Source organism: Xanthomonas sp. DAR 35659 (assembly GCF_041242975.1).
GTDB classification, from domain to species: Bacteria; Pseudomonadota; Gammaproteobacteria; order Xanthomonadales; family Xanthomonadaceae; genus Xanthomonas_A; species Xanthomonas_A medicagonis.
On sequence record NZ_CP162488.1, the window covers coordinates 1,751,395 to 1,806,091 of the forward strand.

Sequence of the window (54,697 nt, forward strand, 5' to 3'; positions counted from 1 at the left end):
CACGCGCTTGCGTCGCGCTTGCGGTGGCCAGCGCGAGCAGCGCTGTCGCCGCCCACGCCGACGGCCATGTCCGTGGCGTCCGCTGCGGTGCCGCGGCGGCCACGCGCGCGCGCGCGGCAGTCGCCGCGGCACGGTTCACGTGCTGCGCATCCACGGCGGATCGAGCCGCGCGATGCGCGCGAACGCCGGGCAGTCGGCGCGGTGCGCGCCCGGCAGGTAGCCCAGGCTCATCAGGAACTCGCCGGTGATCTCGCCGCCGGTGAAACGGAAGGTGCGCTTGAACAGCTTGATCCACTCGGCCTTGGCGCGCGGATGGTGCGCGTCCAGCCAGGCGGCGAAACCGCCATGCGAGGCGCGCATCCGCTGGATCGCCTGCGCATTGTGGATCGCGGCCTGCACCTTGAGCCGGTTGCGGACGATGCCGGCGTCGGCGAGCAGGCGCAGCACGTCGGCTTCGCCGAACGCGGCCACTTTGTCCACGTCGAACCCGGCGTAGGCGGCGCGGAAGCCGGCGCGCTTCTTCAGCATCAGCTCCCAGCTCAACCCGGCCTGGTTGATCTCCAGCACCAGCCGTTCGAACAGCTCGGATTCGGCACGTTGCGGAACGCCGTACTCGGCGTCGTGATAAGGACCATGCAGGGCATGGCCCGGGGCGAAGTCGCAATAGGCGCTCATGCTGGGTGGGTTTCCTTAATCGTCTTGTTCGTCGTCGGGCGTGACTTGCGCGCGCGACGCGTTGGGCAGCGTCAGGTCCGGCCAGCGCCGCGGCGCCAGCTCCAGCTTGCCGGCGCGCAGCGTCTCCAGCAGCGCGTCCTGCTGCTTGCTGCCGCGCGGGAAGAACTGCACGCGCCCCGCGTTGCGCCAGCGGTCCTGCGCGCGTGCGTGGAGACGGCATTGCATGCCATACACCTCCCCGCCGTTGCACAGCAGCGCGTCGTCGCTCCCGTCGCCGTCCAGGTCGCGCAGCAGCACGACGCAGCGGCTGTCTGGCTGACGGCAGTGGCCGTCGTCGACTTGTCCGGCACCCAGGGCCTGCCACCAGGCGGCGCCGGGATCGGCGCTGCCGGCCGCGAGCGCGATGTGCTGACGCAACTGCGCCGGGTCGGCGATGCGCTCGCGTTCGCGCGTTTCGGACGGTTCGCCCCAGCGCTGCGTGCGTTGCAGGACGCGCTGCAGGCGCTCGCCTTGCGCCGGGTCGTCGGCGAACCCCGGCGCGGCGCGCAGCGCCTGCACCGCGCGGTAGCCGCGGCGGCCGCTGTCGAAGCGCAGGTATTCCAGGTCCATCTGCGCGGCCGTGGTGCGGCCATCGGCCAGGCGTTGCAGTTGGTTGCCGACGACGATGCGGTACGGGTCCAGCAACGGCGACGCGCTGGCCAGCGCCAGGCCGATCACCCCCCAGGACATGCCGCGGTTGACCGCGGCCAGCGGGCGCAGCCAGCGCCCGCCCGGCCGCAGCACGGCCCAGGCATAGCCGAACGCGTAGCCGCAGACGACCACCGCCACCAGCACGCCGCCGAAGCGCTCCGCGCTCCAGCCGTACTGGGCGATGCGCAGCCACAGCGCGTACAGCGCCAGCAATGCGTACAGCGGCAGGCTCAGCAGGCCGGCGTCGATCAGCCGCCGCAGCCATTGCGGATAGGGCGGGGTGGCCGCGCCGTCCTGGTACACCGCGTTGACGAACACCACCAGCAGCGCCGCCAGCCAGATCAGGATGGTCGCCGCGGCGCGGGTCTCCCACAATGGCTGCAGCCCCGTGAACGGCAGGCTCAGCGCGAACAGCACCGCCACGAACGCCAGCAGCGGCAGCAGCCCGGTGCAGATCGCGAACAGGATCTGCCGCAGCACCTGCACCGCGCGCTGCTGGGTGCGGCCGATCAGCAGGCCCAGGCCGAACATGGTGCCGGTGGCGAGATAGATGAACGCGGTCTCGCGGAACAGGTCGCGGAAGAAGGTCAGCTTGACCAGCGCGAACAGCGCGCCCCACAGGCTCAGCACCAGCCAGCAGATGCCCACGAACAGCAAGGCCAGGGCCAGGGTCAGCGCGTTCTGCCAGGCGTGTTCGAACAGGTCGCGGTAGGTCGCGCGCCAGGTGCCGTGCTGCAGCCGGCATTGCAGCCACGGCAGCAGCACGAACATGCCCAGCGTGATCGCCGCGCCGAACGGCGTCAGCACCTGGTCGCTGCGCAGGCCCGGCGCGCCGGTGGCGCTCCATGCGGCCCAGGCCGACAGCCCGGTCACCAGCAGCGCCAGCACGATCACGTGCTGCCACAGGCGCAGGTCGTTCAATTGCCGCACCGACAACAGGGTCAGGGTCGGCACGGTCAGCACCAGGGTGTACCAGCAGATCCGGCCGCCCAGCGCCGCGAACGGCCACAGGCCGGCCTCGGCGCCGCGCTGGGCCAGGTACATCAGCGCGCCCTGCAGCAGCGCCACCAGGACGATGAAGGCGCGGGTCTGGCGCGGCAGCGCCGGGTCGGGGGAGGTTTCCATGCGGGACGGCATCCTTGTGAGCGCGGCGGCGCGCGAGCGGGGGCGATTATGGCAGCCCGATCCGGGCCGGCGCAGCGCCGGCCCGGGAGGGACGATAGAATGGGGCCATGTCCGCTTTGCCTACCCCCCTGGCCAACCAGCTGCTGATCGCGCTGCCGGCGCTGTCCGATCCCAACTTCGCGCGCGGTGTGGCCCTGATCTGCCAGCACGACGCCAACGGTGCGATGGGCGTGCTGGTCAACCGCGCCTCCGAATACACGCTCGGCGAGGTGCTGGCGCAGATGGGCATCGACACCATCGACGAGCGCCTGCGCGAACAGGTGGTGCTCAGCGGCGGCCCGGTGCATCCGGAGCGCGGCTTCGTGATCCACGACGGCGAACGCGCCTGGGATTCGAGCCTGGCGTTCGGCGACGGCCTGTTCCTGACCACCTCGCGCGACGTGCTGGAGGCGATGGCGCGCGGCGACGGTCCGCGCAACGCGGTGGTCGCGCTGGGCTGCGCCGGCTGGGGCGCCGGCCAGCTCGAATACGAACTGGGCGAGAACAGCTGGCTGACCGCGCCGGCCGATGCCGAACTACTGTTCGAGCTGCCGCTGGAGCGGCGCTGGCAGACCGCGGCCGGGCGCATCGGCGTGGACCTGTTCCGCCTCACCGACTACAGCGGGCATGCCTGAGTCCGACATTCCCGCGGCCGGCACCGCGCAATCCGCGACGATCCGTCGCGACGGCACCGTGCTCGGCTTCGACGTCGGCCACCGCCGCATCGGCGTGGCCGTCGGCAGCGGCTTCGGCAGCGGCGCGCGCGCCCTGGCCGTGGTCGACGTGCACGCGCAGGGGCCGGACTGGCCGGCGCTGGACCGCCTGCATGCCGAATGGCGCCCGCACGGCCTGGTGGTCGGCGACCCGCTGACCCTCGACGGCGCCGACCAGCCCAACCGCAAGCGCGCGCATGCCTTCGCCCGCGCACTCGGCGCGCGCTACAAGCTGCCGGTGGTGCTGGTGGACGAGCGCTCCAGCTCGGTGGAGGCCGCGCAGCGCTTCGCGGTGGACCGCGCCGAAGGCCGCAAGCGCCGCCGCGATGCCGCCGCGCTGGACGCGGTCGCCGCCGCGGTGATCATCGAACGCTGGCTGGCCGCGCCCGATGACGCCACTCCCATTTCCTGATTCCCTGTCCGGACCCGCCATGACTGACCCGCAACTCGATTCCAACGGGCGCCTGCGCCACCTGCTGACCCTGGAAGGCCTGCCGCGCGCGACCCTGCTGCAACTGCTCGACCGCGCCGGACAGATCCGCGACGCCGCGGTGGGCCGGGTCGGCAAGCGCAACGTGCTGGCCGGCACCGCGGTATGCACGCTGTTCTTCGAACCGTCCACGCGCACCCGCAGCTCGTTCCAGCTGGCCGCGCAGCGGCTGGGCGCGGACGTGCTGAACTTCGATGCCTCCACCTCGTCCACGCGCAAGGGCGAGACCGCGCGCGACACGCTGAAGAACCTGGAAGCGATGGGCGTGCGCGGCTTCGTCGTGCGCCATCCCGAGGACGGCGCGGTCGAGCGCCTGGCCGAAGCGGCCGGCGAGGGCACCGCGCTGATCAACGCCGGCGACGGCCGCAGCGCGCATCCCACCCAGGGCCTGCTCGACATGTTGACCCTGCGCCATGCCAAGGGCGGCGATTTCTCCAAGCTCAAGCTGGTCATCGTCGGCGACGTCAAGCATTCGCGCGTGGCGCGCTCGGACCTGCACGCGCTGCGCACGCTGGGGGCCGGCGAAGTGCGCGTGTGCGGCCCGCAGGCGCTGCTGCCCGACGACGCCACCCTCGACGGTTGCGTGGTCGGCGACGACTTCGACGCGATGCTCGACGGCGTGGATGCGGTGATGATGCTGCGCCTGCAGCGCGAGCGCATGGAGGAGGGGCTGGTGTCCTCGCTGGCGGATTACCACGGCCGTTACGGTCTCACCGCCGAGCGGCTGCGCCGCGCCGCGCCCGGCGCGGTGGTGCTGCATCCGGGGCCGATCAACCGCGGCGTGGAGATCACCGACGAGGTCGCCGACGGTCCGCAGTCCTGCGTCCTGCGCCAGGTCGCCAACGGCGTGGCGGTGCGCATGGCGGTGCTGGAGACGCTGTTGGGCTGAGCCTGGCTCGTGATCGTGACTGAAGGGCGCTTCGGGGAGTGTCCTGTAGGAGCGGCTTCAGCCGCGACAGACTCTACCGGGAACGCCTCGTCGCGGCTGAAGCCGCTCCTACAGAGTTTATTGGGCGAAAGCAGGTCGCTGGAGCTGCACTGACGTCGCTCCGCCACCGACCTGGCGATGTGGGGGCCGACCGGCACATCCGCGCCGCGCCGATTCGGCCTACCATCGGGGGCGATCCTCCCCACGGACGCCCCACATGCTCCATCTCCTGCGCCGCGCCGGCTTCGCCGCGGCTTGCGCTTCCCTCGTCGCATTCGCCCAGGCCAGTGTCGCTGCGCCGGCTGCCACCGCGCCCGCCAGCGGCTACGACCCGCTGGCCCTGTTCGCGCCCCTGCAACTGCCGCAGCCGGCCACCGCCTACCGCAGCGGCGGCGGCGTGCCCGGGCCGCTGTACTGGCAGAACCGCGCCGACTACGCCCTGCGCGCCACCCTCGATCCGGCCACGCGCACGCTCAGCGGCCAGGAAACCATCACCTACGGCAACCGCAGCCCGGACACGCTGGACGTGCTGTGGCTGCAGTTGGACCAGAACATCTACCGTGCCGACGCCCGCGCCCGCGGCGTGCGCGCGGCGCGGACGGACCGTCCGCCGGCACCGTCCAGCGACGGCTACCGCATCGCCAGGGTGGAAGTGGAGCAGGGCGGCAAGCGCGTGCCGGCCACGTTCCTGATCGACGACACACGCATGCGCGTGGACCTGCCGCAGCCGCTGGCCAGCGGCAAGGCGCTGAAGCTGCATCTCGACTACGCCTACACCGTGCCCGGTACCTGGGGCGGCCGCACCGCGGTCACGCCCACCGGCGACGGCGACATCTACGAGATCGCGCAGTGGTATCCGCGCATGGCGGTGTACGACGACCTGCGCGGCTGGGACACGCAGCCCTACCTGGGCTCGGAGTTCTACCTCGAGTACGGCGATTTCGACTACGCGGTGACGGTGCCGTGGAACTACCTGGTGGCCGGTTCCGGCGAACTGGTGAACCCTGCGCAGGTGCTGACCGCCACGCAGCGCCAGCGCCTGGCCCAGGCTGCGGCCAGCGACCGCACGGTGACCATCCGTGGCGTGGACGAAATCGGCGATGCGGCCAGCCGGCCCACCGCCAGCGGCAGCCAGACCTGGCGCTTCCACATGGCGAATACCCGCGACGTGGCCTTCGCCGCCTCGCCGGCGTTCGTCTGGGATGCCGCGCGCATCAACCTGCCCGACGGCAAGCATGCGCTGGCGATGTCGGTGTATCCGCGCGAAGGCGTCGGTGCCGACAAGTGGGACCGCTCCACCCAGTTCGTCAAGGCGTCGATCGAGCACTTCTCGCAGTGGTACCCGTATCCGTGGCCGGTGGCGGTGAACCTCGGCGGCCACGGCGCCGGCATGGAGTATCCGGGCATCGTCTTCGACGACATGCGCGACGGCGGCAAGGAGCTGTTCTGGATCACCGCGCACGAACTGGGCCACGGCTGGTTCCCGATGATCGTCGGCTCCAACGAGCGCCGCGATGCGTTCATGGACGAAGGCTTCAACACCTTCATCGATGTCTACGCCTCCGACGCGATCAACCACGGCGAATTCGCGCCCAAGCGCGACAGCGAATATGCGCCCAAGGGCGGCAATCCGGTCGACGAGATCCTGCCGCTGCTGGCCGATGCGCAGGCGCCGACCCTGCTCGACCGCGCCGATGCCACCAGCGAGCAATACCGGCATCCGCTGACCTACTTCAAGGGCGCCCTGGGCCTGGTGCTGCTGCGCGAGCAGATCCTCGGCCCGGCGCGCTTCGACCCGGCGTTCCGCAAGTACATCGCCACCTGGGCGTACAGGCATCCGACCCCGTCGGACTTCTTCCGGCTGATGGAAAGCGAGTCCGGCGAGGACCTGTCGTGGTGGTGGCGCGGCTGGTACCTCAACAACTGGCAGCTGGACATGGGCGTACGCGCGGCCCGCTATGTCGATCACGACCCCGCCAAGGGCCTGCTGGTGACCCTGCAGAGCCGGCAGAAGCTGGTGATGCCGGCGACCTTGCGCATCGACTTCGCCGACGGCAGCCACCTGGACCAGCGCGTGCCGGTGGAGACCTGGATGCAGCAGGCGCAGCCGCAGCTGCGCGTGCCGAGCACGCAGAAAGTGCTGCACGTGACCCTGGATCCGGAGCACCGGCTGCCCGACGCCGACCGTGGCGACAACGAACTCGACACGGTGAGCTGATTCACGCTGGCGGGCGCGCGGCGCCCGCCGCTCCCCGCCTGGGGCGCCGTGTCCGGCGATGGCGGCCATCGGCGATCGCGCGTCGCCATGCTGCGTGTGCAAATCGTCCGCATCCGGCGGAACGCGCCAATGACGCGCTTGTCCCGGTCACGGCATGGGCGCGTGCGGCGCGCGGCACCGATTCGCAAGGCGGAACGTGGCCCCGCGCGGCGGTCGGCCAGGTTGCGCACGCGTCGAGACGGCCTGCGCGCGCGCCTGTCCGCGGCTGTCGTTGTCTGTCTCCGCGTGTCCGTTCGTGTCCGCTTCGGATGTCCCGCGCGCCGATCGGAGGCGCCGATCTAGCTTCCGCATGCGGGCGATTGCGCAGGCGCCGGCGGCGGCGAAGACTGCGCGCGGCCCCCACGCCCCGTGCCGTCGCTCGCCGCTTTCGCGTCGCGCGGCATGCACTCCATGCTGCTAGATGGGAGAGTCCGATGAACATCCAACCGCTCACGCGCGCGCTCGCGCTGGTCCTGCTGTCCTGCGCCGCGCCGGCCATCGCCGGTCCGGTCGGCTACGGCGCCGCCACCACCGGCGGCGGCAACGCCGTTCCGGTCAATGTCGCCACGCTGGAGGCGATGCAGGCCGCCATCGACGGCTACGCAGGCAGCGGCGGCCTGGTGCTGAACTACACCGGCCAGTTCGACTTCGCCAGCATCGGCAACGTCTGCGCGCAGTGGCAGTTGCCGGCCAAGACCGTGCAGATCAAGAACAAGAGCAACATCACCATCAAGGGTGCCAACGGCTCCTCGGCCAATTTCGGCCTGCGCGTGGTCGGCAACGCGCACAACGTGGTCATCCGCAACATGACCATCGGCCTGCTGCCGGGCGGCGAGGACGCCGATTCGATCTCGCTGGAGGGCAATTCCAGCGGCGCGCCGTCCAACATCTGGATCGACCACAACACGATCTTCGCGTCGCTGACCAAGTGCCCCGGCGCCGGCGACGCGTCCTTCGATGGCGGCATCGACATGAAGAAGGGCGTGCATCATGTCACCGTCTCCTACAACTACATCCACGATTACCAGAAGGTCGCGCTCAACGGCTACAGCGACAACGACACGCAGAACGCCGCCGCGCGCACCACCTACCACCACAACCGCTTCGAGAACGTGGAATCGCGGCTGCCGTTGCAGCGCCGCGGCCTGAGCCACATCTACAACAACTACTTCAACAACGTCCTCACCTCCGGCATCAACGTGCGCATGGGCGGGGTGGCGTTGATCGAGGCCAATTACTTCGAGAACGCGAAGAATCCGGTCACCTCGCGCGACAGCAGCGCCATCGGCTACTGGGACCTGATCAACAACTACGTCGGCGGCGGCATCACCTGGAGCGTGCCCGACAGCACCAGCAAGCCCTACGCCAACGCCACCACCTGGATCTCATCGAAGACCTTCCCCGAGCCGCTGGGCTACGTGTACACCGCCATGCCCGCGGCGCAGGTCAAGGCCAAGGTGATCGCCACGGCCGGGGCGGGGACCAACCTGGCCGAATGAGGCACGCCGCCTCCGCGCCCGATGGCGCGGAGGCGGTCACCGGTGGTGGCCGCAAGATATGCCGTTTGCCGCATATCAGCCGTAGTGGCAACTGCAGCCGCGCCCGCGACCGCCTGGAGCGAGCCCGCGTCAGCAACGATTGAAAATGGTGCTATTTCACGCAAAATTCACCTGTATGTCGCAATCGGGTGAACATGGCGCATGACGCGCACGCGCCGCTCACAATGTTGAGCAAATTCAAAAACTGTGCGCAGTTGCGCATCAAGAATCGCAGGCGACCGCCGTTACCTACTACGAGTACCCGCACGGGACATCCCGGGTGCGGTCGGTGCTGGAAGTGCCTTCCCCTTCTTCTCCGTCGCATCGCGTCCAGGCCGTTGGCTTGAGGGTGTCCTGCGCGATCCAGGTCGTGGCGGGGCTCATCTCCTTCTCCCAATTGGTGCCCCCCCCTCATGATCGGATTCCTTCAGCGCTACAACGTCGGGACGCGGCTCGCGTCCGCCTTCAGCGTCCTCATCCTGCTGTCCTGTGGCCTCGTGGTCGCTGGCCTGCTGACGTTGAAACAGGCGCGCGACATGATGGATACCATCGTCAATCGGCGCATGCAGATCCTCGATTACACCGGCGAGATGCGCAACGCCAGCGCGCTGATCGCGATCAATCTGCGCAACATCGTGCTGCCGACCACGCAGGAACAAAACGCGGGCTTCGCCAGGATCGTCGAGGAGCAGCGCCGCTACTACGACCAGGTCCACGACAAGCTCTATGCGATTCCGGTCACCGACGCCACCGGCGCGCAGATGCGCAAGCAGATCGACGACGCCTACCAGCGCACCCGCGCGGCCAACCAGCAGGTGCTGGACCTGGGCATGGCCAACAAGGCCGACGAGGCGCTGAAGGTGATGCTGGGCCAGGCCGCGCCGGCCAACCTGCACTGGCAGGAGGCGATCGCCACCTACGCCGACCGGCAACGCCAGCGCGGCGCCGAGGCCTATGCCAGCGCCAACGTGGCGATGGACCGCGGCCGCGGCCTGCTGGTGGCCGGCGGCGTCATCGTGGTCTTCGTCAGCGGCCTGCTCGCCTGGTTGATCACCCGTAGTCTGACCGTGCCCCTGAACCGCGCCACCCGCGTGGCCGAAGCCATCGCCAGCGGCAAGCTCGACAACGACGTTCGGACCGACGCCCGCGACGAGACCGGGCGCCTGCTGATCGCGATGCAGGGCATGCAGCAGCAGGTCGGCCGCCTGATCGACGCGCAGTTGGAGATGGCCAGGCGCCACGATGCCGGCGAAGTCAGTCATCGCATTGACGCGCAGGCCTTCCCCGGCGACTACGGGCGCATGGCGGCCGAGACCAATGCGCTGGTGGCATCGCACCTGGCGGTGAAGACGCGCCTGGCGCAGATCATGGGCCGCTATGCGATCGGCGACCTGTCGCAGGACATGGATCGTCTGCCGGGCGAGGAAGCGGTGTTGAGCCTGACCATGGACGAGGTCAAGGCCAATCTGTCGGCGATGAACGGGCAGATCAAGCAACTGGCGACGTCGGCCGCCGCCGGCGACTTCAGCGCGCGCGGCGATGCCGCCCGGTTCCAGTTCGACTTCCGGGTCATGGTGGAGAGCCTCAACCAGCTGATGGCCACCGCCGACGGCAATCTGCAGTCCCTGTCGGCGTTGCTGCGCTCGATCGCCGACGGCGACCTGACCGTGCGCATGCACGGCCAGTTCCATGGCGTGTTCGCGCAAATGCGCGACGACGCCAACGCCACCGCCGAGCAACTGGCGCAGATCGTCGGCCGGATCAAGGACTCGGCGGTATCGATCAACGCCGCGGCCAGCGAGATCGCCACCGGCAACGACGACCTGTCGCGGCGCACCGAGCAGCAGGCGGCCAGCCTGGAGGAAACCGCCGCCTCGATGGAGGAACTGACCTCCACGGTCAAGCAGAACGCCGAACATGCGCGGCAGGCCAACCAGCTCGCGGCTGGCGCGGCTGCGGTCGCCTCGGAAGGCGGCGAGGTGGTCGGCCAGGTCGTGGACACGATGAGCGGGATCGAGGCCGCGTCGAAGAAGATCGCCGACATCATCTCTGTGATCGACGGTATCGCCTTCCAGACCAATATCCTGGCCTTGAATGCGGCCGTGGAAGCGGCGCGCGCCGGCGAGCAGGGCCGCGGCTTCGCCGTGGTCGCCTCGGAAGTGCGCACCCTGGCGCAGCGTTCGGCCAGCGCGGCCAAGGAGATCAAGGCGTTGATCGACGATTCGGTCGGCCGTGTCGCCGCGGGCTCGGTGCTGGTCGGCCAGGCCGGCAAGACCATGCAGGAGATCGTGGCCTCGGTGCAGCGCGTCACCGACATCATGAGCGAGATCTCGGCGGCGTCGCAGGAGCAGTACGCCGGCATCGAGCAGGTCAACCAGACCGTCACCCAGATGGACGAGGCCACCCAGCAGAACGCCGCGCTGGTGGAAGAGGCCAGCGCCGCGGCGCGCGCGATGGAACAGCAGGCGACCGAGCTGACGCAGGCGGTGGCCGTGTTCAAGCTGGAGGACGGCGTAGCCCCCGCGCGGGTGGCGCAGGCCATCGCCGCGGTGGCGCCGCCGCGGGCGCGGGCACGTCCTGCCGCACCGGCGCAGGCGCCGCGCCCGCGCGCGGTCGCGCTGGCTAGCGACAAGGACTGGGCCGAGTTCTGAGCGGCTTGCCGCGGGTCGCCGTCCTCTTGCGGGAGGGCGGCGAACCCGTGTGGAACAGGACGGTCGGCGGCCGGCGCGCGTCGTGCCGTAGACGCCGCCTGTCAGGGTGCCTTGCAAGGCCTTGTTGGCGGCGCGATGTTGAGCGCCGTGCCGCCGTATTACAGAATGCGGCATCGACGACGGCAGGAGCCACCCCATGTCCAATTCCATTGCCCCAGTGCGACGTGCATCGGTCCACGTCGTCGGCGGCACGCGCCCGAGCGGGCGAGCGCCGTGGGTCCGCCGTCTCGGCCTGCTGGCCACCGCGTGCGCCAGCCTCGTCGGCTGCGCGATGGCCGATGCGCCGCTGTCCAGGGAGCAGTTCGCCAGCCGGATCGCCACGCTGCTGGAGGGCCGCGATGCGGTGGAGGTGCCCGCGTCGGCGCTGACCGCGTTTGCGTGGCAGCGTCTTTGCTTCGAGCGTGGCGACGCGCTCCTGCTGACCTTCAGCGGCGATGGCAAGACGCGCGTGCTGGCGTTGCCCTACACCCAGTTTTTTGTCGACGAGGGCCACGTGCAGGGATCGCTGGAGGATGCCTGTGTCGCGCCCGGCGACAGGATCCTGGTCAAGAAGAAGTATCCGGGCCATGCCGGTCCGGTCGAGTTCCAGAAACCCGGGCCATGAGCGCCGAGACGGCCTGCGCTGCCGCGCGTTGCTGAAGCACCGTTTCCTTGAGGCCAGCCTGGTTGGCAGGCGCCGCGGCGGTGCGACCGACCGATTGTGCATGGTCCTTGCGCATGTCATGCAGCACGATGGCCGGGCTGGGGATGCGCCGGTCAATATCGAGCGTACATATCGTGCTTGCAGCGCGACGCTGCGCGCTCATGCGCGTATCGCGTGCGTCGATTGCGCTGGGCGGCATCGCTGTCTGGCAGCATGCATCCGCGTTGCTTGCGCGGCAGCCCAGGGGTTCCAGATGTTGGCGTCATCGGCTCGTGCCGGCGAGGGCGTGCGGTGCATGGCGTTTGCGGATGGCGTTCCGATGCCCGATTTGCGTTGTAGCGCACGCCGTCTTCCCACTGCCGTGCGATGACGTCGCGGCACCAGCGCGCAAAAAGAAACGCCGCGGCCGACGTCGGCCGCGGCGTTGCTAGCCGGATGCGATCATTCCTGCGGGATGGACGAATTGCGCGGGATCACGTACGAGGTGATGTACTCGCCGTTGGAGCCGTAGATCACGACGATGGTGGTCTTGGCGTCCTGATAGACCACGGTGGCGCTGCACGGGCAGCTCGCGGCGGCGGTGACCATGCCGAGCGGGCGGTCCTTGTCGTCGTTGACCGCGATCAGTTGCGACTCGGCGGCCGAGCCGATCGGCAGACGCGATTCGGTGCCCGGGGTGATCGACACCACCGTGATCACCTCGTCCTTCGCCGAGTTGATCTGCGCGAACTTGAGCCCGGACTTCTCGAACGTGTAGACCTTGAACAGGGGCGACAGGCTGACGTTCTTCTTGCCGGCCGGGATGCGGTCGCCCAGGCCCTGGACGACATCGTTCGCTTGAAGCTTCTGCCCGGCGGCCTGGGTTTGCCCCGCGGTGAAGGCGGCGGCCAGCACGGCCAGGGTCAACAGGGGTTTGAACATGGGTCTTTCTCCTTGTCTGATGCAGCGGACCGTTGCGTCGGGGCCGCGCGGCGCCGTGGTCCTTTCCGGCAGGCCGCTCGGTGCAGGCCGTCTCCAGGCCTGTCATCACGCGTACGGGCGGGAACCTGGCGAAACGACCGTGGCAGCGCATTGGCGGCGGCGACCCGGTCGTCGAGGCGGGGCTTCCAACTCGACACATGTTCAGTATTTCTGACGTTATTATCGCTGTCAATCAAGAAAATCAATGACATGCGATTGTCTACAGCGCAATCGAAGGTTTTGTATCTCCGTACCTCGCTGCGCAGCCGGCGGACCACGTGCCGCGTACGGCGTGCGGATGGGAAACGCGACCGCGTGCAGCGCCACGGCCGCCATGCCGTCCGAACGGTGGCGTCGCGCCGACGCGTGTCACTGGTTTCGTGGGGAGGTGCGGCCGTGCGCATCCTTGCGAGGCCGCGCCCGCGGCACGCGCGGCGGGCGCGTGCCGCCAGGCCAGAGCGCCGGCCCGATCGCCGCGTTCGGGCCTGGGCGAGCACGCCGCGACCGCGACGCGGTATCGTGTCCGGATTCCTTTCAGCGACCAGCCCGATGCCGCATCCGTCCACGTCTTCCGGTTCCGCCGCCACTTCCGCCACGCCCGCGCTGAGCCACGCGCTGAAGCCGCGGCAGCTGATCATGATGGGCCTGGGCAGCGCGATCGGCGCCGGCCTGTTCCTGGGCTCGGGCGTGGGCGTGCACGCCGCCGGACCGGCGGTGCTGATCTCCTATCTGGTCGCAGGCGCCTTGGTGATCATCGTGATGAACGCGTTGGGCGAGATGGCCGCGGCCAAGCCGGCCAGTGGCGCGTTCTCGGTGTACGCGGCCGATGCGATGGGCGCCACCGCCGGGGCCACGGTGGGCTGGCTGTGGTGGCTGCAATTGGTGATCGTGATCGCCGCCGAGGCGGTGGGCGCGGCCGGTCTGCTGGCCACGGTCTGGCCGGCGTTGCCGGTGCCGCTGGTCGCGGTGGTGTTCATGGCCGCGTTCACCGCGATCAACCTGCTGGGCGTGCGCAATTTCGGCGAGTTCGAATTCTGGTTCGCGATCCTCAAGGTGGTGGCGATCCTCGCCTTCATCCTGGTCGGCGTGGCGCTGCTGGCCGGCTGGCTGCCGAACGTGGCGTCGCCCGGTTGGTCCAACGTCACCGGCAACGGCGGCTTCGCGCCGAAGGGATTGGCCGGCATCGGCGCGGCGCTGCTGGTGGTGGTGTTCGCCTTCGGCGGCACCGAGATCGTGGCGGTGGCCGCGGCCGAGACCGCCGATCCGGAGCGCAGCATCGCCCGCGCGATCCGCACCGTGGCCTGGCGCATCCTGGTGTTCTACATCGGCTCGCTGAGCGTGATCATCGCGGTGGTGCCGTGGCAGAGCGAGGCGCTGAGTTCGCCGTTCGCCGCGGTGCTGCAGGCGGCGCGGATTCCCGGCGCGGCCACCGGCATCACCCTGATCGCGGTGATCGCGCTGCTGTCGGCGCTCAACGCGAATCTGTACGGTGCCTCGCGGATGATCTTCTCGCTGGCGCAGCGCGGCGAGGCGCCGCGCGCGCTGGCCGCCACCAACGGCCGCCAGGTGCCGCTGCTGGCGGTGCTGGCGAGCGTGCTGTTCGGCTTCGTCGCCGCGGTGCTGGAACTGCTCTACCCGAATCGGGTGCTGCCGGTGCTGCTGAACATCGTCGGCGCCACCTGCCTGCTGGTGTGGACCATCTCGCTGCTGTCGCAGTTGATCCTGCGCCGGCGCGCCGACCGCGCTGGTATCCGCCTGCCGTTCCGCATGCGTGGCTTTCCGGTGCTGACCCTGCTGGCGCTGGCGATCCTGGCGCTGATCTTCGGCCTGCTGGTGGCCTCGCCCGCCACCCGCGCGCAATTCCTGTCGATGGCCGCGCTGACCGCCGCGATCGCGCTGATCAGCGGCGTGGCGAGGCGGCTGCGCACGCGGTAGGGCAGCCGCGCCTCCCTGTAGGAGCGGCTTCAGCCGCGACAGGATGCCGGCCACTGCGCGGACGGCTTGAGGTGCGCTGCGTTTTTGCGGGAACGGAGAGCAATGGGCTTGCGTTCGTCGCGGCTGAAGCCGCTCCTACAGAAGAGCGGCGGCCCTCAGCCCAGCAGCAACCGCGCGCCCAGCGCGCACAGCAGCGCCGGTGGCATCACCAGCGCGCCGACTTTCAGGAAGCGCCAGAAACCCACGTCCTCGCCTTCGCGGCGGATCGCGGTCAGCCACAGGATGGTCGCCAGCGAGCCGGTGATCGACAGGTTCGGCCCCAGGTCCACGCCGATCAGCAACGCATCGACCACCAGTTGCGGCGGGTGCGCCTGGGCGATGGTGGTGCTGGCGATCAAGCCGGCCGGCAGGTTGTTCATCAGGTTGGAGGCGAACGCCAGCAGCGTGCCGGCGATGCCGGCGGTGGCCTGCGGCGAGTGCGCGGCGGCGTCGGCCAGGGTGCGCGCGAGCAGGCCGATCACTCCGGTGCGCGACAGCGCTTCCACCAGCACGAACAGCCCGGCTACCAGCGGCAGCACCGCCCACGAGACCGCCCGCGCCAGCGGCAGCGGCGATTGCCGCCCGCCCAGGCAGACCGCGGCCAGCGTGGCCAGGCCGGCCAGGCAGGTGGGCAAACCCAGTTCCAGGCCCAGCGCCGAGACGCCGACCAGCAGCGCCGCGGTGGCCAGGATCCCGGCCAGCGCGAACGCGCCGCCGCGGCCGAGCGGCACCGTGTCCACGCGGTCGGCGCAGCGCCCGCGCAGGTCCTTGCGCTCGGCCCAGTACAGCATGCCGAAGGTGACGCCGATCGCCAGCAGCGACGGCAGTGCGAACGCGGCCATCCAGGCGCCCAGCGTCGGCATGGTGCCGCCGTACAGCACCAGGTTGGCGGGGTTGGAGATCGGCAGCACGAAGCTGGCGGCGTTGGCGATCAGCGCGCAGGCGAACAGCAGCGGCAGCGGCTTGGCCCCGGCCTTGCGCGCGGCGGCGTACACCGCCGGGGTCAGCACCACCGCGGTGGCGTCGTTGGACAGGAACGCGGTGACCACGATGCCGACGCCGAACACCAGCGCGAACAGGCGCCGCGGCGAGCCCTTGGCCAGGTTCACCGCGTGCATCGCCACCCAGTCGAACAGGCCTTCGGCGCGCGCGGTTTCCGACAGCAGCATCATCCCGATCAGGAACAGATAGACGTCGTAGCCCTTCAGTACCGCATGCCAGGCGTCGGCGCCGGGCATCAGCCCGAGCAGCATCAGCAGCGCGGCGCCGAGCACCGCCCACAACGCCTCCGGCAGCTTGAACGGCCGCGCGATCACGCCGGCGGTGGCCAGCGCGCAGATGCTCCAGGTGGCGAGGTTCGCCGCGTGTCCGCTCAGCATGGCCAGGCCGCCGCCACGCTCGGGCAGGGCGCACCGCGCCGTTGGCGGCGACGGCGGAGGAGGGGAGTGCGGTCCGCGGCGGGCGCGTGGGAAAGGAAGGGCATGGCGGCGATTGGCGGGCGCGGGCGGGAAAAATCGGCCGGCAAGGATAACAAGCCGGTCGTCGCCGACTCGCACGGCGGCGCGATCGTTCAGCGGGTGGAGAGCCGCGGTTCGGCACCGGGACAGGCGGCGCCGAATCTGGATCGGCCGGCGTGAAAGCAGGGACGAGGCCTGCGTGCAACACGGCGGGTGTCGGGGTTGCACGCTCTTCTCTGGTCGCCGACCGCCGACCGCCGACCGCCGACCGCCAACCGCCAACCGCCAACCGCCAACCGCCAATCCCCAATCCCCAATCCCCAATCCCCGCTACACGACGTTGCGCTCGATCCAGTCCAGCAAAAAGTCGCTCAGCCCTTGCTTGCCCGGCGGCGAAAGCCCCGCGCTGCGCGCGAAGCCCACCGCTGCCTGGGCGAGTTCCTGCTTCGCGCGCCGCAACGCCTGCTGCGCCGCGGCCTGCTGCTGGCGCAACTGCACCAGGTGCAGCGGCGGCCGTCCCGGCGGCGCGAACTTCTGGTCGCGGCGCAGCGCATCGGCCGACAGCGTGGTCGCGTGCGTGGCCTGCAGCAGTGCCTGCCGGGCCAGCAGCAACTGCAGCAGCCAGTGCCCGGTGTCGCTGAGCCGCCATGGCGCCGCCGGATCCGAGGTGGCGACCAGCAGCGGCGGGATCGCGGCATCGGTGCGCAGCGCCACCGTCGGGTCGAGGCTGCGCAGCCGTTCGACGAATGCGGCCTGGGGAAAGGAGGGAAGGGTCGCCATGCTCGGCCTTCGCAAGAAACCGCGGACTTTACGGGTTTTGCCGATACAGGTGTACGCGCGGCCTCGCCGAGAGCGTAGCGCCTGTGCGAGCGCGTCGCGCCGATCGCGGGGCACAGCGTGGAAGCAGGAAGAAGACGATTGAGCACCGCCATGCGGCCGCCCAGTTTGGCCGGCGCTCCTGCGGCGTCTCGCGGGCGCAGTCTGACGAGGCTTCCTCGATCTGCGCCTGCAGGGCACCTCCGACAGCCCGCTTTCGCCACAATCAAGTCAGATGCGGTTTGCCCTGTAGGAGCGGCTTTAGCCGCGACGAGGCGTTCCCGGTAAAGCCTGTCGCGGCTGATGCCGCTCCTACAGGACGCTTTCCGAAGCGATTAGAGGTGCCCTGTAGCCGCGGTCACTCGCGCGCCGATTGCAGGCGGTCGAGGTACTCCAGTTCGTTCAGCGCGACGGCATTGCCCGGTTCGACTTCAAGGGAGCGCTTCAGGCTCGCGCGGGCGCCGTCCAGGTCCTGCAGGTCGATCAAGACCACGCCGATGCCGCGCAACGCCATCGCCTGCGCCGGGCGCGCCTTCGGAAAGGTTTCGCTCAACGCCAACGCCTGCCGGTAGCTGGATAGCGCCTCGTCCAGCCGCTGCATGCCGCGCAGGACGTAGCCGCGCTCGATGTAGGCCGGCGCCAGGTATGGCCCGATCGCCACCGCCTGGTCCAGCCAGTCCAGCGCCTGTGGCCATTGCTGCCGCGCCGCGGCCGCGTAGCCGCGCATCTGCAGCGCCTGGGCGCAGCTGATGTCGATCCACTCGGTGGGCTGGCCATCGGCGTGCGCAGCGAGAAACGCTTCATATTCGCGCACGTCGGCGACGCTGACCGCGCGCAGGCCGGGGCGTTGCTGGCCGCGGCAATAGGCGACGACGCGGTCCAGCAGCGCGATATCGGCGTCGTCGAGCGCGTCCAGGCGCGCTTGCAGCGCGCCCAGTTCCTTGCGGTACTCGGCGCCGGGCCGCGGTGCCGCCTCCGTGTTCAAGTGGGTGCTGACCTGTGCCGGCGCGGTGTGCGCGCCGCTGGCCAGCAGCGCCGCGATGGCGAACCGCCATGCCCAGCGTGTCCTGCGTGTCCGTCCTTGCGTGCCGTGCATGCGTCCTCCCGACGCGATGGCGTGGCGCATCATCGCCGCGGCACCCTGCGGCTTGTCAAGTGCGTCGCGCCGTCAGCGCCGCGCAGTGCGAAGGCGTGCCGCGCCGGTTTGCCGCGCGTCCATCGCGCAAGTCGCATCGCCCAGCGGCTGCTGCCGTCCTCGTTGGCATCATGCCGTCGACAGCGGTGCCCGCGGCATGCTGCCGCCGGGTTACACATGCGCGTCGATGCGCAGCCAGCGCACCGCCCTGCCATGGCCGAAGCGTCATCGGGGCGTCCGCGACCGGATCGCGACCTGGCCGTGCGCCGCCGGTCGCGACGCTTGGCGGCCGCGTGCGCCGCGCCGGTGGCTCAGTTGCCGGCGGCGGTCTCCGTGTCCGTGTCGCTGCGCTTCTGCGCGAACAGCCACTGCCACATCTTCGGGTCGCGGTAGGTGGCGTCCCAGGCATTGTGGTTGCCTTGCGGGTACTCGGTGTAGCGCACGTCGGCGTCGAGGTTCTTGAACGCGCGATAGATCTTGCGGTCGTCGTGCGGCAGCACCACGTCGTCCTGCGCGCCGTGGAAGATCCAGACCGGAATCCGCCGCAGGCGTTCGGCCAGCGCGGTGTAGGGATCGGCCAGGGTCGCCACCGGGGTGACCACCAGGTATTCGCGGTCCTCGTGCGGGGACAGGATCGCGCCGCACACCGGCACCAGCGCGGCGAAACGCTGCGGTTGCTGCAGGGCGATCTCCCAGGTGCCGTAGCCGCCCATCGACATGCCGGTCAGATAGGTGCGCTGCGGATCGCCGTTGAATTCGGCGCTGGCCGCGTCCAGCGCCTGCAGCGCCATGGTCGCGTTGACTCCATTCCATTCCTGCTCGTCCGGTACCTGCGGCATCACCACCAGCGCCGGGAAATCGGCCAGGTGGCGGCGTAGGTAGGGGCCGAGACCTGAATCGGCCTGCTGCTTGCCGTCGCTGCCGCGCTCGCCCGACCCATGCAGGAACAGCACCACCGGCAGCGGCCCCTGGCGCTGCGCCGGAGCCGGCACGAAGACCTGGTAGCGGTAGACGCGCCCGTCGAGGGTGAGCTGGCGGCTGACGAAGTGGCCGGTGGCCGGGTCGCTGGGCAAGCTGCTGCATCCGACCATCGACAGGCACAGCAGAAGCAGCAACGAACGCATCGACATGGCCGGCCCTCGGATGGGAAGGCCGCAGTATCGTGGCCTGGGCGTCTCCCCGACAACCCGGGCAGGGGCGACGGACATGCGCCAGTCAGCCGGCGGGCGAGGCGTCGGCTGGCGCGGCGTACCTGCCGTGCAAGCAGCGGATGGCGGCGCCGGGTGCGTGAGGATGGCCGTTGTGGCCGCGCGTGGTGGGTCGGCGGGAACCGCGCCCGCCGCACCGACGCGTCCTTACAGCAGCACCAGCGTGGCCAGGCCGAGGAAGCTCAGGAAGCCCATCACGTCGGTCAGCGTGGTCAGGATCACCCCGCCGGCCAGCGCTGGATCGAAGCCCAGGCGCTTGAGCGTCAGCGGCACCAGCACGCCGCCCAGCGCGGCGGTGAGCAGGTTGATGGTCAGCGCCGAGCCGATCACCAGCGACAGCAGCGGCTGGTGGAACCACAGCAGCACGATCAGGCCCAGGCCGATGCCCAGCGCCAGGCCGTTGATCAGCGCCACCGCCAGCTCCTTGCGCAGCAGCACGGTGAAGTTGGAGGCGCCGATCTGACCCAGCGCCAGGCCGCGCACCATCAGTGCCAGCACCTGGGTGCCGGCGTTGCCGCCCATGCCGGCCACGATCGGCATCAGCGCCGCCAGCGCCACTAGCTTGGAGATGGTGCCCTCGAACTGGCTGACCACGCTGGAGGCGATGAAGGCGGTGCCGAGGTTGATGGTCAGCCACAGCAGGCGGCGCCGGAACGCGCGCCGCACCGGGCTGAACATGTCCTCGTCCTCGTCCAGGCCGGCGGCGCTGAACGCCTGGTGCTCGGCCTGGTCGCGGATGATGTCGACCACGTCGTCGATGGTGATGCGGCCGAGCAGGATGTTGTTGTCGTCCACCACCGGCGCGGAGATCCAGTCGTGGTCGGAGAACTGGCGCGCGACCTCGTCGGCGCCTTCGCCCACGTCGATGGCCGGCTGTTCGTCGTCGATCAGCCGGTTGATCGGGGTGGAGTCCTCGTGGGTGACTAGCGACGCCAGCGACACCCGGCCCAGGTACTGGTGGCGGCGACTGACCACGAACAGGTGGTCGGTGTGGTCGGGCAACTCGCCGCGCAGGCGCAGGTAGCGCAGCACCACGTCGACATTGACGTCGGCGCGCACGGTGACCACGTCCGGATTCATCAGGCGCCCGGCGCTATCCTCGGGATAGGACAGCACCTGCTCCAGGCGCTCGCGGTTCTCGCGGTCCATCGACTTGAGGACTTCGTCGATGACCGTGTCGGGCAGATCCTCGACCAGGTTGGCGAGGTCGTCGATGTCCAGATCTTCGACCGCGGCGACGATTTCGTCCGGGTCCATGTCCGCGAGCAGGCTCTCGCGCACTTCCTCGCCGACGTGCAGCAGCACCTCGCCGTCGTCCTCCGGATCGACCAGCCCCCACACCACCTCGCGCTTGCCGGGCGGCAGCGACTCCAGCAGGTTGCCGATCTCGGCCGGCGCCAGCGTGTTGACCAGCCGCCGCACCGGGCCCAGGCGCCCGCTGTCCAGCGCATCGGACAGCATGCGCAGCTGCCGCGCGGTCTTGTCGTGGCGGACGGCGTCGGCCATGCGCTGCTCCCTTGAGGTGAGGCCGCGCTCCGGAGACACGCGGTCGGTCAGATGTTCATCGCGACATTATCGCTTGCATGTTGCGGGAAGCACAGCGTCCGTTGGCTGACTTGACTGGCGTCAGGATTTCGCGAGTGAGAGATGCGGGCCATTTCGCCACGTCTTGGGTGGCTATGTGTTTTGTGGCGAGACCGACAGGGCAGGCTTTCCCTGCCTTGCATTGGACTGATGTGTCTGCGCCATGCAGTGGAACGGCACTTGAAATCAGAGTTTGCGGGCTTCAAGTTATGACTCAGTTTTCTGAAAGAAGTCTAAACGGGATTGATTCAGGCTAAGTTGGGTTGATTCAGATCGGTTGTTCCATCTGTAGTGCAGTGTCTCTTCCTTTATCTTCCGGAAGAGGTGCGAAGCAAAGAATCTCAGTGATCAGGAGTACTGTTCCGCCTGGTACATAGGTATCTCGTTTGACAAGCAAGCCTTTCGCCCGAATAGGGAGTGGCTTGCTCTCTCTATGAAGCGGTTGTCGGAATGCCGATTTCCGAAAACTGACGACTGCAGGAGCGGTTTTCAGGTTTTCTACAAATTCAATCCACAAGCCAGATCCAGGTCGAGCTTTGCAGTCCTGGATGGAGGTTCCGTGTCTGGTTCCAAGATAGCAGCCTGCTACAATGAATTCCTGGTTCCAGGATGGATGCTCGATCAGTTGATGGACTGCGACGTCTGAATTAGAGCCTTGGCAAATTTGTGCGTTCGCTTGATGTGAAGTGGTGGCTATCAATAGGCAGGCTAGTGCCGTATTCTTCATGGCGCGCACTTTCCAAGATTACAGGTTGTTTCTACGCTGGCTTTTGCTTGCTCGCTGATTTCGCTTTCGTTTCGTCCTGTACCTGGTTCCCAAAAGCCCCATGGTGACCTGGTCTGCAAGGCCTCATGATAAGCAGCTTCTGCTCTATATGCTCGGTACTCGCCTCTGAGTAGTTCCTTGCGACTGTTGGTCATTGGATCAATCCCCCTTTTCAGTCGCTCACGTTGATCGACTCCATGCGATCCCTCGTGAAGTGCAGTCGCATCTAAAATGCTTTGTGCGCTTGTATTGCGATCACTCATGCTTTTGATTGCTGACATGTTGAATGAGACGGTGGTGGTTGAGTCTATTGTTTCTGCTTTTCCATACGCTTCTATGTTTGTATTATTTACGATAACGCCATTGTCTAGGCCTTCCTTTCCATAGAAATTGGCGACAGCAGAGGATCGAGCATCTTTGATGCGCGTACCGGTCTGCGCTCGAGCAGATTTTTTGATTGAGCGGAGCGCATTTCTTACCCCTGTGCAGAGTTCTTTGCTTCCCTTGCAGACATAGCGTCCGTCCGGATCGATTGCTGAGTAGGGGTTATTCCCCGCATAGGCGTATCTATTGAAGCTGGTGCCATTTTGTTGGGTCATTATTGGATCGGTCGACAAAAATCTACCTGTTCCGGAGTCATAGTATCGCTGCTCCATGTATGTCAGTCCAGTGATCGCATCTTCGACATGGCCGGTATAGCCAGGTCCATCAAGTTGCCATGAATTGAGAGTTGAGCCAAATGGTTAATAATCGCGGCGTTCCACGATATTCCGGTCTTTATCTGAAATGGCCGCAATTGAGCCCAGTGCGTCCGTGTGGATGTAACGCGCCGTTTGTGCGAATGCAAATAATGGAGATGCGTACAATACAAGTGTTGCTAGTAAATTGTGGCGTGAATTCATTGGGGTGATCCTGGAGATCGTAATTTTTTGCTTATTAAGAAAGAAAGTTTAATCTTAATTATGTCTTTGATTAATGGCGGCGCATGCAAGCCACCGCTCGATGCCCTTGCGGTCGCGCGCCTGCAGCAGCTTGGCGCCGCGCAGGCGCAGCGCCTGCAGGTCGCTGTCGCGGATCATCCGGCGCACTTCCAGCATCGTCGCCGGGTGCAGGCTGAACTCGCGCAGGCCCAGCGCCAGCAGCATCGGCGTCAGCGCCGGGTCGCCGGCGATCTCGCCGCACACCGCCACCGGCTTGCCATGCGCCTGGCCGGTGGCGATCACCTGCGCGATCAGCCGCAGTACCGCCGGATGCAGCGGCGAATACAGCTCGGCCAGCGCATCGTTGTTGCGGTCGGCGGCGAGCAGGTACTGCACCAGGTCGTTGGTGCCGATCGACAGGAAGTCGACGGCGTCGATGAAGGTGTCCAACGCGATCGCCGCCGCCGGCACCTCGATCATCGCGCCGACCTGCACCTGCTCGGCGATCGCATGGCCCTCGCGGCGCAACTGCGCGGCGGTGCGCTTGAGGTGCCGGCGCATCGCCATGATCTCCTCGCGCGTGCTGATCATCGGCAGCAGCACCCGCACCGGCCCGTAGCCGGAGGCGCGCAGCAGCGCGCGCAACTGCGTGTCGGAGACCTTGGGCCGGGCCAGCGACAGGCGCACGCCGCGCAAGCCCAATGCCGGGTTCTGTTCGTTGCTCATGGTCAGGCCGGTGCGGTCGGCCTTGTCCGCGCCCAGGTCCAGGGTGCGGATCGTCACCGGCCGCCCGCTCATGCCCAGCACCGCGTCGCGGTAGGTGCGGAACTGTTCCTCCTCGTCGGGCAGGGCGTCGCGCTGCAGGAACAGGAATTCGGTGCGGTACAGGCCCAGGCCGTCGGCGCCGAGCGCATGCGCGCGCGCCACGTCCTCGCGCGACTCGGCATTGGCCAGCAGCACGATGTCCACGCCGTCGCGGGTGCGGCTGGGCTTGGAGCGCAGCTTGCCGAGGCCGCGCTGCAGCTTGGCCTGCTCGCGCACGCGGGCGCGGTAGTCGCGCAGGTCGTCGGGGGTGGGCTCGACGATCACCGCGCCCTGCACGCCGTCCACGATCAGCACATCGCCGTCGTTGATCTTCTGCAGCGCATCGGCGACGCCCACCACCAAGGGGAGGTGCAGACTGCGCGCCAGGATCGCGCTGTGCGAGAGCGTGCTGCCGGCGCTGGTGACGATGCCGACCACGCCCTGCGCCTGCAGTTGCGCCAGTTCGGACGGTGCCACGTTCTCGCACACCAGGATCTCGCCGGCCAGGCCTTCGCTGTCCGGCTGGCGCTTCTGCAGGAACGCGTGGATGCGCCCGATCACATGGTCCAGGTCGTCCATGCGGCTTTTCAGGTAGGCGTCTTCCATGTCCTCGAACACGGTCGCCAGCCGGTCGCGTTGCAGGCGCAGCGCGTAGTCGGCGCTGTAGCGGCCGGTGCGGATCAGTTCGTCCAGGCCGTGCAGCAGTTCCGGGTCGTCGAGCAGCAGCGCATGCAGGTCGAGGAATTCGCCGACCTCCTTGGCCAGGGCGCCGTGCAGGCGCTGGCGCAGGCCGTGCATCTCCGCGCGCGCGGCGTCGACCGCGCGGTGCAGGCGTTCGAGCTCTTCGGGAATCTGCGCCGCACCGATGCGTTGCTCGGCCACCTCCAGCGCATGCGGCAGGCGGACCCGCGCGCGGCCCAGCGCGTTGCCGCGCGACGCGGCATGGCCGGCGATGCGCAGGCTCACCGCGCGCGCCCGCGACGGCGCGACGGCGTGGCTGCGCGCGTCGGCCAGCGCCGCATGCTCAGCTGTCCTCGTCGAAGCGCCGCTCGAACAGGTCGACCACGGCCTGGAGCGCGTCGGCCTCGTCGGCGCCGTCCACCCGCACCGTCACCGGCGTGCCCTGCGCGGCGGCCAGCAGCATCACGCCCATGATGCTCTTGGCGTTGACCTCGCGGCCCTTCGCCGCCAGCGTGGCGTTGCAGCGGAACGAGGACAGCGTCTGCACCAGCTTCGCGGTCGCGCGCGCATGCAGGCCCAGGCGGTTGGACACCATGAGTTCGCGCTCAAGCATCGTCGATCACCACGCCGTTGCGCGACCCCGCCGCCGCTGTCGCGGGCAACTGGTCCAGGCCCTGTTCGGGGTAGTTCATGATCCGCAGCAGCATCGGCAGGCTCAGCGCGGACACACGCCGGACCGGCGTGCCCAGGCGCGCCAGCTTGCCCGCCAGATTGCTCGGGCTGGCGCCGTACAGATCGGTGACGACCAGCACGCCGTCGCCGCCGTCGACCCGCCGCAACGCGGCCGACGCCTGCGGCAGCAGCGCGTCCAGGTCGGCATCCAGCGGGACTTCGAACGCTTCGGTCTTCAGCGGCAATTGCCGCAGCAATCCGGTGGCCACGCGCAGCAGCGCGGAGCCGATATCGGGGTGGGTAATCAGGAGAATGCCACAGGCCATGGGTGAACGTTAACAGGTCGGGCTGGGCGCAGGGAATGGCTGGGGGGCCGGGATTTGGGATTGGGGAGTCGGGATTGGGGGAGTCCGCGCGCGGTGTCGAGTTTCGCGTGTTGCTATGGGAGCGGCTGGCGTGGCGACCGTTCCACCCGCCCTGTCGCGGCTGAAGCCGCTCCTACAAAAAGCCCGGGATTTCGATTGCGCGAACCTCGCGTCGATCGTCTACGGAATCGGGCGCCGCTGTTGCGAATCCCCACTCCCGACTCCCCACTCCCGGCCTTCGATCAATCCTGCTCGCGATGGAACGTCGCCACTTCCGGCCAGCCCTGTTCGCGCGCATGCCGCGCCAGGCGTTCGGCCAGGTACACCGAGCGGTGCTTGCCGCCGGTGCAGCCGAAGGCGATGGTGACGTAGCTGCGGGTGTCGTTGCGTAACCGCGGCAGCCAGGTGTCGAGGAAGTCGATCAGTTGCGCGGTGTAGCGCTGCACGTCCGGCTGCGCGTCCAGGTAGTCGCGCACGCCGCTGTCGCGGCCGGTGAGCGGGCGCAGTTCCGGGTCCCAGTGCGGGTTGGGCAGCACCCGCGCGTCGAACACGAAGTCGGCCTCGGCCGGCACGCCGCGCCGGTAGGCGAAGGATTCGAACAGCAGCGACAGGCTGTTCTCATTGGTCAGCGCGAATTCGGTGGTCACCCGCCGCCGCAACTGATGCACGTTGAGCGCGCTGGTGTCGATCACCGCGTCGGCCGCGCGGCGCAGCGGCTCGGTGAGCGCGCGCTCGCGTTCGATCGCTTCCGGCAGCGACAGGCCCAGATGCGACAGCGGATGCCGGCGCCGGGTGTCGGCATAGCGCTTGATCAGCGCCTCGTCGTTGGCGTCGAAGAACAGCAGCCGCGCATCCAGCCCGAACTGGGCCACCGCCTCGCGCCAGCGCGGCAACTGGGTCAGGTCGCTGTGGCGGCTGCGCACGTCGATGCCCACCGCGAGCTTGCCGGGGCCGGCATCCTCGCGCACCAGGCTCTTGACGAAGGCCGGCAGCAGTTCCACCGGCAGGTTGTCGACGCAGTAGTAGTCCAGGTCCTCGAAGGTCTTCAGCGCCACCGATTTGCCGGAGCCGGACAGGCCGCTGACGATCACCAGGGTGGAGGTGTTCGCCACCGCGTTCATGGGCTGCGCCGCTCGAGCAGGTTGCTGTGGCGGGCGATGAACATCGCCGCCGGGTCGATGCCCTTGGTGCGCAGGATGTGCAGGCGCGTGGCGGCCTCGGTCAGCACCGCCAGGTTGCGGCCGGGCATCACCGGCAGGGTGATCAGCGGCACATCCAGGTCGAGCACGTGGCGGGTGCCCGAGTCGCCGGTCAGGCGCTCGTAGCCATGCGGGTTCGGTTCGGTCATGGGCCGGGTCAGGTGCACGATCAGGCGAAGATACTTGTTCTTCTTTACAGCCGTGTCGCCGAACATGTCGCGCACGTTGAGCACGCCCAGGCCGCGCACTTCCAGTAGGTCCTGCAGCAGTTCCGGGCAGGTGCCGTCGAGCACGTCCGGGGCGATCTGGGTGAATTCCGGCGCGTCGTCGGCGACCAGGCGATGGCCGCGGCTGAGCAGCTCCAGCGCCAGCTCGCTCTTGCCGGAGCCGGCCTCGCCGGTGATCAGCACGCCGATCGAGTAGATCTCCATGAACACGCCATGCAGGATCACCCGCGGCGCCAGCGTGCGCGCCAGATGGTAGGAGAGGTGGTTGAGCAGTTCGTGGCCGCGCTTGGGCGAGACCCACAACGGCGTGTCGGCGTCGTCGGCGGCCGCGCGCAGGTCTTCCGGGCAGGATTGGTTCTTGGTGACCACCAGCGCCAGCGGCCGCACCCGCACGATCTTCTCGATGGTCTCCCAGCGTTGGCGCGCGTCCAGCGAATCCAGCCAGGACAGTTCCTCGGTCCCGAGGATCTGCACCTTGTTCGGATAGATCGTATTGAGATAGCCGGCCAGCGACGGGCGCCGCGACACCGCGTTGCCGGCTTCCAGCTCGCGATGCTCGCCCTTCTGCCCGGCCAGCCAGCGCAGGCCGAGCCGGTCGCGTTGCTGGTCGAACAGTTCGCGCGCGGTGATGCTGGTGTTCATGCGGCGGTGGCCCGTGGTGGCGCGCCGCCGAGCAGCGCGTGCAGCGCGGCGGCATCGGGCGCGTGGCGCAGCGCCTCGCGGAAGCCCTCGTCGGAGAACTGTTCGGCCAGTTCCGACAACAGCATCAGGTGTTGGTGGGTGTAGTGCGCGGGCACGGCCATCGCGAACACCAGGTCCACCTGCGCGCCGTGGCCGTCGAAGTCGATGGGGTGGTCCAGCCGCAGCAGCGCGCCGCGGGGGGCATCCAGGTGCGGGGCGCGGCCGTGCGGGATGGCGATGCCATGGCCGATGGCGGTGCTGCCGAGCTGCTCGCGTTCGCGCAGGCTGGCGAGGAGTTCGTCGAAACCGGCCTGCGGGCAGGCCAGCAGGCCGGCGGCGGTACGCAACAGGGTGTCGCGATCGACGGCCGGCAGCACCTGGGTGCGGACGGCCGCCATCAGATCGGTCAAGGGCATGGCGAAGCCAACGTGTGCGGGATCACACGATATTGTCGCGCACCTCGGCCGCGTGGTGGTCCTGTTTCTTTTCCTTGTGCTTGATGATCAGCCGGTCGAGCTTGTCGGCGAGCAGGTCGATCGCCGCGTACATGGTCTGCGCGCTGGCATCGGCGTGCAGGGTGCGGCCGGGAACATTGACGGTGGCCTCGACGTGGTGATCGGGCTTGCGCAGCGCCAGTTGGGCGCGGACCTCGATGGTTTCCTCGTAGTGCCGCTTCAGCCGTTGCAGCTTGGTCTCCACGTACTCGCGCAGGGCGGGGGTGACTTCGATCTGCTGGCCGTAGGTCTCGATACGCATCGGATACTCCTTGGTTCGTGATTCACCTATGAACCATTGCCGCCACTGCCGCCGACGCTCAGCCGATGCGGACGCGTTCGTGGGAGGCGGAAATGTTCATGGCCTCACGATACTTCGCCACGGTGCGGCGCGCCACCGGCACGCCGGCGTTCTTCAGCAGATCGGCCAGCTTGGCGTCAGAAAGCGGCTTGCGCGGGTTCTCCGCGTCGATCAGGCGCCGGATCATCGCCTGAATGGCGGTGCTGGAGGCCTCGCCGCCGCTATCGGTGTCGATGCCGGAGGCGAAGAAGGCGCGCAGCGGGATGGTGCCGCGCGGGGTGCGCACGTACTTGCGGGCGATGGCGCGCGAGATGGTGCTCTCGTGCAGGCCCAGTTCGCCGGCGATCTCGCGCAGGGTCAGCGGGCGCAAGGCCTGTTCGCCGAATTCGAGGAAGCCGGCCTGTTGGCGCAGCAGGCAGCGGGTGACCCTGAGCAGGGTCTCGCCGCGCGCCTCCAGGCTCTTCAGCAGCCAGCGCGCCTCCTGCAACTGGCCGCGCAGGTAGCCGGCGTCGCTTTCCCCGCACTGGCGGATCAGCCGCTCGTAGCCGCGGTGGATGGTGACTTTGGGCCGTGCGTGGCCGGCCAGCGCCGCGTGCCAGACGCCGCGCTGGCGCCAGATCACGCAGTCCGGCACCACGTAGGTGTCCGCGCCCAGTTCGCCGATCTGCTTGCCGGGGCGCGGGTCCAGCGAGCGCAGCAGGGTCACCGCGGTCTCCACCGCCGAGGCCGGGCGCTTGAGGTCGTGGGCGATGCCGGCGATGCCGCTGCGCGGCAGCTTCTCCAGCGGGCCGTTGGCGATGATCCGCGCCAGCTCCAGGCCCGGAGTGTCCTCGGGCAGCACGTCCAGTTGCAGGTTCAGGCATTCGCCCAGGCTGCGCGCGGCGATGCCGACCGGATCGAAGCGCTGGATCTGGTGCAGGACCGTGCCGATCTCCTCTTCGTCGGCGACGATGTCCGGGCGCAGCGTCTCGGCGATGGTGGCCAGCGGTTCGCGCAGGTAGCCGTCGTCGTCGAGCGCGTCGATCAGCGCCGCGCCGATGCTGCGGTCGCGTGGCGACAGGTGCGACAGGTGCAGTTGCCACAGCAGGTGGTCGATCAGGGTGTCGGGCTCGGCGACGCGTTCGGCGGCGCTGCCCATGTCCTCGTCGTCGTCGAAGGAGCCGCCGCTGCCGCCGCTCCAGGCCGGCTCGGCCTCGGACCAGTCGTCGCCGTCGTGCTGCGGCGCGTTGTCCAGCGTATCGCCGGCCGGCGGCGCGACCTCGGCCTCGCCTTCGGCGCTGCCGGCGCCGGCCACATCGAGCGGGGGCGCCGCATCCTCGGCCCATTCCAGCAGCGGATTGCTCTCCACCGCCTCGGCGATCTCCACGTCCAGCTCGGCGCTGGACATCTGCAACAGCTTGATCGCCTGACGCAGTTGCGGCGTCATGACCAAATGCTGTCCCAGCGATGTCTGCAGCCGTGCTTTCATGCCTGTACCGGACGGGAAGGGGCGTATGCGGACGCCCGCGCGGTCACAGCCTGAAGGTTTCCCCGAGGTAGACGCGGCGCACGTCGCTGTTGGCCAGCAGCGCTTCCGGTGCCCCCTGCGCCAGCACGCTGCCCTCGTTGAGGATATACGCCCGGTCGCAGATTCCCAAGGTTTCGCGCACGTTGTGGTCGGTGATGAGCACGCCGATGCCGCGTTGCTTGAGGTGGGTGACGATGCGCTGGATCTCGCCGACCGAGATCGGATCGACGCCGGCGAAGGGTTCGTCGAGCAGCATCAGCCGCGGCTTGGCCGCCAGCGCGCGCGCGATTTCGCAGCGGCGGCGTTCGCCGCCGGACAGGCTGGCGCCGAGCTGCTCGGCGACGTGGCCGATCTGCAGTTCGTCCAGCAGCGAGGCCAGTTCGCGTTCCTGGCCGGCCGCGTCCAGGTCCTCGCGCAGTTCCAGCACCAGGCGGATGTTGTCGGCCACGCTGAGCTTGCGGAACACCGACGGCTCCTGCGGCAGGTAGCCGACGCCGAGCTTGGCGCGCTTGTACATCGGCAGCGCGGTGATGTCGTTGCCGTCGAGCACGATGCGTCCGGCATCGGCCTCGACCAGGCCGACGATCATGTAGAAGCAGGTGGTCTTGCCGGCGCCGTTGGGGCCGAGCAGGCCGACCACTTCGCCCGCCTCCAGGGTCAGGCCGAACTCGCGCACCACCTCGCGCTGCTTGTAGCGCTTGCGCAGGCCCTCGGCGAGCAGCATCACTGGCCCCCTTGCTTGGGCTTGGCCGGGGTGGTCGTCGCGGGCGCGGTCGCGGCGGGCTTGGCGGCCGCGGGCTTGCCTGCAGCCGGCTTGGCGCCGGCTGCAGGCGCGCCGGCCGGGGTCGGGTTCTTCGGCTGGATCACGGTGCGCACACGGGTGCCGTCGCCGCCGCCCTGCATGTCGCCGGTCTTGGTGTTGTAGACCATGCGCTGGCCGGCATTGGTGCCCTTGGGCGAGGTCATGCGGTAGTTGCCGGTCAGCACCACGGTGTCGGTGCCGACCTTGTAGTCGATGTTGTCGGCCACCGCATCCATCGGCGAGCCGTCGTCCAACTGTTGCTTCAGCGTCGCCTGCTTGCCGTTGAGCACCACCCGGTCGATCTCGCCGTTGACCCGGAACAGGTCGGCGGTGTCGGCGTGGATCTCCAGCGTGCCTTGCACGATGACCACGTTGCCCGAATACCGGATCTTGCCGTTGTCGTCGAGCATGTTGCCGCTCTGGGCGGCGGAGTCGATCGTCATCGGCTGGTTGCGGTCGGTCGACTTGGCCAGCGCCAGGGTCGGCAGCAGCAGGGCGAGCAGCGCGAGCTTAGCGGGCAGCGTTGGGTTCATAGCGGGTCTTGACCTGTGAAAGGAGCTTGTACTGCCGGGACTTCAAGTCGACCTCGAAGCCGACGCCGGTCTGCATCATACCGGGGCGGGTCATGGTGACCTGCTCGGCGGTGCGCGCGGTGCTGGTCTTCGGGAAGACGTCCAGGCTCTGGGTGCGGAAGGTGGTGGGCGGGATGCTGGGGACCTTGGGGCTGTCGCCGGCGACGTCGCCGCGCAGGCGCAACTCGCCGCCGTCGGCGCTGACCCAGCCGGTCTTGCTGCGCATTTCCCAGTGCTGGCCGTTGGCGTCGGGCAGCAGGAACAGCGGGGTCTCGATCGCCATGGTCTGGTCGGCGCGGCTGCGCTCCATCTGCGGCGCGCGCAGGGTCATCGACTCCTTGCCCTGCTTGTCCAGGGTGACGATCTCGAAGTCGTGGGCGATGTAGTCCGAGCGCGCCTCCGCATCGGACGTCGGCGCGCGCTTGCTGCGCTGGTGCCAGGCCGACCAGCCGCTGACCAGCGCCGCCACTAGCAGCAGGCCGCCGAGCCAGGTGCGCCAGCTCATGCGCCGTGCTCCTGCAGCAGGGCCGGGACATGGCCCTGCGCGGCCAGCAGCACGTCGCACAGTTCGCGCGCCGCGCCTTCGCCGCCGCGCGCGCGGGTGGTCCAGTGCACGTGTTCGGCGGTCCACGGATGCGCGTTGGCCGGGGCCACCGCCAGCCCGACCACGCGCAGCGGTGCCAGGTCGGGCAGGTCGTCGCCCATGAAGCAGACCTGCTCCAGGCCCAGGCCGCGCTCGTCGCACAGCGCCTGCACCCCGGCGCGCTTGTCCTTGACCCCGATCTGCACCAGCAGGCCCAGTTCCTGGCCGCGCTTCTCCGCGGCCAGGCTGGGCCGCGCGGTGATCAGCGCCACGTCGATGCCGTGCCGGCGCAACTGCACCAAGCCCTGGCCGTCGAGCACGTTGAACGCCTTGCTCTCGTTGCCGTCGCGGTCGTAGTACAGGCGGCCGTCGGTCAGCGTGCCGTCCACGTCGAAGCACGCCAGGCGGATCCGGGCGGCGCGGTCGATCAGGTCGGCGGGGAGGTCGGCCAGCGGGGAGTAGGGCATGTGCTCGATATCGGGGCGGGGAGGTCCGCTTTCCAGCGGGCCAGGACCTGCGGCGCGGGCGCCGGCAGGCGGTGAACGGGTTCAGGCTGTTAAACCACTCTGGCGCGCAACAGGTCGTGAATGTTGAGCGCGCCGACCGCGCGGCCCTCGCCATCGACCACGATCAGGCCGTTGATCTTGTGGGTCTCCATCAGCCGCGCGGCCTCCGCGGCGAGCTGGTCGGCGCCGATGGTGCGCGGCTGCCGGGTCATCACGTCGGCGATGCGGGTCTGGCGCACGTCCAGCGCGCTGTCCAGGGTGCGGCGCAGGTCGCCGTCGGTGAACAGGCCGAGCAGGCGTCCGTCGGCGTCGACCACCGCGGTCATGCCCAGGCGCTTGCGGCTCATTTCCACCAGCGCCTCGCTGAGGCTGGCGTCCTCGCGCACCCGCGGCAGCTCGTCGCCGCCGTGCATCACGTCGGTGATGTGCAGCAGCAGGCGGCGGCCGAGGCTGCCGGCCGGGTGCGAGCGGGCGAAGTCGTCGGCGGTGAAGCCGCGCGCGTCCAGCAGCGCCACCGCCAGCGCGTCGCCTAAGGCCAGCGAGGCGGTGGTGCTAGAGGTCGGCGCCAGGTCCAGCGGGCAGGCCTCGGCCGGCACGCTGACGTCCAGGTGCAGGTCGGCCTCGCGCGCCAGCGTGGACTGCGCGCGGCCGGTCATCGCGATCACCGCGTTGCCCTGGCGCTTGAGCACCGGCAGCAGCATGAGGATCTCGTCGGACTCGCCCGAGTACGACAGCGCCAGGACCACGTCGGCATCGGTGATCATGCCCAGGTCGCCGTGCCCGGCCTCGCCCGGGTGCACGTAGAACGCCGGGGTGCCGGTGGAGGCGAGGGTGGCGGCGATCTTGCGCGCCACGTGCCCGGACTTGCCCATGCCGGTGGCGACCACGCGCCCGCGCGAGCCCAGGATCAGCCGGCAGGCGGCGGCGAACTCGGCGCCGATGCGCGCGCCGACCGCGCCCAGCGCGGCCTGCTCGATCGCGACCACGCGGCGGCCGCTGGCGATCAGGGCGGCGGCGTCGAGCGCATCGGGGGACAGGGGCGATACAGCCATGCGGATGCCGCTCGGAGGGTAGAATGGCCGATCATTTTATTAGGAAAGCCCGGTGGACGCCGAAACCATCCGTAAACTGATCGAGGCCGGCCTGCCTGGCGCGCGCGTGCAGGTGCAGGGCGACGACGGCGTGCACTTCGAGGCCACCGTGGTCAGCGACGCCTTCGCCGGCAAGCTGCCGCTGGCCCGTCACCGCATGGTCTACGCCACGCTGGGCGATCTGATGGGCGGGGCGATCCACGCGCTGGCGCTGACCACGCTGACCCCCGACCAGGCCGGCTGAGCCGCCTCTTTTCCATTCGATTCCACTCCCCCGAAGACCCATGGCCAAAATCGTAGTGACCGGCGGCAACGCGCTGCACGGTGAAGTGAACATTTCCGGCGCCAAGAACGCGGTGCTGCCGATCCTGTGCGCGACCCTGCTGGCCGACGCGCCGGTGGAGATCACCAACGTGCCGCAACTGCACGACGTGATCACCACGGTGAAGCTGCTCGGCGAACTGGGCGCCGAGGTCACCATCGACGAAGGCACGCTGGCGCGCGGCAGCGCGATCACCGTCGATCCGCGCAAGGTCGACCAGCACGTGGCGCCCTACGAACTGGTGCGCACCATGCGCGCCTCGATCCTGGTGCTGGGTCCGCTGCTGGCCAAGTTCGGCGCGGCCGAAGTGTCGCTGCCCGGCGGCTGCGCGATCGGCTCGCGGCCGGTGGACCAGCACATCAAGGGCCTGCAGGCGTTGGGCGCGGAGATCAGCGTCGAGAACGGCTACATCAAGGCGACCAGCAACGGCCGGCTCAAGGGCGGCCGCTACGTGTTCGACATGGTCAGCGTCACCGGCACCGAGAACGTGCTGATGGCCGCGGTGCTGGCCGACGGCACCACCGTGCTGGAGAACGCGGCGATGGAGCCGGAGGTCACCGACCTGGCCGACTGCCTGATCGCGCTGGGCGCGAAGATCGAAGGCGCCGGCACCTCGCGCATCGTGGTGCAGGGCGTGGAGCGCCTGTCCGGCGGCCGCCACGCGGTGCTGCCGGACCGCATCGAGACCGGCACCTTCCTGGTCGCCGCGGCGATGACCGGCGGCAGCGTGACCGTGCGCCGCGCCCGCGCCGACACGCTCGACGCGGTGCTGGACAAGCTGGCCGAGGCCGGCGCCACGATCGAGACCGGCCCGGACTGGATCCGCCTGGACATGCACGGCAAGCGCCCGCGCGCGGTCAGCCTGACCACCGCGCCGTATCCGGCGTTCCCCACCGACATGCAGGCGCAGTTCATGGCGCTCAACTGCGTGGCCGACGGCGTCGGCGTGATCAACGAGACGATCTTCGAGAACCGTTTCATGCACGTCAACGAACTGCTGCGGCTGGGCGCGGACATCCAGGTCGAAGGCCACACCGCGATCGTGCGCGGCAGCGAGCGGCTCAGCGGCGCGCCGGTGATGGCCACCGACCTGCGCGCCTCGGCCTCGCTGATCCTGGCCGGACTGGTCGCCGAGGGCGACACCACCATCGACCGCATCTACCACCTGGACCGGGGGTACGAGAACATCGAGGAGAAGCTGGGGGCGCTGGGCGCGTCCATCCGGCGCATCGCATGATCCTCAGCGGCCGCTTCAGCCGCCGGCGCAAGGTGCTGCTGGCGGTCGTGGTCCTGGTGCTGGCCTGGGTCGGGTATGCCTGGTACGCGGGCATCGCCATCACCCAGGGCATCGAGGAGCGTGACATGGATTGGAACGGCGACGGCCAGGTCAGCCGCGGCGAGATCGCGCAGGCGTTCTACGCGGTGGGCGTGCGCCGCACCCAGGACGGCCCGCGCCAGTGCAGCACCTTCTACTGGCGCAGCACCGGCGCGCAGATCCGGGTGGACTGCCGCACCACCTTCAAGGCCGCGCCAGCGGAGAAGAAGTAACGGCGTGGGACAGGGCGCTGCCCGGGCAGCGTCCGTCTCCGCAGCACGACGGCGCTGTCGTGGGAGCGGCTTCAGGGCGCCTCTGACAACCTGCTTTCGCCGCAATCAAATCAGATGCGGTTCGCCCTGTAGGAGCGGCTTTAGCCGCGACGAGGCGTTCCCGGTAAAGCCCGTCGCGGCTAAAGCCGCTCCTACATGGGGAAACATCACGAACGGGGAGCCGCTGTCGCGATTCCCCATTCCCGATTCCCCACTCCCGGCTTCACCGCAACGACTTGATGGTCAGGTCCAGCGCGTCCTGGCCGTTCTCGCGCTGCAGGATGCGCACCGGCACCGGCATGTCCGGCACCACCCAGGCGATGATTTCCTTGGCGCCGTCGCTGCGGCTGACCTTGGTCGCCTGCTCGGTCTTGCCGTTGACGGTGATCGCTTCCTTGCCGGCGACCTTGTAGGTCATCGGCTTGGCGCGGCCCTCGTCGACCATGCGGTAGCTGGGGGTCTTGCCGGCGTTGACGTCGCGCGCGATCGCCAGGTTGATCAGCAGCGCGTCCATGTCGCCGGGCTGCAGCTTCACCGGGCCGCGGCGGTCGGGCTTGATATCGCCGGACCAGGTCGCCTGCGCCGTGCTCCAGTCGTAGTTGGCGGTGACCGCCTTCTTCTTGACCAGGAACAGCGAGCGGTCGTCGCTGCTGAGCGGGCGCAACTGGCCGCCCTTTTCCTCGAACACGGTGCTCTGGCTCAGGTCGGCGACCTGGTTCTTGATCGACAGGCTGTAGCGCCAGCGGCTGCCGCCTTCGCTGGTCAGCGTCATCAGGCCGTTGGCCTGCATGCCCATGTAGCTGGCCTGGTAGTCGGCCTTGAACGGCTGCAGCGCCAGCGCGGGCAGGCTGGTCGCGGCCAGCAGGGCGGCGGCCAGGACGGACAGGGGGCGGGCGATGCGTGTCATGGATCAGACTCCTTGGTATTCGGTCAGGCGCAGGTCGATGCGGTCTTCGCCGTCTTCGCGCTGCAGGATCCGCACCGGCGTCGGCACGCCGTTGGCGATCCACAGGATGGTCTCATTCTTGCCGCCGTTGGTGCGCGAGACGCGCAGCGCGTCGTAGCTCAGGTCGCCAACCTGCACCGTCTCGGTCTGTTCGGCGGCATGGTAGACGTGCTCGCGGACGCGGCCGACATCGACGAAGCGGTAGGTCATGGTCTTGCCGGGCACCGCGTCGCGCATGATCGACAGGTTGATCAGCAGCGCGCTCTGGTCGCCCGGCTGCAGCGGGATCGGCTGCTGCCGGTCCTTCTTCAGATCGCCGTCCCAACGCGCCACGCCCTGTTTCCAGTCGTACACGCCGGTGACCTTCTTGCCGAAGAACACCGCCTTCTTCACCGTGCTCTGGCTCTGCGGCACGTAGCGCCCGTCCTGGGTGCGGAACACCGTGCTCTGCTCGATGTTCAGGCCGAGGATGCTGGCGAAGCCGCTGCGGCCCTGCACGCCCAGGTCCACGCGCCATTCGTCGCCGCCGCTGTGGCTGACCTGCATGCGCGCGTCGCCCGCTTCCCGGCCCTTGTACAGGGCTTGGTAGGTGGCCACGAACGGCTGCAGCGGCGGCGGCGTCCAGGCCTCGGCCGGAAGCGCAGGGGCGACGGGCGCGGCGGCAGGTGCGGGAGCCTGCTCTGCTGCCGGCGCGGACGGTGTAGTCGGCGCGGTGACCGGCGCGGTCGCCTGCGCCAGCACGGTGGCGGCCGGCGCCAGCAGGCCGAGGCTGGCCAGGGCGAGAACGGCGAACTGACGCGGTACGTGCTTCATGGGATCGGCGGCGAGGGAGGAGGGGTTGGCGCGAACGTGCCGCAGCAGGGAGGCGGCCGCGGATTCAGGGAACGAGCATGCCCTGGCAATCTAGGCGCAGCGGACTAAACAGGCACTGACCGTCGAGCCAGGCGCTCTCGTCCCGTTCAGCCAGGCGCCCCGCCGCGGCCAGGCGCAGCACGGCGCACAGCAACTGGTGCTCGCGCGGCAGCAGGCGTCGCGCCAGATCGTCGGGGCCGTCGCCGGCCAGCACCGGCACCCGCGCCTGGGCGATCACCGCGCCGGCATCCAGTGCCGGCACCACGAAATGCACGCTGGCGCCGTGTTCGGCGTCGCCGGCGGCGATCGCCTGCGCATGCGTGTGCAGGCCGCGGTACTTGGGCAGCAGCGAGGGGTGGATGTTGAGCAGGCGACCGGCGAAGCGCTGCACGAACGCGTCGCCGAGGATGCGCATGTAGCCGGCGCAGACGATCCAGTCCGGCCGCGCGGCGGCGACCGCGTCGCCCAGCGCTTGATCGAAGGCGGCGCGGTCGGGGAAGTCGCGCGGCGCGGCCGACCAGCGCAGCGCCGGCGCCACTTTGGCCAGCGCCGGCGCCTGCGCACGGTCGCTGAACACCCCGGTCACCTGCGCGTCCAGGGTGCCGGCGGCGATCGCATCGAGCAGCGCCTGCAGGTTGGAGCCGCGGCCGGAGACCAGCACCGCCAGTCGGATCGTCATCGGCTAGGCCTTCCGGAACAGGGCGGGGACGTCCGCGCGCTGCAGCACCAGCAGGGTCCACATGCCCAGCACCGTGCCCAACGGAAACTCCAGGCAGGTCAGCACGGCAACGGCGTTGCACAGCAGCCGTTGGCGGCGCGCGCGTAGCGCGCGCGCCGCCAGCACTTTCAGCGCCAGCGAGACCAGCCCGAACCCCAGCAGCACCGACAGCATCACGATCGCCACCATGCCGGCCTGGGCCTGCTCCGCGCTCTGGCCGACGGCGTTGAGCTGGGCTTCCTCATGCACGCCGTAGGCCAGGAAGCCGGCCACCAGCAACAGCAACACGATCTGCACGCCCGCGGTCACGGCGTACAGGATCGCCAGGGTGTCCAGTTCGGCGCCGGTACGCGCCGCATCGGCGCCGGCAGTGTGGGCGGAGGGAAGGGGTGGGGGAAGCGCCATCGTGCGTCTCAGCGGGAGGAGGGAAGCGGACGTGCGCGGCGTCGCCAGGGCCAGGCGCTGGCGCAACCGAGGGTGGCCAGCAGCATGTCCATGTGCGCGTCCCAGGGGTCGCCCTGCTGACCGTTGTAGGACTCGGCCTGCTCGGGCGACAGCAGCAGCGCGATCGCCCATTCCAGCCATTCGTACAGCAGGCTGGCGCACATGATCGCCATCGTCGCCAGCACGAAGGCCTGCCGCGGGGTCAGCGCCGGCCAGCGCTGGCGTGCGTACTCGCGCAGCGCCGGCGCGAAGCACAGCCCGAACAGCAGATGGATCAGGCGGTCGGTGTGGTTGCGTTGCCAGCCGAACGCCGCATTCGGCGACCAGCCGCTCAGCGCGCGCAGCCATTGGTCGTAGGGCACATTGGAGTACAGCCAGTGCGCGGCGACGTTGTGCACGCTGATGAAGCCGCAGATCGCGGCGAAATGCGAGGTGCGCAGCGGCCAGCGGCGGTCGTGCCAGACCAGCCAGCCGAGGCCCAGCACCGCCAGCGAACTGTGCATCGCCTGTTCCGCCGGCCACAGCGGATGCACCCAACTGGCGGCGAACACCGCCAGGGTCAGCGCCAGCCAGGCGCGCTTGGCCGGCGCCATGCGCCGTTAGCCGATGTGCACGCGTTCGCCGGCGCCGGCCGCCACCACCGCGCCGATCTGCCAGTGCGCCAGGCCCAGCGTGTCCAGGCTGCGTTCCAGCGCGGCGACCTGGTCGGGCGCGGCCACCAGCACGAAGCCGATGCCGCAGTTGAAGGTGCGCCACATCTCGCTGTCGGCGACCGCGCCTTCGCGCTGCAGCCACGCGAACACCGGCGGCAGGCTCCAGGCGCTGGCGCGGATATCCAGGCCCAGCCCGTCGGGGATCACCCGGATGATGTTCTCGGTCAGGCCGCCGCCGGTGATGTGCGCCATGGCGTGGATGCCGTCGGCGTGGTCGCCGCGCAACAGCGACAGGATCGGCTTGACGTACAACGCGGTCGGCGCCATCAGCGCGTCGGCCAGGGTGGTGCCGCCGACCCGCAGCTCGGCCGGGCGCCCGGCGCGGTCGTAGATGCGGCGGATCAGCGAATAGCCGTTGGAATGCGGGCCGGAGGAGGCGATGCCGATCAGCACGTCGCCCTGGCGCACCTTGGCGCCGTCGAGCAACTGCGACTTCTCCACCGCGCCGACGGTGAAGCCGGCCAGGTCGTACTCGCCCGGCGGGTACATGTCGGGCATTTCCGCGGTCTCGCCGCCGATCAGCGCGCAACCGGCCAGTTCGCAGCCGCGGGCGATGCCGCCGACCACCGCCACGGTGGTTTCCACGTCGAGCTTGCCGGTGGCGAAGTAGTCCAGGAAGAACAGCGGCTCGGCGCCCTGCACCAGCACGTCGTTGACGCACATGCCGACCAGGTCGATGCCGATGCTGTCGTGCCGGCCCAACTGTTGCGCCAGCTTCAGCTTGGTGCCGACGCCGTCGGTGCCGGACACCAGCACCGGCTCGCGGTACTTGCCGGACAGGTCGAACAGCGCGCCGAAACCGCCCAGTCCGCCCATCACTTCCGGGCGGAAACTGCGCTTGACCAGGGGTTTGATGCGTTCGACGACGGCATTGCCGGCGTCGATGTCGACGCCGGCGTCGCGGTAGGTCAACGGGGCGGCGGCGGGGGGCTGGGGAGTGGTCACGGGCGGCGGGGTCGGCGGAAAGACGGCGATTTTAACAGGCCGCATTGGCGCTAGGCCCGCATTCGGGCAACAATTCGCCCCGGATACGCCGAGCAATGGACCCTTCGATGCGCCGCAGCCTTGCCTTACTCCTGTCTTTCGCGTTGTGCCTCCCCGCCGCGGCCGCCCTGGCCCAAGCCGGTCTGCGCACCGAAGGCGACGTTGCCGGTGCGCAAGGTCCCTACGATGCCGAGGTGCCGGTCAACAGCCAGAGCGAGGGCGACCGCAACGGCGCCCTGGCGCGCGCGCTGGGCGCGGTGCTGGGCAAGATCTCCGGCGACCGCACGGTGATGGCGCGCCCCGGGGTCACCCAGGCGCTGCGCAACGCCAAGAACTTCGTCGACAGCTACGACTACCGGCAGGACCAGGGCACCTCGCCGAGCGGCGCACCCACCTTCCGCACCACGCTGATCGCGCGGTTCCGGCAGAGCGACGTCGATGGCCTGGCCGCGGCGCTGGGCCTGCCGCTGTGGCCGCAGCCGCGGCCCAAGCCGGTGCTGTGGCTGGCGATCGACGACGGCAGCGGTCCGCGCCTGGTCGGCGTGCAGCAGTCCAATGCCGCGCGCAGCGTGCTGGACCGGGCGATCGAGCGCGGCTACCGGCTGGGCCTGCCCGGCGGCAGCGCCGCCGAGCAGGCGCTGGTCGGCGCGATCTGGCGCCAGGATACCGCCGCGGTGGCCAACGCCTCCTCGCGCTACAGCCCGCCGATGCAATTGATCGGCAAGCTGTACCGCAACAAGTCCGGCGGCTGGACCGCCGACTGGGTGTTCGTCGACAGCGGCAAGACCCTGGCCAGTTGGTCGGTCAGCGACGCCGACGCGCGCCGCGCGATCGCCTCCGGCGCCGACGGCGCCGCCGACGCGCTGGTCAAGCGCTACGCCAAGGCCGCCAGCACCGGACCGGCCGGCGTCTACCGGGTCGCGATCAGCGGCATCCGCAGCGCCGACGACTACCTGCGCGTGGCGGCGACGCTGCAGAACACCTCGGTGGTACGGCGGATCGTGCCGATCCAGGCCAGCGGCGACCGCCTGGAACTGGATCTCGATCTGATCAGCGGCGTGTCCGGGCTCAACCGCATGCTCGGCACCGACAGCCCGCTGCAGCCGCTGACCGCGCCGACCGACGGCGGGCCGATCATCCTCAATACCGAGCGCACGGAGTATCAGCTCAAATGACGCTGTCCCCGGAAGCGGAAATCGCCCTGTTCCTGCGCCGCCTGAAATGGGCCGCGGTGATCCTGGGCGTGCTGTGGGTGGTGGCGCTGCTGGCGCCGATCCTGACCCCGTTCGTGCTGGCGCTGCTGCTGGGCTGGCTCGGCGACCCGCTGGTCGATCGCCTGGAGCGCGCCGGGCGCTCGCGCAACATGGCGGTGACCCTGGTGTTCGTGCTGATGCTGCTGCTGCTGGTACTGGCATTGGTGATCCTGGTGCCGATGCTGGAGCGGCAGATCGTCACCTTCATCGACGTGCTGCCGCAGGCGCGCGACTGGTTCACCGGCACCGCGATCCCGTGGGCCGAGCAGAAGACCGGCCTGCAGCTGATGGCCTGGCTGGACCCGGAGCGGCTGATCGAGTGGATCCGCGGCCACTGGCAACAGGCCGGCGGCGTCGCCGCGACCTTCTTCGGCTACCTGTCGCGCTCGGGCTTCGCGATGGTCACCTGGGTGGTGAACCTGGTGCTGCTGCCGATCCTGACCTTCTACTTCCTGCGCGACTGGGACATCCTGGTCGAGCGCGTGGCCGCGACCATCCCGCGCAACCACGTCGCCACCGTCAGCCGCCTGGCGCGGCAGTCCAACGAGGTGCTGGGCGCGTTCATCCGCGGCCAGTTCCTGGTGATGCTGGCGCTGGGCGTGATCTACGCCGGCGGACTGAGTCTGGTCGGGCTCAAGCTGGGCCTGCTGATCGGCATCGTCGCCGGCCTGATCAGCTTCATTCCCTACCTGGGCGCGACCACCGGCATCCTGCTGGCGGTGCTGGCCGCGCTGGTCCAGGCCAAGGGCTTCGACTTGCAGTTGCTGATCTTGGTCGGCGTGGTGTTCACCGTCGGCCAGTTGCTGGAGAGCTACGTGCTGACCCCGCGCATCGTCGGCGACAAGATCGGCCTGCACCCGGTGGCGGTGATCTTCGCGGTGATGGCAGGCGGACAGCTGTTCGGCTTCCTCGGCATGCTGCTGGCGCTGCCGGTGGCGGCGGTGGCCAACGTGCTGTTGCACTACCTGCACGAGCAGTACCGGCAGAGCGACCTGTATGCCGGCGAGAAGTCGGCGATCCTGCTCGATGCCGGCGCCGAGCGGGTGGCGCTGATCGAAGTGCCGCCGCGCACTCCCGATCAGCCGTGAGCGTGCCGCAGCTGCCGTTGACGTTGCGCGCGCCGCCGGAGCAGCGCCTGGACCGCTATGTCGGCGCGCCGGCGGGATTGCTGGCGCAACTGCAGGCCGTCGCCGACGGGCGCGACGGCGACTGGATCTACCTGGCCGGTCCCGCCGGCACCGGCAAGACCCATCTGGCGCTGGCGCTGCGCGCGGCCGCCGAGCAGGCCGAGCGCAGCGCCGCCTACCTGCCGCTGCAGGCCGCGGCGGGGCGCTTGCGCGATGCGCTGGAGGCGATGGAAGGACGCGACCTGGTCGCGCTGGATGGCGTGGAGGCGATCGCCGGGCAGCGCGAGGACGAAGTGGCGCTGTTCGATTTCCACAACCGCGCGCGCAGCGCCGGGGTGACCCTGTTCTACACCGCGCAGGCGATGCCTGACGGCCTGGCGCTGCAACTGCCGGACCTGCGCTCGCGGCTGGCGCAGTGCACGCGCATCGCGCTGGCGCCGCTGGACGACGCGGGCCGCGCCGCGGTGCTGCGCGAGCGCGCGCAACGCCGTGGCCTGGTGCTGGAGGACGCGGCGATCGACTGGCTGCTGACTCACGCCGGCCGCGACCTGGCCGGCCTGGTCGCGCTGCTGGAGCGGCTGGACCGCGAATCGCTGGCGGCGCAACGGCGGGTGACGGTGCCGTTTTTGCGCAGGCTGGGAATCGGGAGTGGGGAATCGGGAATGGGGAAAGGCTGACCCCCGCAACCGGAGGCCGCGCTGCGGAATTCGATAAGGACAGCGGTTCGCACTGCGTGACGGAGCGCAGCGCCCCCTGATCTTCCAAAGATTTCACCGACATCTACGCAGCTGTGCCGCGTGTTGTGCTCTGAATCGACGTCTTCTAGCGATGCCCGCGCGCCACCGCGGCGTGGGCATCCCGCGGGAGCCTCAGCGTTTCCCCATTCCCGATTCCCCATTCCCCATTCCCAGCTCCTCATCCAATTGAGCCAATCGCTGCGGCGTCCCCACGTCGGTCCAGCGGCCGCGGTGGTGCAGCCCATGGATGCGGCCGGCGGCCATGTACGCGCGCAGGATCGGGGCCAGCGCGAAGCGAGGCGGACCGGAGTGCGCGGCGGGCGGCGGGTCGAACGCGGCCTGCCAGTCGTGCAGCAGTTCCGGGCGATAGACGCCGATGCCGGCATAGGTCAGCCGCGGCGCGCCGTCGCCGCGTACGCTGGCGTCGGCATGCAGCGCGAAATCGCCGTGCGCGGCGTAGGCCGGCGGATCGACCAGCACCAGTTGCGCCAGACCGGGCGGCTCGGGCGCCAGCCGCGCGAAATCGAAATCGGTCCAGATGTCGCCGTTGACCAGCAGGAACGGCGCCGGTCCCAGCAGCGGCAGCGCGTGCAGCATTCCGCCGCCGGTTTCCAGCGGCGTGTCGCCTTCGTGGGAGTAGGCGATGCGCAAGCCGAACGCGCTGCCGTCGCCCAGCGCCTGCGGGAACTGCGCGGCCAGCCACGAGGTGTTGATCACCACCTCGCTTACGCCGAGCGCGGCGAGCTTGCGCAGGTGCCAGACGATCAGCGGCGTGCCGCCCACCGCCAGCAGCGGCTTGGGCGTGCGTTCGGTCAGCGGCCGCATGCGCTCGCCGAAGCCGGCGGCGAAGATCAGCGCCTTCATGCGCCGGCCGCCGTGCGTTGCGCCAGCGCCGGCTTGATCCGGGTTTGCAGCAGCTGCTCCAGCGGCTGCAGCTCCGGATGCCGGGGCAGCACCTCGTCCAGATAGCCGATGAAGCGCGGCACGTTGTCCAGGTACCAGGCCTTGCCGTCGCGGTAGTTCAAGCGCGCGAAGATGCCCAGGTTCTTCAGGTGGCGCTGCACGCCCATCCAGTCCGCGTCGCGCAGGAACCGCGCCAGCGGCGGCACGGCGATGCCGGCCTGCAGCGCGCGCGCGTGGTAGCCCGCCAGCCACGCATCCACCCGCGCCAGCGGCCAGCTCACCGTGGTGTCCTTGAACAGGCTGACCGGATCGTAGGCCACCGGACCCAGCACGCAGTCCTGGAAATCCAGCACCGCCGGGCCATCGGCCACCGGCATCAGGTTGCGCGGCATGAAGTCGCGGTGCACCAGCACCCGCGGCTGCGCCAGGGCGTTGTCCATCAGCCGGCGCTGCGCCAGTTCGAGCGCCTCGCTCTCGCCGCAGTCCAGTTCCAGGCCCAGGTGCCGGCGCAGGAACCATTCCTCGAACAAGCCCGCATCGCGCTGCAGCAGCGCCTCGCCGAACACGCCCAGGTCCGGCGGCGGCGCGATCGCCTGCAGCCGCAGCAATTGCCCCAGCGCGGCAGCGAAGTGCGCGTCGGCCGAGTGCTCGTCCAGCGTCTGCGCCAGTGTCGGGCTGCCCAGGTCCTCCAGCAGCAGGAAGCCGGCATCGGCGTCCTGCGCCAGGATCGCCGGCACGCGCACCCCGCCGTGCCGCAGCAGCGCGTGCATGCGCAGCCACGGCCGCACGTCCTCCAGGCCCGGCGGGGAATCCATCAGCACCCGGCTGGGGCTGCTGCCATGGCTGCGCCAATAGCTGCGCCAGCCGGCGTCGACCGACGCGCGCTGCAGCGTCGCCTGCGCGTCGTCCAGCGCCAGGCGCGCCCACGCCAGGCGTTGCGCGGCGCGCGGGTCGGGAGTCTCGGGAAGATCGGAACTGGAACGCATCGGGACGCCGCGGCCAAGGAAGCCGCAAAGCGTAAACGCGCGGGGCCGGCATGGCGAGCCGCGCGTGGGCCTCAGCGCTTGCCGAGGAACAACCGCAGCAACGCGAGCAGGGCGATGGCGCCGAGCAGGGCGCCGAGGAAGCCGGCCGGCTCGCCGCGGCTGTACCAGCCCATGTAATGGCCGAACCAGCCGGCCACCACGGCACCGGCGATGCCCAGCAGCACGGTGAACAGGCAGCCGGAACGGCCGCCGCTCGGGCCAAGGAAGCGCGCCAGCAGGCCGACCACGAAGCCGACCAGGATGATGTAGAGCCAGCTGTCGCTGCCGAACAGGGTGTGCATGGAAGGCGTCCCGGAGCGTGGAAGTGCAGCGGATCGTGCCAGATTCGTCCGCAGCGCGGCGTGCAGGACGCGCTGCGCCTGCACCGGCTTTAAGCGGCCGTGCAGGCTGGTCGCGTTCGCCGCTGTCGCGGGACCGCGCAGAGATCGATTCGCTTTCCGTGGGCCGCTTTCAAAGCGCCCGGTCGCGTTGAACGACCGTGGCCACGCATCCGCCAGGCGGCGCCTGGCGCGGATGGGGCAGGCGACCCCTCACGCGCCGGCGTCGACGGAGTCGCGCCGCCCGCCGGCATGCGCGGGCGGCGCCTGGACCCTCTCGGCCGCCAACGCCGGGCGGCCGCCCCGCGCTCAGCAGCAGCCGTGCGCGCCGTGCTGTTCGCCGCCGGCCACCGCGGCGCCGCCACTGGTCTCGCCGCGCAGGCTGGCGGCATGGTGCTCGGCGATCACCTTGGCCACGCAGGCGGTGACGCGCTTGCCCATCGGGATGTGCAGGAACTCGTTCGGGCCGTGCGCGTTGGAATGCGGGCCGAGCACGCCGGTGATCATGAACTGCGCGCCGGGGAACTTCTCGCCGAGCATGCCCATGAACGGGATCGAGCCGCCTTCACCCATGTACATCGCCGGCTTGCCGAACGCCGCCTGCGAGGCCGACTCGATCGCATCGGTCAGCCACGGCGACTGCGCCGGCGCGTTCCAGCCGGAGGAGGACTTTTCCAGTGCCAGCGACACCTCGGCGCCATACGGCGGATCGCGCAGCAGTACGTCCTTGAGCAATTGACCGGCGCGCTTGCCGTCCAGCGTGGGCGGCAGGCGCAGCGACAGCTTCACCGCGGTCTCCGGGCGCAGCACGTTGCCGGCCGAGGCCAGCGGCGGCAGCCCGTCGGCGCCGGTCACCGACAACGCCGGGCGCCAGGTGCGGTTGAGCACCAGTTCGGACAGGTCCTCGTGCATCGGGCGCATGCCCGGCAGGAACGGGAACTTGCTGTAGACCTCGTCGCCCAGCACCTCGGCGACCTTGCGCGCCTGCGCCAGCCGCTCCTCCGGGATGTCGGCATACAGGCCCTCGATCTTGATCTTGCCGGTGGCCTCGTCCTCCAGCCGCGACAGCAGGTCGCGCAGCACGCGGAAGCTGGACGGCACCACGCCGGAGGCGTCGCCCGAATGCACGCCTTCGCTCAGCACCTTGACGCTGAAGTTGCCGCCGGCCAGGCCGCGCAGCGAGGTCGTGCACCACAACTGCTCGTAGTTGCCGCAGCCCGAGTCCAGGCACACCACCAGCGACGGCTTGCCGATCCGATCGGCCAGGTGGTCGACGTAGGCGGGCAGGTCGTAGCTGCCCGACTCCTCGCAGGCCTCGATCAGGATCACGCAGCGCGCATGCGGCAGGCCCTGGTCCTGCAGCGCCATGATCGCCGCCAGCGAGCCGAACAGCGCATAGCCGTCGTCGGCGCCGCCGCGGCCGTACAGGCGGTCGCCCTTGAGCACCGGCGTCCACGGGCCCAGGTCGTCGTCCCAGCCGGTCATCTCCGGCTGCTTGTCCAGATGCCCGTACAGCAGCACCGTATCGGCCCCGGTGTCGGCGCCGCTGGCCGGCACTTCCAGATAGATCAGCGGGGTGCGTCCTTCCAGTTGCACCACCTCGACCTGCAAGCCCGGGATCGCCTGCGCCCGCGCCCAGCGCTCCATCAGCTTCACCGCATCGGCCATATAGCCGTGGGCGACCCAATCGGCGTCGAACATCGGCGACTTGTTTGGGATGCGGATGTAATCGACCAGCTGCGGGACGATGTCGTCGTCCCACTTCTCGCTCAGGAAACGGTCGATCTTGGCGTTGTCCATCATGCAGCTCCGGGTGTCGCGAAAGAGAGGGCGCCCATTCTACGCCCCGGCTCCTGTGTAGGGTTTTTCCTACACGAGGGCGCGCCGTTTACCTGCTGTTTGGAAAGGGCGTTGGCGATAGGCTGTACCCATGTGGCGAGAGATGCTTTCGACACCGGCAGGAGAAGCCGGTGACGTCCCCATCCAAGTCACAAGGAGTGTTGCCATGCAGTCTTTTATCGTGGTCCTGAAGTCCCTGGTCCTCGCGTTGCTGCTGACCGGTTCCGCGCTCGCCGCGGACAAGGTCAACATCAACTCCGCTAGCGCAGCGGAAATCGACCGGGTGTTGCTGAACGTGGGTGCCGCCAAGGCACAGGCGATCGTCGACTACCGACAGGCACACGGGCCCTTCAAGAGTGCCGAGGACCTGGCACTGGTGAAGGGGATCGGACTCAAGACGGTCGAACGGAACCACGACCGGATCGAAGTGGGAGCCACGAAGGCGACCACGCCGACGGCCGCCAAGACGGCAGCCGCGAAGCCGGTGGAAAGGCGTTAAACGGATTTGAACGGTAAACGGATTTACGGCAGTCAAGGGATTTGAAGGAAAAGATACGGCTGGCGCAGGATGCGCGGTCGCGACCTCGCTGAGCAGGACGCGCAGGGGGGAGGCAGGAAGCCGACAAGGACGTACATCGTCGCCCGGTGTTGCACAGTGACGTGCAGCCGGGCGACGTTTTTTATGGACGATGGTTTTTCTGCGGCGGGCGAGATGCTGGTCGTTTGCAGGATGGTATCGGCGGGCTGACGTCGCGGTGGCGCAGGTCGGGTGCGACGTTATCGAGAGAGACAGGTCGACGACGAAGTCCGCGCCACCTGGGGCCTGTCCGTCGCTGCGGCGCCGTCGGCTGTGCTGGGCGCAACGATGCGTCGGGGGCGCGCGAGCTTCAGCGGCATCGCCGGCGACCACTGACCAAGCACGAAGGCACAACGCGCCGGCTGCTTCGCGGCTCGCCGGCTCACGTTCCGGCCCAGGATGGGCGGGCGCGCCAATCCGGATGCAGGTGTGTCCGGTCGGGACGGATAGCGTGCCCGCCACCTTTGCCCAGCCCCTCTAGCGTGCCCTCGTCGGCGATGGAGCGCCCGTGTCATCGAACGACGCATCTACGTGCGGTCCGGGGCGGGCGCAGGCGTCGCGCGGTCACAGTGCATCCCGGTCCATCAGGATCGGGCAGAATGCGCCGATGGACTGGTCCACGTTTCCTTCGCGGGTGATTCCCGCCAACGACTACCGCCGCGAGCGCTGGCGCAACGGACTGGGCTGGACCCGCGAGATCCTGCGCCTGCCGCCGTCCGATGGCGACGACTGGCTGTTGCGCCTGTCGATCGCCGAGATCGAGCAGGATGCGGCCTTTTCCAGCTTCCCCGGCATCGACCGGGAACTGGTGCTGCTGCGCGGCGCCGGCTTGCGCCTGCGGTTCGACGACGGTGCCGAACATCTGCTGGAGCCGCCGTACGCGCGCCTGCGCTTCGCCGGCGAGCGTCCGCTGCGCGGCGAGCTGCTGGACGGCCCGACCCACGATTTCAACCTGATGTGGCGCCGCGATCGCGTGCGCGCGCAACTGCTGCACCGGCCACTGGTCGGGCCGATGCTGTTCTTCGCCGAACCGGGTGTCGGTTGGGTCGTTCATCTCCTGGCAGGCCAGGCGCGCTTCGATGCGGACTGCGGATTGCCGCCGCTGGCCGCCGGCGACAGCGCCTGGTTGAGCGCGGATCGCAGGCAGCGCTTCGCTTTGAGCGGGGGTGGCGAGTTGCTCGCGATCCGCGTCGAACCGCTGTCGACGCCCGCGGACTGAGCGCGCGGCCGGGCGCGCGCGGCGCTTGCAGCGCTGCCGCCGAGCGCGTCCAATGCGCGAACGCGGCCGTCCCGTAGCCGTGCGGTGGGATCGACAGGTGGCCTCGGACAGCAGCAGGTGGGTGGCGAACGTTCTGGTGGTGGACGACGATGCCGCTTCGCGCACGCGAATCGGCGACTATCTGGCCCGCTTCAACCTGCGGGCGCATGGCGTCGAGGGCGGCGTGAGGATGTACGCACAGCTGGCGGCCGAACGCTACGACGTGGTGCTGATCGATGCCGGCCTCGGTGGCGGAGAAGGGTTGGAGCTATGTCGGCAGTTGCGCGACCGCGGCGGTGTGGCGATCGTGATGATGGCCGAGCAGGCGGAGGCGGTGGATCGCGTGATCGGGCTGGACCTGGGCGCGGACGACTACCTCGGCGGGACGCTGGACCTGCGCGAACTGGTCGCGCGCATCAATGCGGTGTTGCGGCGTACCCGGGCGGCGCAGGCCGCCGCGTCGTCGCCGCCCGGCACGTGGCAGGTCGACACCTACCGCCACCAGGCGGTAACGCCGGACGGCCGCGCGATTCCCCTGTCGCCCAGCGAACTGCGGTTGATGGCGGTGTTCCTCGAACAGCCGGGCCATGTGCTCAGCCGCGACGACCTGCGCGCGGCGATCGGCGAAGGCGACGGCACCGTTCCCCAGGGCGGGCGTGGCATCGATCTGCAGGTGTCGCGCCTGCGACAGAAGCTGGGCGACGACCCACTGGTGCCGCAGTGGATACGCACGGTGCGCGGCAAGGGCTACCTGTTCGAACCGCAGCGGTTGGGCACGCGCGCGGCGCGTTGATCCCTGCTTGCCCCTGCATGCAGTCGACGAGACGCGGCGGCGCGGGCAGCGGCAGGCGTCCGCATCTCCAAGGATTCGATCGTCGCGGCACAGGCAGATCAACTGCCTGCGAGTGGCTTGGATCGTTCTTCTGGGTTATTGGAGAGATGAATTGCCGCATCTCGGATGCGCGCAATCATCGAGTCAAAAGGAACTGGAATGAAAGAGGGCGACAGGCCGGACATCGATGCCGGAAGGGCATTGGAGCGCGAGTATGTGCTGGATGAGTTCAGGTTCGAAGAGATCGGGACGATTGTGCATGGCTTCACCAGGGAGGTGTTGCTCAAGGATCAGGCATTTGCCGGCGGGATTGCGGAGGACGTAGCCGTCAAGGCGAGCGAGTACAACGAAGCAATCAGTGCGTTTCTGTTAGGGCGAATCGATCCGCGTTTACTGAAGGAGATCAGGGTGGATGCCATGAGGTTCTTCGCGGACATCGAGCTGGACCGGGAGAGATACACCCTGGAATTCATTTCGAAGGGACTGTTCGATGCGCAGTCGTCCATGTTCGGGGAGTATGGCGCGGAGATGCATTTCGCAATGCTGTTCTTCACGCTCGGCAACACCGGGGAGCCGGGGATTTGCTCCATGTTTCTCGACTACCTCAGAGCTCATCCGGTCATGAAGAAGTACGAAAGGAAGCAGGGCGGGGCGGTCCGTTGAGTTGAACGATCCGCGGCGCTCAATACACATCGCGCCGATAGCGCCCTTCCAGCAGCAGCGTGTCCTTGCCGAGCTGCCCGAGTACGTCCTCGAGTACCGCGTCCACCCCGGGCGCCATGCCGCGCAGGCTGCCGCAGACGTAGATCGCCGCGCCTTGCGCGACCCACGCACGCAGGTCGTCCGCGGCGGCGCGCAGGGCGTCCTGCACGTAGCGCGACGGGCCGGGATCGCGCGAGAACACCGCGTCCAGCCGTTGCAGCGCGCCGCGCGCCAGCCAGGTGCGCAGCTCCTCGCCGTAGTGGTCGTCGTGCGCGGCGTGGCGCTCGCCGTACAGCAGCCAGGTGCGGGTCGCGCCGGCGTCGATGCGGGCACGCAGGTGCGCGCGCAGCCCGGCGATGCCGGTGCCGTTGCCGATCAGGATCAGCGGCCGCGCCGGGTCGGCGGGCGGGTGGAAGTTCGGGTTCGGACGCAGCCGCAGAGCGATCTCGGCACCGAGCGGTGCGTCCTCGCACAGCCAGCCGCTGCCCAGGCCGGTCGTGCCGTCCGCGCGCAGCACGCGGCGCAGCAGCAGGCGCAGCGCGCCGTCGCTGGGCATCGAGGCGATCGAGTATTCGCGGTGCGGCAGTGGCTGCAGGCGCGCGGCCAGGGCGCTGGGCGCGATGCCGGCGGCCTGCTGCGGTGACGGCAGATGGCTGCGCGCCAGCAGAGCGGCCAGCGTGGTCGCCGCCTGGCCGGCAAGCTGTACCTGTGCCGCGCCATCCAGGCCGCTGGCCTGTAGCCAGCCCTGTACGGTGGCCTCGCCATGGCACGGACCGACCTCGGCCAGATCGCCGGCCTGCCATGCCGGCAATGCGCCGTCCGCTGGCAGCAGCGTCACGTCGAACACGGCGCCGCCGACGCTGCCGGGATTGCACAGGCGCCGCTGCTGCAACCGCCAGCGCTCGTAGCGCGGCGGGCTCCAGTCGGGCTGTTCGCTGCCGCCGGCGAGCTGGCCGAGCAGTTGCTGCCAGTGGCGCAGGGCGTCGGCATCGGCGTTGTCCACGTCGATGCGGTCGAACAGCGGATGCGCGCCCTGCTGCCGCAACCAGTCGTCGAGCCGGCGGCCGAAGGCGCAGAAGTGGTCGTAGCGGCGGTCGCCCAGCGCCAGCAGCGCGTAGCGCAGCTGCGGTAGCGGCCGTGGTCGCGCCATCGCCTCGCGCAGGAACGGCAACGCGTGGTCGGGCGGGTCGCCTTCGCCGGTGGTGCTGATCACGAAAACAGCCTGCGCGGTCGCCGCCAGGTCGGCGGCGGTGACCTGCTGCAACGGCAGCACCCGTACCGCCTGGCCGCCATCGCGCAGCACCGCGGCGCTGCGCAGCGCCAGTTGATGGGCGAAGCCGGTTTGGCTGGCCCAGGCCAGAAGCAGCGGGGCGTCGGGGCGTTTGCCGTGGCGCGCTCGGCCGCGGTGGCCGCGCCACCACAGCCACAGGCAGGCCGCCGCATAGGCGGCCACCGCCAGCGCCGCGTAGCCGATGCGCTGCGGCGAGGGGGCGGCATTCCACCACGGCTGCGGATGCAGCCGCAGCAGCGCATAGCCAATCGCTGCGAGCAGCGCGAAGCTCGCCGCGTGGCCGACGACGTTCCAGTTCCAGCGGAACGGCCATCGGCTCATGCGTCGAGCAATCCGGCGAAGGCGCTGCTGAGCCGTTCCAGCACCTGCCCGTCGGCACGCACCAGGAAGCGCGCCGCCAGCCCCTCGCGTTCGGCGCAGGCCAGGCCGGCGTCGGCGCCCAGCACGCTCAACGCGGTGGCCCAGGCGTCGGCGCGCATCGCGTCGGCGGCGACCACGCTGACCGCGGCCAGCGTCGCCGGGATCGGCGCGCCGCTGCGCGGATCCAGGGTGTGGCTGTAGCGCTGGCCGTCCTGTTCGAAACGGTGCCAGCGATCGCCGGAGGTGGCGACCGCATGGCCGTCCAGTGCCAGCACGCGCGGCGGGGTCGGCGCGTGCGCGTCCTCGTCCGGTGCCGACTCGACCAGCACCCGCCACGGTTGCCCGTCCGGCTTGCGGCCGTAGCCATAGAGCTCGCCGCCGACCTCGACCAGCGCGCTGGCCACGCCCTGCGCGCGCAGTTCGCGCGCCGCCAGGTCCACGCCGTAGCCCTTGGCGATCGCCGACAGGTCCAGCTGCAGGCCGCCGGGCTGGCGCAGGGTGCCGGCGTCGTCCACCGCCAGTTGCCGCCAGTCGCCGACCGCGCGCGCCTGCCGCAGCGCCTCGGCGTCGGGCACACGCCGACGGCCGGCGTCGGCGCCGAAGCCCCACAGGCGCAGCAGCGCACCGATGCTGGGGTCGAACGCGCCATCGCTGCGCCGCGCGACATCCAACGCGCAGCGCAGGACCTCGGCGAAGTCCGCCGGCAAGGCATGCACGCTGCCGGCGGCGGCGCGGTTGTAGCGGCTGATGGCCGAACTCGCCTCCCAGGTACTCATCTGCGCGACCACCTGGTCCAGCCGCGCCTGGATCGCCGCGTGCAGCGGATGCAGGTCGCGACGGCGGCGCAGTACCAGCTTCGCGCTCCAGGTGGTGCCCATGCTCTGTCCGCCGAGCGTGGCGATCTCGGTGGCGCTGTCGGCGTCGGACGACATGCCCATGCCGTCAGCGACCGCGATGCCCGGCACGTGCAGCTGGCGTTGCGGACGCGCGCGGCTGGCTCACTGCGGCAGCACTTCCAGCGTCGCCGCATAGCTGAGCCGGCGCTGCTTGGCCTGCGGCACGGACGTCTTGGCGTCCTCGCTGCTGGCCTGCAGCCAGTACATGCCCGCTTCCGGCCAGGTCACGCTGAAGCCGCCCTGCGCATCGGTGGTGAGCTTGAGCGCATCCTGCGCGTTGCGATAGCGGGTGCCGCCGCGCACGATCTCCACCGCCAGCCCGGCCGCCGGCTTGCCGTCGATCTGCAGGGTGAAGCTCGCCTTCTCGCCGGCGAACAGGTCGTTGGGATGGGTGACCGGCACCAGCTCCAGGCCGCGGCCACTGGGGGCGAGCGCGGTGCGGTTGGGCGCGCCGTTGGTAACGAAGGTTTCCACCCGGCCCAGCGACTGCGACACCTGCAGATCCTTCGCGTTCTTCGGTACGTCGCTGGCGAAGCCGGCGGCGTCGCCACGCCAGCGCTTGCGTTGGCCGTTCTCGTCCCAACTGGCGAACAGACCGTCGTTGACCAGCGCCAGGCGGTAGGTGCCGGTCTGCACCAATTCCACGTCGAACACGCTGCGGTACTTGCCGGTGGCCGGGTTCTGCGGCTGCAGCGCGCTGCCGTCGGGCGCGGTGATCGCCAGGGTGTCCAGGCGCAGCGGCACATGGTTGAAGTAGAACAGGTCGTTGGACACCGCCGCATCGACGGTGATCCATGGCCGCTCGCCGGCGAGCACGGTTTGCGAGGGCTGCAGCCAGGCCTTGTGGGCCAGGGCGGAGAACGGCAGGGCGGCGGCCACGGCCAGCGCCAGTGCGAGACAACGCTGCATGTGCTTGCTCCTTGAAGGGAAAGAGAGGATCACGGCTTGGCGCTCAGGCGCAGCGCGCCCAGTTCGCTGCTGCCTTGCGCACTGCCGAGTTCGCCGGGCTTGGCCGGCCAGGCGAACGGGATCTTCAGCAGTTCGCGGCCGCCGACCTCGCGCGCGGCTTCCACCACCAGGGTGTACTGGCCCGGTGCCAGGCCCTTGAGCTGTTGCGCGTCGGTGAACGCCAGCGCGTGCTTGCCGGCCGGGCGGGTCGGGCCGCTGACCCCGTCCACCGGCATCTGCAGGGTGCGGCCGCTGCGCCGCCACCACTGGCGCAGGTCCGGCAGCCACTTGGTGCCGTGGCCTTCGGCGCTGTCCTTGGACTGGTACCAGACCGCCAGATTGCGCGCGACCTGCTGGTCGGCACCCTCCACCCAGATCGCGACATAGGGGCGGTGATATTCGGCGACGTTGAGCCTGGGAATCTCCACGTCCAGTTGCAGCGTGGCCGCATAGGCGGGCATCGACAGCAGGCCGCTGAGGGCGATGGTCAGGGTGACGCGCATGTGGGACTCCATGGTGGCGAAGAGGGCGGTCGTAAAAGGGGAGAGGGGTCAGTGGATCAGCAACAGCGCGATCAGCAACGGAATCAGCAAGCCCAGCCCGACCATCGGCCAGGTCATGCGCCGTTGCCGCGCGTGCAACTGCAGCAGGAATAGGCCGGTGAAGCAGAACACCAGGCACGCCACCGCGAACAGGTCGATGAACCAGCCCCAGGCCGGGCCGGCATTGCGGCCCTTGTGCAGGTCGTTGAAGTAGGAGATCCAGCCGCGCTCGGTGCGCTCGTAGGCGACCGCGCCGTTGCCGCGGTCGATGCTCAGCCAGGCGTCGCTGCCGGGCCCCGGCAGCGCCAGGTAGATCTCGTCGGCCGACCATTCGGCCGCGCGCCGGCCCACACGCACGTCCAGCTCGCGCTCCAGCCAGGCCGACACCG

56 protein-coding genes and 1 pseudogene (2 of these 57 running past the window's edge) are annotated in these 54,697 nt (G+C 69.5%); 19 read left to right on the forward strand and 38 right to left on the reverse strand.

Annotated elements, in window-relative coordinates; all coding sequences use genetic code 11:
- The 3 genes in view from AB3X07_RS07380 to AB3X07_RS07390 are tightly spaced (at most 15 nt apart) and all read right to left on the reverse strand, a layout consistent with a single transcriptional unit that may run on beyond the window.
- Positions 1-139 carry the 5' end (the start) of a hypothetical protein gene (locus AB3X07_RS07380; RefSeq protein WP_369943779.1) on the reverse strand. The gene continues 1,097 nt to the left of window position 1, outside the view, so the window shows 139 of its 1,236 coding nt (coding positions 1-139); the start codon lies at positions 137-139; the stop codon falls past the left edge of the window.
- On the reverse strand, positions 136-675 hold the full coding sequence (locus AB3X07_RS07385; protein WP_369943780.1) for a DNA-3-methyladenine glycosylase I: 540 nt from the start codon (positions 673-675) through the stop codon (positions 136-138). Before AB3X07_RS07385 ends, AB3X07_RS07380 begins: the two co-directional genes overlap by 4 nt.
- A 15-nt stretch (positions 676-690) precedes the next feature.
- Entirely contained in the window at positions 691-2,490 is a 1,800-nt protein-coding gene (locus AB3X07_RS07390; protein ID WP_369943781.1) for a DUF4153 domain-containing protein, read from the reverse strand.
- 107 nt (positions 2,491-2,597) lie between these two features.
- Here AB3X07_RS07390 and AB3X07_RS07395 point away from each other — a divergent pair, with 107 nt between their 5' ends.
- The 7 genes from AB3X07_RS07395 (at position 2,598) to AB3X07_RS07425 (ending at position 11,770) form a co-directional block, all read left to right on the forward strand.
- Positions 2,598-3,164 (forward strand): YqgE/AlgH family protein, encoded by a 567-nt coding sequence (locus tag AB3X07_RS07395; RefSeq protein ID WP_369943782.1) that lies wholly within the window; start codon positions 2,598-2,600, stop codon positions 3,162-3,164.
- A complete protein-coding gene (gene ruvX / locus AB3X07_RS07400) occupies positions 3,157-3,654 on the forward strand; it encodes a Holliday junction resolvase RuvX (protein ID WP_369943783.1) in 498 nt (165 codons plus the stop codon). Before AB3X07_RS07395 ends, ruvX begins: the two co-directional genes overlap by 8 nt.
- A 19-nt stretch (positions 3,655-3,673) precedes the next feature.
- Positions 3,674-4,621, forward strand: a complete 948-nt coding sequence (locus AB3X07_RS07405) for an aspartate carbamoyltransferase catalytic subunit (protein ID WP_369943784.1) — start codon at positions 3,674-3,676, stop codon at positions 4,619-4,621.
- Positions 4,622-4,877: 256 nt separating this feature from the next.
- Entirely contained in the window at positions 4,878-6,878 is a 2,001-nt protein-coding gene (locus AB3X07_RS07410) for a M1 family metallopeptidase (RefSeq protein WP_369943785.1), read from the forward strand.
- A gap of 473 nt (positions 6,879-7,351) precedes the next feature.
- Positions 7,352-8,416 carry a pectate lyase family protein gene (locus tag AB3X07_RS07415; protein WP_369943786.1) on the forward strand — a complete coding sequence of 355 codons (1,065 nt, stop codon included), beginning with the start codon at positions 7,352-7,354 and terminating at the stop codon, positions 8,414-8,416.
- A 452-nt stretch (positions 8,417-8,868) separates the two neighbouring features.
- The gene (locus AB3X07_RS07420) at positions 8,869-11,106 is read left to right on the forward strand and encodes a methyl-accepting chemotaxis protein (protein WP_369943787.1); all 2,238 of its coding nucleotides are present in this window, start codon (positions 8,869-8,871) and stop codon (positions 11,104-11,106) included.
- 196 nt (positions 11,107-11,302) lie between these two features.
- Entirely contained in the window at positions 11,303-11,770 is a 468-nt protein-coding gene (locus AB3X07_RS07425; protein ID WP_369943788.1) for a hypothetical protein, read from the forward strand.
- 480 nt (positions 11,771-12,250) lie between these two features.
- Here AB3X07_RS07425 and AB3X07_RS07430 read toward each other — a convergent pair whose 3' ends face one another.
- Positions 12,251-12,730: a hypothetical protein gene (locus AB3X07_RS07430; protein ID WP_369943789.1), complete on the reverse strand. Its 480-nt coding sequence runs from the start codon at positions 12,728-12,730 to the stop codon at positions 12,251-12,253.
- Positions 12,731-13,318: 588 nt separating this feature from the next.
- Between AB3X07_RS07430 and AB3X07_RS07435 the strand changes: the two genes are divergently transcribed.
- The gene (locus AB3X07_RS07435; RefSeq protein WP_369943790.1) at positions 13,319-14,704 is read left to right on the forward strand and encodes an amino acid permease; all 1,386 of its coding nucleotides are present in this window, start codon (positions 13,319-13,321) and stop codon (positions 14,702-14,704) included.
- A gap of 155 nt (positions 14,705-14,859) precedes the next feature.
- Here AB3X07_RS07435 and AB3X07_RS07440 read toward each other — a convergent pair whose 3' ends face one another.
- The gene (locus AB3X07_RS07440; protein WP_369943791.1) at positions 14,860-16,122 is read right to left on the reverse strand and encodes an arsenic transporter; all 1,263 of its coding nucleotides are present in this window, start codon (positions 16,120-16,122) and stop codon (positions 14,860-14,862) included.
- 102 nt (positions 16,123-16,224) lie between these two features.
- On the opposite strand from AB3X07_RS07440, the gene AB3X07_RS07445 reads away from it, so the two are divergent.
- Positions 16,225-16,380 (forward strand): hypothetical protein, encoded by a 156-nt coding sequence (locus AB3X07_RS07445; protein WP_369943792.1) that lies wholly within the window; start codon positions 16,225-16,227, stop codon positions 16,378-16,380.
- 150 nt (positions 16,381-16,530) lie between these two features.
- Here the strand turns inward: AB3X07_RS07445 and AB3X07_RS07450 are convergent, their stop codons facing one another.
- The 18 genes and pseudogenes from AB3X07_RS07450 to AB3X07_RS07535 form a co-directional block, all read right to left on the reverse strand.
- A complete protein-coding gene (locus AB3X07_RS07450) occupies positions 16,531-16,980 on the reverse strand; it encodes a hypothetical protein (RefSeq protein WP_369943793.1) in 450 nt (149 codons plus the stop codon).
- 394 nt (positions 16,981-17,374) lie between these two features.
- Positions 17,375-18,112, reverse strand: coding sequence for a tetratricopeptide repeat protein (locus AB3X07_RS07455; protein WP_369943794.1), 738 nt, complete (start codon positions 18,110-18,112; stop codon positions 17,375-17,377).
- Positions 18,113-18,462: 350 nt separating this feature from the next.
- Positions 18,463-19,281: a prolyl oligopeptidase family serine peptidase gene (locus AB3X07_RS07460; RefSeq protein ID WP_369943795.1), complete on the reverse strand. Its 819-nt coding sequence runs from the start codon at positions 19,279-19,281 to the stop codon at positions 18,463-18,465.
- Positions 19,282-19,506: 225 nt separating this feature from the next.
- On the reverse strand, positions 19,507-20,865 hold the full coding sequence (gene mgtE, locus AB3X07_RS07465) for a magnesium transporter (RefSeq protein WP_369943796.1): 1,359 nt from the start codon (positions 20,863-20,865) through the stop codon (positions 19,507-19,509).
- Between the two features lie 801 nt (positions 20,866-21,666).
- A pseudogene (locus AB3X07_RS07470) lies at positions 21,667-22,392 on the reverse strand (RHS repeat-associated core domain-containing protein); the annotation flags it as partial.
- A gap of 273 nt (positions 22,393-22,665) precedes the next feature.
- Positions 22,666-24,399 carry a phosphoenolpyruvate--protein phosphotransferase gene (ptsP, locus tag AB3X07_RS07475; protein ID WP_369943797.1) on the reverse strand — a complete coding sequence of 578 codons (1,734 nt, stop codon included), beginning with the start codon at positions 24,397-24,399 and terminating at the stop codon, positions 22,666-22,668.
- 58 nt (positions 24,400-24,457) lie between these two features.
- Positions 24,458-24,727, reverse strand: a complete 270-nt coding sequence (locus AB3X07_RS07480; RefSeq protein ID WP_369943798.1) for an HPr family phosphocarrier protein — start codon at positions 24,725-24,727, stop codon at positions 24,458-24,460.
- Positions 24,720-25,112, reverse strand: a complete 393-nt coding sequence (locus AB3X07_RS07485) for a PTS sugar transporter subunit IIA (RefSeq protein ID WP_369943799.1) — start codon at positions 25,110-25,112, stop codon at positions 24,720-24,722. Before AB3X07_RS07485 ends, AB3X07_RS07480 begins: the two co-directional genes overlap by 8 nt.
- A gap of 281 nt (positions 25,113-25,393) precedes the next feature.
- Positions 25,394-26,272, reverse strand: a complete 879-nt coding sequence (gene rapZ / locus AB3X07_RS07490) for an RNase adapter RapZ (RefSeq protein WP_369943800.1) — start codon at positions 26,270-26,272, stop codon at positions 25,394-25,396.
- On the reverse strand, positions 26,269-27,219 hold the full coding sequence (hprK, locus tag AB3X07_RS07495; protein ID WP_369943801.1) for an HPr(Ser) kinase/phosphatase: 951 nt from the start codon (positions 27,217-27,219) through the stop codon (positions 26,269-26,271). Before hprK ends, rapZ begins: the two co-directional genes overlap by 4 nt.
- Complete coding sequence (locus AB3X07_RS07500) at positions 27,216-27,674, reverse strand: PTS sugar transporter subunit IIA (RefSeq protein WP_369943802.1); 459 nt, start codon at positions 27,672-27,674, stop codon at positions 27,216-27,218. The genes hprK and AB3X07_RS07500 overlap by 4 nt, the downstream gene beginning before the upstream one ends.
- A 22-nt stretch (positions 27,675-27,696) precedes the next feature.
- Positions 27,697-28,014 (reverse strand): ribosome hibernation-promoting factor, HPF/YfiA family, encoded by a 318-nt coding sequence (gene hpf, locus AB3X07_RS07505; protein WP_003478125.1) that lies wholly within the window; start codon positions 28,012-28,014, stop codon positions 27,697-27,699.
- 58 nt (positions 28,015-28,072) lie between these two features.
- Positions 28,073-29,521, reverse strand: a complete 1,449-nt coding sequence (locus AB3X07_RS07510) for an RNA polymerase factor sigma-54 (protein WP_369943803.1) — start codon at positions 29,519-29,521, stop codon at positions 28,073-28,075.
- A gap of 43 nt (positions 29,522-29,564) precedes the next feature.
- Positions 29,565-30,284: an LPS export ABC transporter ATP-binding protein gene (lptB, locus tag AB3X07_RS07515; protein ID WP_369944687.1), complete on the reverse strand. Its 720-nt coding sequence runs from the start codon at positions 30,282-30,284 to the stop codon at positions 29,565-29,567.
- Positions 30,284-30,895 (reverse strand): lipopolysaccharide transport periplasmic protein LptA, encoded by a 612-nt coding sequence (gene lptA / locus AB3X07_RS07520; RefSeq protein WP_369943804.1) that lies wholly within the window; start codon positions 30,893-30,895, stop codon positions 30,284-30,286. The genes lptB and lptA overlap by 1 nt, the downstream gene beginning before the upstream one ends.
- Positions 30,873-31,439 carry an LPS export ABC transporter periplasmic protein LptC gene (gene lptC / locus AB3X07_RS07525; protein WP_369943805.1) on the reverse strand — a complete coding sequence of 189 codons (567 nt, stop codon included), beginning with the start codon at positions 31,437-31,439 and terminating at the stop codon, positions 30,873-30,875. The genes lptA and lptC overlap by 23 nt, the downstream gene beginning before the upstream one ends.
- Positions 31,436-31,984 (reverse strand): KdsC family phosphatase, encoded by a 549-nt coding sequence (locus AB3X07_RS07530; protein WP_369943806.1) that lies wholly within the window; start codon positions 31,982-31,984, stop codon positions 31,436-31,438. Before AB3X07_RS07530 ends, lptC begins: the two co-directional genes overlap by 4 nt.
- A gap of 89 nt (positions 31,985-32,073) precedes the next feature.
- The gene (locus AB3X07_RS07535) at positions 32,074-33,075 is read right to left on the reverse strand and encodes a KpsF/GutQ family sugar-phosphate isomerase (protein ID WP_369943807.1); all 1,002 of its coding nucleotides are present in this window, start codon (positions 33,073-33,075) and stop codon (positions 32,074-32,076) included.
- A gap of 52 nt (positions 33,076-33,127) precedes the next feature.
- Between AB3X07_RS07535 and AB3X07_RS07540 the strand changes: the two genes are divergently transcribed.
- The 3 genes from AB3X07_RS07540 to AB3X07_RS07550 are packed head-to-tail and all read left to right on the forward strand — an operon-like array spanning position 33,128 to position 34,984.
- Positions 33,128-33,358: a BolA family protein gene (locus tag AB3X07_RS07540; RefSeq protein ID WP_369943808.1), complete on the forward strand. Its 231-nt coding sequence runs from the start codon at positions 33,128-33,130 to the stop codon at positions 33,356-33,358.
- A 40-nt stretch (positions 33,359-33,398) separates the two neighbouring features.
- Positions 33,399-34,673 carry a UDP-N-acetylglucosamine 1-carboxyvinyltransferase gene (murA, locus tag AB3X07_RS07545; protein ID WP_369943809.1) on the forward strand — a complete coding sequence of 425 codons (1,275 nt, stop codon included), beginning with the start codon at positions 33,399-33,401 and terminating at the stop codon, positions 34,671-34,673.
- A complete protein-coding gene (locus tag AB3X07_RS07550) occupies positions 34,670-34,984 on the forward strand; it encodes an EF-hand domain-containing protein (protein ID WP_369943810.1) in 315 nt (104 codons plus the stop codon). Before murA ends, AB3X07_RS07550 begins: the two co-directional genes overlap by 4 nt.
- 262 nt (positions 34,985-35,246) lie before the next feature.
- On the opposite strand, the gene AB3X07_RS07555 is transcribed toward AB3X07_RS07550, so the two are convergent.
- From AB3X07_RS07555 to purM, 6 genes are all read right to left on the reverse strand, one after another.
- Complete coding sequence (locus AB3X07_RS07555) at positions 35,247-35,930, reverse strand: DUF3108 domain-containing protein (protein ID WP_369943811.1); 684 nt, start codon at positions 35,928-35,930, stop codon at positions 35,247-35,249.
- 3 nt (positions 35,931-35,933) lie between these two features.
- On the reverse strand, positions 35,934-36,782 hold the full coding sequence (locus AB3X07_RS07560) for a DUF3108 domain-containing protein (RefSeq protein ID WP_369943812.1): 849 nt from the start codon (positions 36,780-36,782) through the stop codon (positions 35,934-35,936).
- 64 nt (positions 36,783-36,846) lie between these two features.
- On the reverse strand, positions 36,847-37,500 hold the full coding sequence (purN, locus tag AB3X07_RS07565; RefSeq protein ID WP_369943813.1) for a phosphoribosylglycinamide formyltransferase: 654 nt from the start codon (positions 37,498-37,500) through the stop codon (positions 36,847-36,849).
- A gap of 3 nt (positions 37,501-37,503) precedes the next feature.
- A complete protein-coding gene (locus tag AB3X07_RS07570; RefSeq protein WP_369943814.1) occupies positions 37,504-37,944 on the reverse strand; it encodes a hypothetical protein in 441 nt (146 codons plus the stop codon).
- 8 nt (positions 37,945-37,952) lie between these two features.
- On the reverse strand, positions 37,953-38,576 hold the full coding sequence (locus AB3X07_RS07575) for a DUF2238 domain-containing protein (protein WP_369943815.1): 624 nt from the start codon (positions 38,574-38,576) through the stop codon (positions 37,953-37,955).
- A 6-nt stretch (positions 38,577-38,582) separates the two neighbouring features.
- Positions 38,583-39,608: a phosphoribosylformylglycinamidine cyclo-ligase gene (purM, locus tag AB3X07_RS07580; RefSeq protein WP_369944688.1), complete on the reverse strand. Its 1,026-nt coding sequence runs from the start codon at positions 39,606-39,608 to the stop codon at positions 38,583-38,585.
- 128 nt (positions 39,609-39,736) lie between these two features.
- Between purM and AB3X07_RS07585 the strand changes: the two genes are divergently transcribed.
- Genes AB3X07_RS07585 through hda form a run of 3 tightly spaced genes read left to right on the forward strand, consistent with a single transcriptional unit; the run spans position 39,737 to position 42,737 of the window.
- Positions 39,737-40,855 carry a DUF2066 domain-containing protein gene (locus tag AB3X07_RS07585; protein WP_369943816.1) on the forward strand — a complete coding sequence of 373 codons (1,119 nt, stop codon included), beginning with the start codon at positions 39,737-39,739 and terminating at the stop codon, positions 40,853-40,855.
- A complete protein-coding gene (locus AB3X07_RS07590; RefSeq protein WP_369943817.1) occupies positions 40,852-42,021 on the forward strand; it encodes an AI-2E family transporter in 1,170 nt (389 codons plus the stop codon). Before AB3X07_RS07585 ends, AB3X07_RS07590 begins: the two co-directional genes overlap by 4 nt.
- Complete coding sequence (gene hda / locus AB3X07_RS07595; protein ID WP_369943818.1) at positions 42,018-42,737, forward strand: DnaA regulatory inactivator Hda; 720 nt, start codon at positions 42,018-42,020, stop codon at positions 42,735-42,737. Before AB3X07_RS07590 ends, hda begins: the two co-directional genes overlap by 4 nt.
- A 192-nt stretch (positions 42,738-42,929) precedes the next feature.
- Here hda and murU read toward each other — a convergent pair whose 3' ends face one another.
- From murU to AB3X07_RS07615, 4 genes are all read right to left on the reverse strand, one after another.
- Positions 42,930-43,661 (reverse strand): N-acetylmuramate alpha-1-phosphate uridylyltransferase MurU, encoded by a 732-nt coding sequence (gene murU, locus AB3X07_RS07600; RefSeq protein ID WP_369943819.1) that lies wholly within the window; start codon positions 43,659-43,661, stop codon positions 42,930-42,932.
- A complete protein-coding gene (locus AB3X07_RS07605; protein WP_369943820.1) occupies positions 43,658-44,686 on the reverse strand; it encodes an aminoglycoside phosphotransferase family protein in 1,029 nt (342 codons plus the stop codon). The genes murU and AB3X07_RS07605 overlap by 4 nt, the downstream gene beginning before the upstream one ends.
- 71 nt (positions 44,687-44,757) lie before the next feature.
- Positions 44,758-45,027: a GlsB/YeaQ/YmgE family stress response membrane protein gene (locus tag AB3X07_RS07610; RefSeq protein WP_369943821.1), complete on the reverse strand. Its 270-nt coding sequence runs from the start codon at positions 45,025-45,027 to the stop codon at positions 44,758-44,760.
- 345 nt (positions 45,028-45,372) lie between these two features.
- Positions 45,373-46,863 carry a M20 family metallopeptidase gene (locus tag AB3X07_RS07615; protein ID WP_369943822.1) on the reverse strand — a complete coding sequence of 497 codons (1,491 nt, stop codon included), beginning with the start codon at positions 46,861-46,863 and terminating at the stop codon, positions 45,373-45,375.
- A 130-nt stretch (positions 46,864-46,993) separates the two neighbouring features.
- Between AB3X07_RS07615 and AB3X07_RS07620 the strand changes: the two genes are divergently transcribed.
- The 4 genes from AB3X07_RS07620 to AB3X07_RS07635 all read left to right on the forward strand — a co-directional run bounded on the left by AB3X07_RS07620 (position 46,994) and on the right by AB3X07_RS07635 (position 50,232).
- Entirely contained in the window at positions 46,994-47,401 is a 408-nt protein-coding gene (locus AB3X07_RS07620) for a ComEA family DNA-binding protein (protein ID WP_369943823.1), read from the forward strand.
- Between the two features lie 685 nt (positions 47,402-48,086).
- Positions 48,087-48,698 (forward strand): HutD family protein, encoded by a 612-nt coding sequence (locus AB3X07_RS07625; protein ID WP_369943824.1) that lies wholly within the window; start codon positions 48,087-48,089, stop codon positions 48,696-48,698.
- Between the two features lie 121 nt (positions 48,699-48,819).
- Positions 48,820-49,530, forward strand: coding sequence for a response regulator transcription factor (locus tag AB3X07_RS07630; protein WP_369943825.1), 711 nt, complete (start codon positions 48,820-48,822; stop codon positions 49,528-49,530).
- Between the two features lie 198 nt (positions 49,531-49,728).
- A complete protein-coding gene (locus AB3X07_RS07635) occupies positions 49,729-50,232 on the forward strand; it encodes a hypothetical protein (protein ID WP_369943826.1) in 504 nt (167 codons plus the stop codon).
- Positions 50,233-50,251: 19 nt separating this feature from the next.
- Here AB3X07_RS07635 and AB3X07_RS07640 read toward each other — a convergent pair whose 3' ends face one another.
- The 5 genes in view from AB3X07_RS07640 to AB3X07_RS07660 are tightly spaced (at most 60 nt apart) and all read right to left on the reverse strand, a layout consistent with a single transcriptional unit that may run on beyond the window.
- A complete protein-coding gene (locus AB3X07_RS07640) occupies positions 50,252-51,883 on the reverse strand; it encodes a sulfite reductase subunit alpha (RefSeq protein ID WP_369943827.1) in 1,632 nt (543 codons plus the stop codon).
- The gene (locus tag AB3X07_RS07645; RefSeq protein WP_369943828.1) at positions 51,880-52,860 is read right to left on the reverse strand and encodes an FAD:protein FMN transferase; all 981 of its coding nucleotides are present in this window, start codon (positions 52,858-52,860) and stop codon (positions 51,880-51,882) included. Before AB3X07_RS07645 ends, AB3X07_RS07640 begins: the two co-directional genes overlap by 4 nt.
- Before the next feature lie 60 nt (positions 52,861-52,920).
- Complete coding sequence (locus AB3X07_RS07650) at positions 52,921-53,727, reverse strand: DUF4198 domain-containing protein (protein WP_369943829.1); 807 nt, start codon at positions 53,725-53,727, stop codon at positions 52,921-52,923.
- Between the two features lie 29 nt (positions 53,728-53,756).
- Entirely contained in the window at positions 53,757-54,269 is a 513-nt protein-coding gene (locus AB3X07_RS07655) for a DUF2271 domain-containing protein (protein WP_369943830.1), read from the reverse strand.
- A 48-nt stretch (positions 54,270-54,317) separates the two neighbouring features.
- Positions 54,318-54,697: the 3' portion of a PepSY-associated TM helix domain-containing protein gene (locus AB3X07_RS07660; protein WP_369943831.1), read on the reverse strand. The gene runs 289 nt beyond the window's last position; the window shows 380 of its 669 coding nt (coding positions 290-669); its start codon lies off the right edge, out of view — the gene reads right to left on this strand; its stop codon occupies positions 54,318-54,320.

Excerpts from the sequence above, each read along its gene's own strand:
- AB3X07_RS07450 (WP_369943793.1), bottom strand. The coding sequence starts at position 16,980 with ATGGCGACCCTTCCCTCCTTTCCCCAGGCCGCATTCGTCGAACGGCTG.
- AB3X07_RS07395 (WP_369943782.1), top strand. The coding sequence starts at position 2,598 with ATGTCCGCTTTGCCTACCCCCCTGGCCAACCAGCTGCTGATCGCGCTG.
- AB3X07_RS07510 (WP_369943803.1), bottom strand. The coding sequence starts at position 29,521 with ATGAAAGCACGGCTGCAGACATCGCTGGGACAGCATTTGGTCATGACG.
- AB3X07_RS07415 (WP_369943786.1), top strand. The coding sequence starts at position 7,352 with ATGAACATCCAACCGCTCACGCGCGCGCTCGCGCTGGTCCTGCTGTCC.
- AB3X07_RS07635 (WP_369943826.1), top strand. The coding sequence starts at position 49,729 with ATGAAAGAGGGCGACAGGCCGGACATCGATGCCGGAAGGGCATTGGAG.
- AB3X07_RS07420 (WP_369943787.1), top strand. The coding sequence starts at position 8,869 with ATGATCGGATTCCTTCAGCGCTACAACGTCGGGACGCGGCTCGCGTCC.
- AB3X07_RS07425 (WP_369943788.1), top strand. The coding sequence starts at position 11,303 with ATGTCCAATTCCATTGCCCCAGTGCGACGTGCATCGGTCCACGTCGTC.
- AB3X07_RS07455 (WP_369943794.1), bottom strand. The coding sequence starts at position 18,112 with ATGCACGGCACGCAAGGACGGACACGCAGGACACGCTGGGCATGGCGG.
- AB3X07_RS07530 (WP_369943806.1), bottom strand. The coding sequence starts at position 31,984 with ATGCCCTACTCCCCGCTGGCCGACCTCCCCGCCGACCTGATCGACCGC.
- mgtE (WP_369943796.1), bottom strand. The coding sequence starts at position 20,865 with ATGGCCGACGCCGTCCGCCACGACAAGACCGCGCGGCAGCTGCGCATG.
- AB3X07_RS07645 (WP_369943828.1), bottom strand. The coding sequence starts at position 52,860 with ATGGGCATGTCGTCCGACGCCGACAGCGCCACCGAGATCGCCACGCTC.
- AB3X07_RS07605 (WP_369943820.1), bottom strand. The coding sequence starts at position 44,686 with ATGCGTTCCAGTTCCGATCTTCCCGAGACTCCCGACCCGCGCGCCGCG.
- AB3X07_RS07590 (WP_369943817.1), top strand. The coding sequence starts at position 40,852 with ATGACGCTGTCCCCGGAAGCGGAAATCGCCCTGTTCCTGCGCCGCCTG.
- AB3X07_RS07655 (WP_369943830.1), bottom strand. The coding sequence starts at position 54,269 with ATGCGCGTCACCCTGACCATCGCCCTCAGCGGCCTGCTGTCGATGCCC.
- AB3X07_RS07385 (WP_369943780.1), bottom strand. The coding sequence starts at position 675 with ATGAGCGCCTATTGCGACTTCGCCCCGGGCCATGCCCTGCATGGTCCT.
- hpf (WP_003478125.1), bottom strand. The coding sequence starts at position 28,014 with ATGCGTATCGAGACCTACGGCCAGCAGATCGAAGTCACCCCCGCCCTG.
- AB3X07_RS07560 (WP_369943812.1), bottom strand. The coding sequence starts at position 36,782 with ATGAAGCACGTACCGCGTCAGTTCGCCGTTCTCGCCCTGGCCAGCCTC.
- murU (WP_369943819.1), bottom strand. The coding sequence starts at position 43,661 with ATGAAGGCGCTGATCTTCGCCGCCGGCTTCGGCGAGCGCATGCGGCCG.
- AB3X07_RS07445 (WP_369943792.1), top strand. The coding sequence starts at position 16,225 with ATGGCGGCGATTGGCGGGCGCGGGCGGGAAAAATCGGCCGGCAAGGAT.
- AB3X07_RS07620 (WP_369943823.1), top strand. The coding sequence starts at position 46,994 with ATGTGGCGAGAGATGCTTTCGACACCGGCAGGAGAAGCCGGTGACGTC.
- AB3X07_RS07555 (WP_369943811.1), bottom strand. The coding sequence starts at position 35,930 with ATGACACGCATCGCCCGCCCCCTGTCCGTCCTGGCCGCCGCCCTGCTG.
- AB3X07_RS07585 (WP_369943816.1), top strand. The coding sequence starts at position 39,737 with ATGGACCCTTCGATGCGCCGCAGCCTTGCCTTACTCCTGTCTTTCGCG.
- AB3X07_RS07410 (WP_369943785.1), top strand. The coding sequence starts at position 4,878 with ATGCTCCATCTCCTGCGCCGCGCCGGCTTCGCCGCGGCTTGCGCTTCC.
- AB3X07_RS07650 (WP_369943829.1), bottom strand. The coding sequence starts at position 53,727 with ATGCAGCGTTGTCTCGCACTGGCGCTGGCCGTGGCCGCCGCCCTGCCG.
- lptB (WP_369944687.1), bottom strand. The coding sequence starts at position 30,284 with ATGCTGCTCGCCGAGGGCCTGCGCAAGCGCTACAAGCAGCGCGAGGTG.
- rapZ (WP_369943800.1), bottom strand. The coding sequence starts at position 26,272 with ATGAACGCGGTGGCGAACACCTCCACCCTGGTGATCGTCAGCGGCCTG.
- AB3X07_RS07610 (WP_369943821.1), bottom strand. The coding sequence starts at position 45,027 with ATGCACACCCTGTTCGGCAGCGACAGCTGGCTCTACATCATCCTGGTC.
- ruvX (WP_369943783.1), top strand. The coding sequence starts at position 3,157 with ATGCCTGAGTCCGACATTCCCGCGGCCGGCACCGCGCAATCCGCGACG.
- AB3X07_RS07570 (WP_369943814.1), bottom strand. The coding sequence starts at position 37,944 with ATGGCGCTTCCCCCACCCCTTCCCTCCGCCCACACTGCCGGCGCCGAT.
- AB3X07_RS07575 (WP_369943815.1), bottom strand. The coding sequence starts at position 38,576 with ATGGCGCCGGCCAAGCGCGCCTGGCTGGCGCTGACCCTGGCGGTGTTC.
- AB3X07_RS07500 (WP_369943802.1), bottom strand. The coding sequence starts at position 27,674 with ATGCCCTTGACCGATCTGATGGCGGCCGTCCGCACCCAGGTGCTGCCG.
- AB3X07_RS07640 (WP_369943827.1), bottom strand. The coding sequence starts at position 51,883 with ATGAGCCGATGGCCGTTCCGCTGGAACTGGAACGTCGTCGGCCACGCG.
- AB3X07_RS07480 (WP_369943798.1), bottom strand. The coding sequence starts at position 24,727 with ATGCTTGAGCGCGAACTCATGGTGTCCAACCGCCTGGGCCTGCATGCG.
- AB3X07_RS07485 (WP_369943799.1), bottom strand. The coding sequence starts at position 25,112 with ATGGCCTGTGGCATTCTCCTGATTACCCACCCCGATATCGGCTCCGCG.
- purN (WP_369943813.1), bottom strand. The coding sequence starts at position 37,500 with ATGACGATCCGACTGGCGGTGCTGGTCTCCGGCCGCGGCTCCAACCTG.
- murA (WP_369943809.1), top strand. The coding sequence starts at position 33,399 with ATGGCCAAAATCGTAGTGACCGGCGGCAACGCGCTGCACGGTGAAGTG.
- AB3X07_RS07435 (WP_369943790.1), top strand. The coding sequence starts at position 13,319 with ATGCCGCATCCGTCCACGTCTTCCGGTTCCGCCGCCACTTCCGCCACG.
- AB3X07_RS07615 (WP_369943822.1), bottom strand. The coding sequence starts at position 46,863 with ATGGACAACGCCAAGATCGACCGTTTCCTGAGCGAGAAGTGGGACGAC.
- AB3X07_RS07460 (WP_369943795.1), bottom strand. The coding sequence starts at position 19,281 with ATGTCGATGCGTTCGTTGCTGCTTCTGCTGTGCCTGTCGATGGTCGGA.
- AB3X07_RS07430 (WP_369943789.1), bottom strand. The coding sequence starts at position 12,730 with ATGTTCAAACCCCTGTTGACCCTGGCCGTGCTGGCCGCCGCCTTCACC.
- AB3X07_RS07625 (WP_369943824.1), top strand. The coding sequence starts at position 48,087 with ATGGACTGGTCCACGTTTCCTTCGCGGGTGATTCCCGCCAACGACTAC.
- lptC (WP_369943805.1), bottom strand. The coding sequence starts at position 31,439 with ATGAGCTGGCGCACCTGGCTCGGCGGCCTGCTGCTAGTGGCGGCGCTG.
- AB3X07_RS07405 (WP_369943784.1), top strand. The coding sequence starts at position 3,674 with ATGACTGACCCGCAACTCGATTCCAACGGGCGCCTGCGCCACCTGCTG.
- AB3X07_RS07390 (WP_369943781.1), bottom strand. The coding sequence starts at position 2,490 with ATGGAAACCTCCCCCGACCCGGCGCTGCCGCGCCAGACCCGCGCCTTC.
- AB3X07_RS07440 (WP_369943791.1), bottom strand. The coding sequence starts at position 16,122 with ATGCTGAGCGGACACGCGGCGAACCTCGCCACCTGGAGCATCTGCGCG.
- AB3X07_RS07550 (WP_369943810.1), top strand. The coding sequence starts at position 34,670 with ATGATCCTCAGCGGCCGCTTCAGCCGCCGGCGCAAGGTGCTGCTGGCG.
- hprK (WP_369943801.1), bottom strand. The coding sequence starts at position 27,219 with ATGAACACCAGCATCACCGCGCGCGAACTGTTCGACCAGCAACGCGAC.
- lptA (WP_369943804.1), bottom strand. The coding sequence starts at position 30,895 with ATGAACCCAACGCTGCCCGCTAAGCTCGCGCTGCTCGCCCTGCTGCTG.
- AB3X07_RS07535 (WP_369943807.1), bottom strand. The coding sequence starts at position 33,075 with ATGGCTGTATCGCCCCTGTCCCCCGATGCGCTCGACGCCGCCGCCCTG.